The 55,488-nt window shown below is 49.6% G+C and carries 61 protein-coding genes and 1 tRNA gene (1 of these 62 cut by a window edge); 42 read left to right on the plus strand and 20 right to left on the minus strand.

The genetic code is table 11. The features are described from left to right. The 3 genes in view from BMZ51_RS10555 to BMZ51_RS10565 are tightly spaced (each overlapping or abutting the next) and all read right to left on the minus strand, a layout consistent with a single transcriptional unit that may run on beyond the window. Positions 1-91, minus strand: the start of a protein-coding gene (locus BMZ51_RS10555) for an ABC transporter ATP-binding protein (RefSeq protein ID WP_068011216.1). Its footprint begins 827 nt before the window's first position; the window shows 91 of its 918 coding nt (coding positions 1-91); it begins with the start codon at positions 89-91; its stop codon lies off the left edge, out of view. Then, the gene (locus BMZ51_RS10560) at positions 88-1,038 is read right to left on the minus strand and encodes an HlyD family secretion protein (RefSeq protein WP_068011214.1); all 951 of its coding nucleotides are present in this window, start codon (positions 1,036-1,038) and stop codon (positions 88-90) included. Before BMZ51_RS10560 ends, BMZ51_RS10555 begins: the two co-directional genes overlap by 4 nt. Next, entirely contained in the window at positions 1,031-1,738 is a 708-nt protein-coding gene (locus BMZ51_RS10565) for a CerR family C-terminal domain-containing protein (RefSeq protein WP_068011296.1), read from the minus strand. Before BMZ51_RS10565 ends, BMZ51_RS10560 begins: the two co-directional genes overlap by 8 nt. 209 nt (positions 1,739-1,947) lie before the next feature. Between BMZ51_RS10565 and BMZ51_RS10570 the strand changes: the two genes are divergently transcribed. Both BMZ51_RS10570 and BMZ51_RS10575 read left to right on the plus strand, forming a co-directional pair. After that, positions 1,948-2,037 (plus strand) — tRNA-Ser (locus tag BMZ51_RS10570). A gap of 145 nt (positions 2,038-2,182) precedes the next feature. Further along, positions 2,183-3,481: a DUF6538 domain-containing protein gene (locus tag BMZ51_RS10575; protein WP_068011212.1), complete on the plus strand. Its 1,299-nt coding sequence runs from the start codon at positions 2,183-2,185 to the stop codon at positions 3,479-3,481. On the opposite strand, the gene BMZ51_RS10580 is transcribed toward BMZ51_RS10575, so the two are convergent. The 9 genes from BMZ51_RS10580 to BMZ51_RS24295 all read right to left on the minus strand — a co-directional run bounded on the left by BMZ51_RS10580 (position 3,475) and on the right by BMZ51_RS24295 (position 7,662). Continuing rightward, positions 3,475-3,705, minus strand: a complete 231-nt coding sequence (locus BMZ51_RS10580) for a hypothetical protein (protein ID WP_068011210.1) — start codon at positions 3,703-3,705, stop codon at positions 3,475-3,477. The two genes, BMZ51_RS10575 and BMZ51_RS10580, sit on opposite strands and share 7 nt — an antisense overlap. Positions 3,706-3,812: 107 nt before the next feature. Further along, the gene (locus BMZ51_RS10585) at positions 3,813-4,241 is read right to left on the minus strand and encodes a hypothetical protein (protein WP_208979424.1); all 429 of its coding nucleotides are present in this window, start codon (positions 4,239-4,241) and stop codon (positions 3,813-3,815) included. A 44-nt stretch (positions 4,242-4,285) separates the two neighbouring features. Beyond that, positions 4,286-5,638 carry a DNA cytosine methyltransferase gene (locus tag BMZ51_RS10590; RefSeq protein ID WP_074882061.1) on the minus strand — a complete coding sequence of 451 codons (1,353 nt, stop codon included), beginning with the start codon at positions 5,636-5,638 and terminating at the stop codon, positions 4,286-4,288. A 255-nt stretch (positions 5,639-5,893) separates the two neighbouring features. Beyond that, entirely contained in the window at positions 5,894-6,136 is a 243-nt protein-coding gene (locus BMZ51_RS10595) for a hypothetical protein (RefSeq protein WP_068011200.1), read from the minus strand. Next, on the minus strand, positions 6,133-6,567 hold the full coding sequence (locus tag BMZ51_RS10600) for a hypothetical protein (RefSeq protein ID WP_068011197.1): 435 nt from the start codon (positions 6,565-6,567) through the stop codon (positions 6,133-6,135). The genes BMZ51_RS10595 and BMZ51_RS10600 overlap by 4 nt, the downstream gene beginning before the upstream one ends. Positions 6,568-6,576: 9 nt before the next feature. Further along, positions 6,577-6,798, minus strand: a complete 222-nt coding sequence (locus tag BMZ51_RS10605) for a hypothetical protein (protein ID WP_068011192.1) — start codon at positions 6,796-6,798, stop codon at positions 6,577-6,579. A 51-nt stretch (positions 6,799-6,849) separates the two neighbouring features. Next, positions 6,850-7,131: a hypothetical protein gene (locus tag BMZ51_RS10610; protein ID WP_068011191.1), complete on the minus strand. Its 282-nt coding sequence runs from the start codon at positions 7,129-7,131 to the stop codon at positions 6,850-6,852. Between the two features lie 59 nt (positions 7,132-7,190). Then, positions 7,191-7,418, minus strand: a complete 228-nt coding sequence (locus BMZ51_RS24290; RefSeq protein ID WP_208979425.1) for a hypothetical protein — start codon at positions 7,416-7,418, stop codon at positions 7,191-7,193. Continuing rightward, complete coding sequence (locus BMZ51_RS24295) at positions 7,402-7,662, minus strand: hypothetical protein (RefSeq protein WP_208979426.1); 261 nt, start codon at positions 7,660-7,662, stop codon at positions 7,402-7,404. Before BMZ51_RS24295 ends, BMZ51_RS24290 begins: the two co-directional genes overlap by 17 nt. A gap of 211 nt (positions 7,663-7,873) precedes the next feature. On the opposite strand from BMZ51_RS24295, the gene BMZ51_RS10620 reads away from it, so the two are divergent. Continuing rightward, on the plus strand, positions 7,874-8,554 hold the full coding sequence (locus BMZ51_RS10620; protein ID WP_068011190.1) for a GNAT family N-acetyltransferase: 681 nt from the start codon (positions 7,874-7,876) through the stop codon (positions 8,552-8,554). A 450-nt stretch (positions 8,555-9,004) separates the two neighbouring features. Here BMZ51_RS10620 and BMZ51_RS10625 read toward each other — a convergent pair whose 3' ends face one another. From BMZ51_RS10625 to BMZ51_RS10640, 3 genes are all read right to left on the minus strand, one after another. Then, positions 9,005-9,259 (minus strand): hypothetical protein, encoded by a 255-nt coding sequence (locus BMZ51_RS10625; RefSeq protein WP_068011188.1) that lies wholly within the window; start codon positions 9,257-9,259, stop codon positions 9,005-9,007. 74 nt (positions 9,260-9,333) lie between these two features. Further along, a complete protein-coding gene (locus BMZ51_RS10630) occupies positions 9,334-9,777 on the minus strand; it encodes a helix-turn-helix domain-containing protein (RefSeq protein ID WP_139201377.1) in 444 nt (147 codons plus the stop codon). Between the two features lie 526 nt (positions 9,778-10,303). Beyond that, positions 10,304-10,564, minus strand: a complete 261-nt coding sequence (locus tag BMZ51_RS10640; protein WP_139201378.1) for a hypothetical protein — start codon at positions 10,562-10,564, stop codon at positions 10,304-10,306. 151 nt (positions 10,565-10,715) lie between these two features. Here BMZ51_RS10640 and BMZ51_RS10645 point away from each other — a divergent pair, with 151 nt between their 5' ends. The 30 genes from BMZ51_RS10645 (at position 10,716) to BMZ51_RS10790 (ending at position 36,568) form a co-directional block, all read left to right on the plus strand. Next, positions 10,716-11,858 carry a DNA-methyltransferase gene (locus BMZ51_RS10645; protein ID WP_068011179.1) on the plus strand — a complete coding sequence of 381 codons (1,143 nt, stop codon included), beginning with the start codon at positions 10,716-10,718 and terminating at the stop codon, positions 11,856-11,858. Further along, positions 11,851-12,153, plus strand: coding sequence for a helix-turn-helix domain-containing protein (locus BMZ51_RS10650; RefSeq protein WP_068011178.1), 303 nt, complete (start codon positions 11,851-11,853; stop codon positions 12,151-12,153). The genes BMZ51_RS10645 and BMZ51_RS10650 overlap by 8 nt, the downstream gene beginning before the upstream one ends. 1 nt (position 12,154) lies before the next feature. Then, positions 12,155-13,465: a helix-turn-helix domain-containing protein gene (locus BMZ51_RS10655; protein ID WP_068011175.1), complete on the plus strand. Its 1,311-nt coding sequence runs from the start codon at positions 12,155-12,157 to the stop codon at positions 13,463-13,465. Beyond that, positions 13,462-14,064 (plus strand): transcription termination/antitermination NusG family protein, encoded by a 603-nt coding sequence (locus BMZ51_RS10660; protein ID WP_068011168.1) that lies wholly within the window; start codon positions 13,462-13,464, stop codon positions 14,062-14,064. Before BMZ51_RS10655 ends, BMZ51_RS10660 begins: the two co-directional genes overlap by 4 nt. A 218-nt stretch (positions 14,065-14,282) precedes the next feature. Next, entirely contained in the window at positions 14,283-14,591 is a 309-nt protein-coding gene (locus BMZ51_RS10665; RefSeq protein WP_074882062.1) for an HNH endonuclease, read from the plus strand. A gap of 169 nt (positions 14,592-14,760) precedes the next feature. Next, a complete protein-coding gene (locus BMZ51_RS10670) occupies positions 14,761-15,237 on the plus strand; it encodes a helix-turn-helix domain-containing protein (protein ID WP_139201379.1) in 477 nt (158 codons plus the stop codon). A 12-nt stretch (positions 15,238-15,249) separates the two neighbouring features. After that, on the plus strand, positions 15,250-16,965 hold the full coding sequence (locus BMZ51_RS10675; RefSeq protein ID WP_068011163.1) for a terminase large subunit: 1,716 nt from the start codon (positions 15,250-15,252) through the stop codon (positions 16,963-16,965). After that, positions 16,962-18,188 (plus strand): phage portal protein, encoded by a 1,227-nt coding sequence (locus BMZ51_RS10680; RefSeq protein WP_068011161.1) that lies wholly within the window; start codon positions 16,962-16,964, stop codon positions 18,186-18,188. Before BMZ51_RS10675 ends, BMZ51_RS10680 begins: the two co-directional genes overlap by 4 nt. Continuing rightward, the gene (locus BMZ51_RS10685) at positions 18,185-19,033 is read left to right on the plus strand and encodes a head maturation protease, ClpP-related (protein WP_068011159.1); all 849 of its coding nucleotides are present in this window, start codon (positions 18,185-18,187) and stop codon (positions 19,031-19,033) included. The genes BMZ51_RS10680 and BMZ51_RS10685 overlap by 4 nt, the downstream gene beginning before the upstream one ends. A 13-nt stretch (positions 19,034-19,046) precedes the next feature. Beyond that, positions 19,047-20,360: a phage major capsid protein gene (locus BMZ51_RS10690; RefSeq protein WP_068011157.1), complete on the plus strand. Its 1,314-nt coding sequence runs from the start codon at positions 19,047-19,049 to the stop codon at positions 20,358-20,360. Between the two features lie 69 nt (positions 20,361-20,429). Then, positions 20,430-20,705 (plus strand): hypothetical protein, encoded by a 276-nt coding sequence (locus BMZ51_RS10695; protein ID WP_139201380.1) that lies wholly within the window; start codon positions 20,430-20,432, stop codon positions 20,703-20,705. A gap of 2 nt (positions 20,706-20,707) precedes the next feature. Beyond that, entirely contained in the window at positions 20,708-21,001 is a 294-nt protein-coding gene (locus tag BMZ51_RS10700) for a head-tail connector protein (RefSeq protein WP_068011152.1), read from the plus strand. Further along, positions 20,998-21,336 (plus strand): phage head completion protein, encoded by a 339-nt coding sequence (locus BMZ51_RS10705; RefSeq protein ID WP_068011150.1) that lies wholly within the window; start codon positions 20,998-21,000, stop codon positions 21,334-21,336. Before BMZ51_RS10700 ends, BMZ51_RS10705 begins: the two co-directional genes overlap by 4 nt. Beyond that, the gene (locus BMZ51_RS10710) at positions 21,329-21,772 is read left to right on the plus strand and encodes an HK97-gp10 family putative phage morphogenesis protein (protein ID WP_068011144.1); all 444 of its coding nucleotides are present in this window, start codon (positions 21,329-21,331) and stop codon (positions 21,770-21,772) included. Before BMZ51_RS10705 ends, BMZ51_RS10710 begins: the two co-directional genes overlap by 8 nt. Further along, the gene (locus tag BMZ51_RS10715) at positions 21,765-22,193 is read left to right on the plus strand and encodes a DUF3168 domain-containing protein (RefSeq protein WP_068011143.1); all 429 of its coding nucleotides are present in this window, start codon (positions 21,765-21,767) and stop codon (positions 22,191-22,193) included. Before BMZ51_RS10710 ends, BMZ51_RS10715 begins: the two co-directional genes overlap by 8 nt. A 16-nt stretch (positions 22,194-22,209) precedes the next feature. After that, positions 22,210-22,656, plus strand: a complete 447-nt coding sequence (locus BMZ51_RS10720; RefSeq protein ID WP_068011142.1) for a phage tail tube protein — start codon at positions 22,210-22,212, stop codon at positions 22,654-22,656. Positions 22,657-22,666: 10 nt separating this feature from the next. Beyond that, positions 22,667-22,987 carry a gene transfer agent family protein gene (locus BMZ51_RS10725; protein WP_068011141.1) on the plus strand — a complete coding sequence of 107 codons (321 nt, stop codon included), beginning with the start codon at positions 22,667-22,669 and terminating at the stop codon, positions 22,985-22,987. Then, complete coding sequence (locus BMZ51_RS10730) at positions 22,984-23,208, plus strand: hypothetical protein (protein WP_068011140.1); 225 nt, start codon at positions 22,984-22,986, stop codon at positions 23,206-23,208. Before BMZ51_RS10725 ends, BMZ51_RS10730 begins: the two co-directional genes overlap by 4 nt. Before the next feature lie 3 nt (positions 23,209-23,211). Then, positions 23,212-25,404, plus strand: a complete 2,193-nt coding sequence (locus BMZ51_RS10735; RefSeq protein WP_068011139.1) for a phage tail length tape measure family protein — start codon at positions 23,212-23,214, stop codon at positions 25,402-25,404. Continuing rightward, positions 25,401-26,111 (plus strand): hypothetical protein, encoded by a 711-nt coding sequence (locus tag BMZ51_RS10740; protein WP_068011136.1) that lies wholly within the window; start codon positions 25,401-25,403, stop codon positions 26,109-26,111. Before BMZ51_RS10735 ends, BMZ51_RS10740 begins: the two co-directional genes overlap by 4 nt. After that, entirely contained in the window at positions 26,104-26,682 is a 579-nt protein-coding gene (locus tag BMZ51_RS10745) for a hypothetical protein (RefSeq protein WP_068011134.1), read from the plus strand. Before BMZ51_RS10740 ends, BMZ51_RS10745 begins: the two co-directional genes overlap by 8 nt. After that, positions 26,682-27,080 carry a DUF6950 family protein gene (locus BMZ51_RS10750; protein WP_068011132.1) on the plus strand — a complete coding sequence of 133 codons (399 nt, stop codon included), beginning with the start codon at positions 26,682-26,684 and terminating at the stop codon, positions 27,078-27,080. The genes BMZ51_RS10745 and BMZ51_RS10750 overlap by 1 nt, the downstream gene beginning before the upstream one ends. Continuing rightward, positions 27,073-29,178: a phage tail protein gene (locus BMZ51_RS10755; RefSeq protein ID WP_068011130.1), complete on the plus strand. Its 2,106-nt coding sequence runs from the start codon at positions 27,073-27,075 to the stop codon at positions 29,176-29,178. The genes BMZ51_RS10750 and BMZ51_RS10755 overlap by 8 nt, the downstream gene beginning before the upstream one ends. Before the next feature lie 41 nt (positions 29,179-29,219). Next, positions 29,220-31,451, plus strand: a complete 2,232-nt coding sequence (locus BMZ51_RS10760; RefSeq protein WP_074882033.1) for an SGNH/GDSL hydrolase family protein — start codon at positions 29,220-29,222, stop codon at positions 31,449-31,451. Then, a complete protein-coding gene (locus tag BMZ51_RS10765; RefSeq protein WP_068011126.1) occupies positions 31,451-32,266 on the plus strand; it encodes a hypothetical protein in 816 nt (271 codons plus the stop codon). Before BMZ51_RS10760 ends, BMZ51_RS10765 begins: the two co-directional genes overlap by 1 nt. Before the next feature lie 220 nt (positions 32,267-32,486). Then, entirely contained in the window at positions 32,487-33,278 is a 792-nt protein-coding gene (locus tag BMZ51_RS10770) for a hypothetical protein (protein ID WP_068011123.1), read from the plus strand. A gap of 185 nt (positions 33,279-33,463) precedes the next feature. Beyond that, on the plus strand, positions 33,464-35,050 hold the full coding sequence (locus BMZ51_RS10775) for a GSCFA domain-containing protein (protein WP_175485018.1): 1,587 nt from the start codon (positions 33,464-33,466) through the stop codon (positions 35,048-35,050). Between the two features lie 80 nt (positions 35,051-35,130). Beyond that, the gene (locus tag BMZ51_RS10780) at positions 35,131-35,907 is read left to right on the plus strand and encodes a glycoside hydrolase family 108 protein (protein ID WP_068011119.1); all 777 of its coding nucleotides are present in this window, start codon (positions 35,131-35,133) and stop codon (positions 35,905-35,907) included. Between the two features lies 1 nt (position 35,908). After that, complete coding sequence (locus BMZ51_RS10785; protein WP_068011117.1) at positions 35,909-36,199, plus strand: hypothetical protein; 291 nt, start codon at positions 35,909-35,911, stop codon at positions 36,197-36,199. Positions 36,200-36,301: 102 nt separating this feature from the next. Then, positions 36,302-36,568 carry a hypothetical protein gene (locus tag BMZ51_RS10790; protein ID WP_068011116.1) on the plus strand — a complete coding sequence of 89 codons (267 nt, stop codon included), beginning with the start codon at positions 36,302-36,304 and terminating at the stop codon, positions 36,566-36,568. A 129-nt stretch (positions 36,569-36,697) separates the two neighbouring features. On the opposite strand, the gene BMZ51_RS10795 is transcribed toward BMZ51_RS10790, so the two are convergent. Further along, positions 36,698-37,057, minus strand: a complete 360-nt coding sequence (locus tag BMZ51_RS10795) for a hypothetical protein (protein WP_139201381.1) — start codon at positions 37,055-37,057, stop codon at positions 36,698-36,700. Between the two features lie 99 nt (positions 37,058-37,156). Between BMZ51_RS10795 and BMZ51_RS10800 the strand changes: the two genes are divergently transcribed. Further along, on the plus strand, positions 37,157-38,122 hold the full coding sequence (locus tag BMZ51_RS10800) for a hypothetical protein (protein WP_068011114.1): 966 nt from the start codon (positions 37,157-37,159) through the stop codon (positions 38,120-38,122). A 622-nt stretch (positions 38,123-38,744) separates the two neighbouring features. Here BMZ51_RS10800 and BMZ51_RS10805 read toward each other — a convergent pair. Further along, on the minus strand, positions 38,745-39,023 hold the full coding sequence (locus BMZ51_RS10805) for a hypothetical protein (protein ID WP_068008491.1): 279 nt from the start codon (positions 39,021-39,023) through the stop codon (positions 38,745-38,747). Between the two features lie 1,013 nt (positions 39,024-40,036). Between BMZ51_RS10805 and BMZ51_RS24300 the strand changes: the two genes are divergently transcribed. Further along, the gene (locus tag BMZ51_RS24300) at positions 40,037-40,276 is read left to right on the plus strand and encodes a VOC family protein (RefSeq protein WP_208979427.1); all 240 of its coding nucleotides are present in this window, start codon (positions 40,037-40,039) and stop codon (positions 40,274-40,276) included. 18 nt (positions 40,277-40,294) lie between these two features. Here BMZ51_RS24300 and BMZ51_RS10815 read toward each other — a convergent pair whose 3' ends face one another. Further along, on the minus strand, positions 40,295-40,933 hold the full coding sequence (locus tag BMZ51_RS10815; RefSeq protein WP_068008488.1) for an outer membrane protein: 639 nt from the start codon (positions 40,931-40,933) through the stop codon (positions 40,295-40,297). A gap of 1,018 nt (positions 40,934-41,951) precedes the next feature. Between BMZ51_RS10815 and phnC the strand changes: the two genes are divergently transcribed. The 7 genes from phnC (at position 41,952) to BMZ51_RS10860 (ending at position 51,908) form a co-directional block, all read left to right on the plus strand. Beyond that, the gene (gene phnC / locus BMZ51_RS10820; protein ID WP_068008486.1) at positions 41,952-42,797 is read left to right on the plus strand and encodes a phosphonate ABC transporter ATP-binding protein; all 846 of its coding nucleotides are present in this window, start codon (positions 41,952-41,954) and stop codon (positions 42,795-42,797) included. Positions 42,798-42,833: 36 nt separating this feature from the next. Beyond that, positions 42,834-43,760: a phosphonate ABC transporter substrate-binding protein gene (gene phnD / locus BMZ51_RS10825; protein WP_082825676.1), complete on the plus strand. Its 927-nt coding sequence runs from the start codon at positions 42,834-42,836 to the stop codon at positions 43,758-43,760. A 97-nt stretch (positions 43,761-43,857) separates the two neighbouring features. Next, complete coding sequence (phnE, locus tag BMZ51_RS10830; RefSeq protein ID WP_074882066.1) at positions 43,858-44,733, plus strand: phosphonate ABC transporter, permease protein PhnE; 876 nt, start codon at positions 43,858-43,860, stop codon at positions 44,731-44,733. Positions 44,734-44,744: 11 nt separating this feature from the next. Next, complete coding sequence (gene phnE / locus BMZ51_RS10835) at positions 44,745-46,109, plus strand: phosphonate ABC transporter, permease protein PhnE (protein ID WP_068008535.1); 1,365 nt, start codon at positions 44,745-44,747, stop codon at positions 46,107-46,109. Positions 46,110-46,979: 870 nt separating this feature from the next. Next, the gene (locus BMZ51_RS10850) at positions 46,980-48,065 is read left to right on the plus strand and encodes a porin (RefSeq protein WP_068008475.1); all 1,086 of its coding nucleotides are present in this window, start codon (positions 46,980-46,982) and stop codon (positions 48,063-48,065) included. A gap of 922 nt (positions 48,066-48,987) precedes the next feature. Continuing rightward, a complete protein-coding gene (locus tag BMZ51_RS10855; protein ID WP_068008473.1) occupies positions 48,988-50,097 on the plus strand; it encodes a porin in 1,110 nt (369 codons plus the stop codon). Between the two features lie 578 nt (positions 50,098-50,675). Continuing rightward, the gene (locus BMZ51_RS10860) at positions 50,676-51,908 is read left to right on the plus strand and encodes a porin (RefSeq protein ID WP_068008470.1); all 1,233 of its coding nucleotides are present in this window, start codon (positions 50,676-50,678) and stop codon (positions 51,906-51,908) included. Positions 51,909-51,969: 61 nt separating this feature from the next. On the opposite strand, the gene BMZ51_RS10865 is transcribed toward BMZ51_RS10860, so the two are convergent. Next, positions 51,970-52,881, minus strand: a complete 912-nt coding sequence (locus BMZ51_RS10865) for an alpha/beta fold hydrolase (RefSeq protein ID WP_068008467.1) — start codon at positions 52,879-52,881, stop codon at positions 51,970-51,972. A gap of 308 nt (positions 52,882-53,189) precedes the next feature. Beyond that, positions 53,190-55,484, minus strand: coding sequence for a lytic transglycosylase domain-containing protein (locus BMZ51_RS10870; protein WP_068008465.1), 2,295 nt, complete (start codon positions 55,482-55,484; stop codon positions 53,190-53,192). Positions 55,485-55,488: the final 4 nt, after the last annotated feature.

A 55,488-nucleotide genomic window follows, 5' to 3' on the forward strand; every position in this document is an offset into this window, starting at 1 on the left:
TCTCACCAGGTTTGACATTGAGCGAGACATTGTTGACCACGAGTTTTTTTCCAAAACGCTTTGTTAGGCCCTTTACGTCGATCGCATTCATCGCAAGCTGTCCAAATTAACGTCAAAGATTTGGCCGGGCCTAAGCGGGGAGTGCTTGGTAACGGGTTTGGCCTGCACCTCGTAGACCAGCTTTTCCCGTGCCTCTAGTGAGTAGATGACTGGTGGTGTAAATTCAGGCCCTTCTGCAATATGGGTGATCTGCAAGGCTTGCAGAGTTGTGCATCCAGAGCATCTGGCATTGAACTGGGCCCCCAACTTGAGTTGGGAGTATTGCTCTTCAGGTACAAAGAAGTGAAGTTTGACTGAGGTGTCGGGAAGTAGACTAGCGACTGGTGCAGAAGGGCCTGCCATCTCTCCTTTATGAAGGAAGATATCTGTGATCTTGGCGTTTTCTGGTGCGTAGATTTTTCGTTTTTCTAAAAGCCATTCAGCCAGATCAACCTTTGCTTTCGCCATTTCATACAAGCTCTCGGCTGCGGCGATCTGGTCTTCACGAGCCGGTAGTTTGGCGACGCTGAGTTGTGCTTGAAGCTCTGTGGTCCGCGCTTGTGCAACCAATAAGGCTGTTTCGGCTTCATCGAACTGGGCTTGAGAAATAACATTGCGCCCTAAGAGACCTTGGTATCGATCATAAACGTTTTGAGAGTGCTGGGCTTGTGCTTGTGCGGAGCGCAGTGTGGCTTTTAATACCTCGATCTCCTCAGGGCGCTTGCCCAGCTTAAGGTCTTTGAGTGATGAGAGTGTTTGCTGAAGCTGCGCTTTAGCTTCCGCCAGTTTCATGTTTGCGTCCGATTCAACGAGCACAGCAATGAGCTGGCCTTTCTTGACCAACTCCCCTTCCTCGACTTTTACATCAGCAATTTCGGAGAGCTCTACCGGCGCAAGCTTCAGGTAGTCACCTTCGACATAACCTGCTGTCAGGTTGGGCTCTGGCGAGCAAAACGCGATCCAACCTGCCACGATTGGAAGCGTGCAGACATTAAGCATTACTTGGGCCTTTCGATAAATCATCCAGAAGGGCATTGATTGAGCGGTGCAGGGTCGTCTTGATCTGGACCAGTTCATCTGGTCCGATGGACTGCCAGTTCATGCGTTTAAGCACCAGTGGGCGTGCGAGACGGAGGTAGAGCAGCTGACCGATCATTGCGAAGATCGCGAGTTTCAATTCATCAGAGGTGACGGGCTGTCCAGTGGCCCGGCTGAAAAGAACGGACACGCGATCCATTAATGGTTCAAATATCAGGTGGTAGAGCGTGTCGATTTCGTCTGGTGAGTGAAGCAGCTCTTTTAACATAAAGCCGATCAGCAGCTCTGCGCGCTTATTGGTCTGGGTGAAAGTGATCAGCTTATCTGTAATTTCAATTATTTTTTCGCGCGCCTGTGTGGGTGATAGTTGCTCAATTTCAGAGAGTTTTCTGTTCAGCACAACTGAGAGAACGTCGCCTATCGCCATTGCAACAAAATTAATGCAGGCGCGCTTCAGTCCTGCCTTGCCTTCGAAGTGATAAGCAATAGAGGCAATGTTGGTCTTTGCCGTCTGCGCAATTGCGCGGGTCGAGGTTGCTGCAAAGCCCTCGGTTCCAAAGTGTTCGAGGGCAGACATAATGAGATCGCGTTTTGTTTTGGCTGAGGGTGTTTCAGATGCCAGGACTTTACGCAGTTCATCAGGGCTAGGGGAATTTGCCATTGCGTCACCATAAATTAAATCAATCGATTGATTTAATGTTATATCCATTTTTTCTGCCTGTAAAGAATGTATCGTCAAATCTACTTCGGCGGAAAATTAGGGAAGGAACGGCTGTTTTGTAGTTTCTACACAGGCTATTTCCTATTTCCACAGCTACAGTAGCAACTTGCTCTTGAATTTCAGGTGGTTCGTGCTATCTACCCGCTCATGGACACGTGGCCGAGTGGTCGAAGGCGCTCCCCTGCTAAGGGAGTAGGCCCGGAAGGGTCTCGAGGGTTCGAATCCCTCCGTGTCCGCCATCTTCCCTTTATTCGTCAAGCTGAATTACATAACAATAACAACGTGTTATTGTGTGTTTTTTCTTTTGTGTTGACACTGAATCCCTTCCCTACATAACATTCTACATAACAAACTACATAACATTTGTGTTTGGTGGAGTGTGAAATGGGGTTCTCATTAAGTCGCGGTATCTACTATTTTGTGAAGCGTGTCCCAAAAAGATATGCCTTGGTTGAGCCTCGCACTCGTATCCAAATTTCCCTGAAAACCAAAAGTCCTGATGTTGCTGAAAAGAAGTCTCTCATGGTTGAAGAGAGGCTGGTTGCCTATTGGGAGGCTCTTCTTGCGAATAAAGAGGAGAGCGCTCAGGCGCATTACAAAGCGGCACTGAATTTTGCATCTGCGCACGGGTTCTCCTACCTATCGATCGACGATGTGGTGGTGTCTCCGCTTGATGATCTTGTCAAGCGTGTGAACGTGATACCGGAAACTGAAGTGCCTAGGCAAAACTCGGCTGCGATTGCGGGCGTTTTGGGTACTGAAAAGCCAGCCGTAAAGCTCTCAAAGGTGTATGAGGATTATCTTGAACTTACACCTGACCTGCGTGTGGGGATGAGTGACGACCAGATCAGGAAATGGAAAAACCCAAAGTACAAAGCGATAAACAACTTCATTGCAGTGGTGGGTGATAAGGATGTGCGGGAGATCGGCCGCGAAGATGGGTTAAGATTGCGGCAATGGTGGATGGACCGGATCTTGGACGAGGGGATTAAGCCTGGGACAGCCAACAAGGACTTTACTCACCTGTCGAAAGTTTTTTCGACATGGTGCGATCTGAAACAAGAAAAACTTGAGAATCCATTTGTCCGGCTGCGGCTTGCAGAAGACGGGATCCAAGATGAACGCCCACCGTTTTCTCGTGATTGGATTGAAACGAAGCTGCTGGCTCCTGATGCATTCGGGGAGACCAATGAAGAGGCTGTATTAATCTTCAAGATCCTGATCAATACCGGATTGAGACCCTCTGAGGTGATTGGCGCAAAGCTGGAGCACTTCAAGATCACTCACAATGTGCCACATATCAGCATTGAAGAGTATCGAGCAGAGAGCTTTATGAGGAAGCTGAAAACCAAGTGGTCGGCACGCGAAGTCCCGCTTGTGGGTGTTTCGCTGGAAGCTGCACGGCGACTGGTGGCGCTTGGAGGGGTGCAGAAATACTACCTGAAATCAGATCAATGGTCGGCTCTCATCAACAAAGAGCTGGATGTGCATGGGTTGCGGGAAACTGAGCAGCACACGGCTTACTCTCTGCGGCACTCATTTGAAGACAGTTTGTTGGAGGCTGGGGTGGATCATCGCTTGCGTGTGGAGCTGATGGGGCATTCATACGAACGGCCAAAATACGGGGAAGGGGGGAGCTTACAGCTCAAGCGTGAGCAGATAGAGAAAATTGCGTTCTACTGAGCAGCAAGCTTTAATGCCAGTTGGAGGGCATCTTCTTTCTGCTTGTACTCTTCGACTTCTTTGGTCAGGCGCTGGAAGATGGGCAGGTATTGGGTGTTGCCTGCTGCAATGATCCTGGCAACTTTCTTTTGCGCATTGAGAAGGCTCTCCAGCGTTACCTCCTCAATTTGAGGTGCTGAAGGTGCCTTTTGCGCTCTTAATTTTCTGCGTGGGGCAACGTTCATTTGATTACTTTACCTTCTTGCGTCTAGCTGGTTGTCAGAAAAGCTGGAGAAGCAGGGCTTTAAGTAGGTCTAGCGTGTGCCATGTAAGGGCGATGACCAGTGCCAGTTTAAGTTCCATCTTGAGACCCGCTCGGCACTTGCTGAGAGACGTTCCAAGCCTCAATCATTTTGGGTTCTTGCCCTTCGGCCAAGATGAGTTCGTGCATTAGTTCCGAGCACACGAAGGCCATAGCGACACTTTGATCTTTGAACGCCTTGGGCTTGTGATCTTTGCCCTTGCGCTCATCGAATATTTCCCATTCACCGGGACCGCCGCGTAGTCGAAACAAGCGACCGTCTTTCGAGTTGATGTCCCAATGGCCTATGTTCCGTCGATAAACTTGGAAATGAGGAACCATTCCCGTCTCCTGCGTGTTGGGTTTAGCTAGATTGGACCTTGGGTTGCTCAAGCTTAAGCTTAAGTGCTGCCAGACCTGCTCAAGCTCTGCTGCAACTTTGGATGATTTGGCATCAGGAAGATGTGGCTTCATTGGCATTCTCACCTCCTGTGATTTGATCTGATAGTTGGAGCTCTGTCCGTTCATGCAACAAACCTTGCTTGTTCAATTTCCTGCGCCACTTCTTCAACCAGCTGGATACGCTTGCCTACCCATGTAGCGACGTTGCCAGGCCATGAGTTGCCGTTAGATTTGTATCGCGGGCCATCAGGGCACATGTCTGCGGGTTTATTGCGGTATGGAATTCTCGTGTAATTGTCAGGGAAGCCCATCAGACGCTCACATTCTGTCGGCGTGAGCCGGCGCGCTGCTTGATGCTGGCACACAGCCGCATGACCACCTGCGTTTTGGTGAGATTTATTGTGGCCCATTGACCGCAAAGTAGGATGCGAGCCGTCCTCGATGTATTGAACCTCAGTACCTTTGCAATCAAACGCGATCGGCACTATCGGTGTTCGGCGGCCAGTCCCGTCTTCGCTCGCGTCAAATCCCTCACCTTGAAGAGTGTGGGCGACGTAAGTCTCAAGATCTGCAGCAAGTGAACTATTTGGCTTGGCTAAGAGAGTATGCGAGACAAATAGGCCACACCCACTATTTATGTGCTGGTTTTCAAGTCCTTGCTTCGTCCCAAAATGAGCGTTCAGCGTTGGCGCGACTTCCGCGCATTCCAGCACCGCACCAGCGAGCTGATTACGAATAGGCCCGTCTTTTGCTCTCGTGTCTAACGTCGGGCTTACTTCTGCAAAGCCACCGCCTTGAGGGCCGAACTCAATGCCTCTGGAAGTTGCTTTCCCCGCTTCTCTGCGCGGCGGAGAATTCCCGAGCAGGCTTTGGGGCTCAGATAATACCGCTGCGGGATATCGCCAGTCTCCAAAATATCCGACAAGGAACACACGGCGTCTACGTTGTGGGACGGCGTGAGGGTAGCCGTCCACTCGGCAGTATTGGGCATCGAGAACCCTGTAACTCCACCCGTACCCGAGTTGCCCCAGCGCACCGAGGAATGATCCGAAATCACTCGTTTCTGTAGCTTCCCATTCTTCCCCTTCTTCCAGATCACCCGGCGGCGCATCTCCTGACCAGGATGACAGGACACCGGGGACGTTCTCCCAAACGACCCATCTAGGCCGGTATCTATTAACGATTGCAAGGAAGGAGAGAGTGAGGTTTCCCCGTGGGTCAGCAAGCCCCTTACGTAATCCCGCAACTGAAAAGGCTTGGCACGGGGTACCTCCGCAAACAAGGTCAACTGGTCCAAGGTCAGGCCACTCCTCAAATTTTGTCATGTCGCCCAAGTTAGGCACGTCTGGGTAATGGTGCTTCAACACCGCACACGGGAAAGGCTCGATCTCGGAGAATGCTATTGGTTCCCATCCTAAGGGCTTCCACGCCACTGAAGCAGCCTCGATGCCTGAGCACACTGAAAGAAATCTCATGCCGCCTCCTACAAGTTGGCCTTTACTCGACTTCGAAAATTTCAGGCGTGGCGATTGGCTTTCGCAAATCAGCGTCATGCTGGGCGTCTCGCCGTGCCTCCCCTTCATCTCTTCGCCAAAGTGCATCAGTAACAGGACTCCAGAACGAAAATAGACGAAAGAAACTTGTTCTACGCTCAGCCAAATATCGGCGCTCGGTGCGGCAAAAATAATCATTACACACCTGAATGTTTCCTGCGCGTATCCTATACATTTTCACCTCACCGGGGTTGTGGAGCTGTCGCCAGCTTCTTTGAATTCATTTGTGCCGGTGCCGTTGCATCGACCGCATTTGCTTAATGCGAGATAGAGGTAGTCATCGCGTCCGGTACCTGCGCACTTCTTTGAGGCGGGTTGCGGCTGTAGGGTTGGGCCGTAGCAAACCGGTGGCAAACCGAACCAGAACACCTGCCACATGCGCATTGTGTTTACTGTGATTATGAGAGGTAGGTTGGTCATGCCTGCGCCCTCTGTTTGTGGTATGTTTTGATGCCGTCGCGGATGCATTTTTCTGAGAACTGGGTGTGGATTGAGATGGTGGGTACTGACCAGTTGAGGCGCGTGTTGAGTGTATGAAAGACCTGCATGCGAGCTGTTGCGGCTGCGTGTGTGTTGTTGTTGCCCTGAAAGATCGCATCCAGTGAGGTGTTGTTGTTGAGCTTGGCTTCAAGGACAATATCTTGAGCCTCAGGTGGCATCTCAAAAAAGACCGCGCATTTTGCCTGTTGCCGCCTTTCGCGATCTGGATCGGGGAAGGCGCTGGGTAGTCCTTTTGCAGCTGAGTACAGCGCTGCTATGTAGGTTTCTGTTACACCGTAGATTGCCGCGATCCTGCTAAAACTCATGCCTGCAAGTGCGCGTTTTAAAATGGTCTGGTCAGTTGAATACATGGGTCTCTCTCAGTGGCTGGCTGTCTGATCGAAAGCGGTGATTTGAGCGGTGATGAAATCTGCTGGGATTCCAGAGCGCTTTGCCTCAATCATCTGCCGGTCCAGAGCGGGCATGAGATACAGCAGTGTGGCGGATATGATCGCCAATACTGAGAGTTTTAGTGCCTCTGAAACGAGGAACAGAGGTACGTTGCAATCATCATCAAATACGTCATTGTCAATGTTATTCACGGGTCTGTTCCTCTTGCTTGGCGCTAAGGGAAATACTGACGGGCAGGAGGGTTAGTCTGGCTCTGTGCGAAGTTGCTGCAGGAGCTTGGTGAGTGCCAAGTCTGCTTCCTTGAATGTTTCACGCAGAGCATTGATGCGGGCGTTGACTGTGCGGCGATCATTGGGTTGTTCATTCAAGGCCAAGCGCAAATCAGAGCGAAAGATGCAAATGTCGTTGTGCGCCTCACCTGTGCGGGCAAGGGCATGTTCACCCACCTCCTTCACGGTTTTGGCAGTTGTTTGAGCTGGGCGCTGTTCGGTCGCAGGGAATTGAATGACTTTAGCGTTATGCATTGAAGTACTCCCTTCTGGAGATAGAGAGACAGAGCAACACCCTCTCTCTCTATTAAGTTCTAGGCGGTGGTGTCTTCGTCTTCCTTTGAGAGTGTCTCGGAGAAGTGGTTCACCAAGATCTCTTCTGCAACGTTTGAGACGATTGCTTTCCCTGCACGCAAAGCGAGAGTTGCTTTATCTGTGTCAGACACCGCTGCGCTTTTGATCTGGCTGGTCAAGTTGTCGATTCCCGGCTGTAGATCGTCGCGCGTGTCTCGCGCTTTTTTGTCATCAATCTGAGATGTCATGTCGTTCACCCTCTGCGATATATAAATCTGAAACTGCTGCTACTGCTTGCTGAGGTTGGTTGTCGCTATCGATGTAGAGAACGATCACAGCACTAAGGGCTGCATCTCGTTGCACAATGCCAATATTGCTTTGGCCTAAGTCATCAGGCGGGCTCGCCCGAAAACGGACTAATGAGCCTGCAGGAAATCGAGACATTTTTCTTCGATGTTCACGAAGAAGCTTAATTGCTTCAAAGTCGGTCATGATATTCAAATCCACACTTTAAGTGTAAAAAATATGCGTTGAGTGCGCGTGTTTGTCAATGCATAAAGCATAGTTTTTATGCATAACGTCTGAAAATTTAATCTGAGACGCCATTCAAACTATGTTGATAGTTAAATTTAAGGAGTAATTTCGTTAGGTTTTATGTGGATATCTGCTTCAATTTACTCTTTGGGTCTCTGGAGGTACCAACATGGTGGCGCGTTTAATGCTCTATCAGGCAGTTGCAAAACTGATATCTGAGTTTGAGAAAGATGGCTTTGAGATTGTTCAAGGGGATTCGTTTGCCGAAGCTGCAAAAGCTTTGCCCGAGGCTAAGGGTGGCCTTACACCGCATTTTGCATATTCTCTCAACGCGCAGGGCAAGGAGAATGTTGCTTGGTTGGGGTTGAGGTTAGGTGGTGAGGAGTATTTATGCGGGTTTGCTGCAGTTAGGCTAGAGCCGCTGCAAGGGTTGGCGTTGTCGGACTTCTTGGCCACCTATTGGCGATTGCGATATGTGGATGTTGATGGCAATCCCGTACAGTTGACGGATTCTCAGCCTGAGATCGCGAAGCGTATATCGGGGCAGGTTGGGTACCTGGGCGATCTTTGGATAAGGCCAGACCTTAGGAAGCGAGGTCACGCGCGCAGATTGATGGAGTTCGCGCAGATTTTGGCCTTTGATCTATGGCGGCTAGATTGGATTTATTGCTGGATGCGCCCTGCTGATTTCTTGAATGGAAATGGAGCGCGTTGGGGGTGGTTAGTGGGGCAGCCGGATGGCATTCGCTTTGAGGTGCCATCTAGAGACTTTCCAAAGGGGTTGGCGTTTTGTGCAAACCCTTCATACGCTCTTAATCAGTTGATTAAGGATATAGTGCGAGATGCTTGATCAGGTAATTCTTTCGTGAAAACTATAAGCTGCGAAATACCCGCTCGTGAATGTACGGGCAGGATTAACCGGCAATACTCGCGATAGTTTTCGTCGGAAATGTTGGCTCCGATCAGGTCAAAAATTGGCCTGTTAGACCGGTACGCATTCCAATAACTGCTTGCTACCAGCTGTCGATATGTGCGTGACATCGCCTTTCTGGCGCTGGTTGGGTGTTGCGCCCATTCCGCCCCGAACACGTGACGCGCGAAGCTGTCATTGCCTATCATTATAATGTCAGGGCTGTCGCTGGGGGTGGCTGGTGGCGCCATGAGTAACACTTTGCGTGCGTGATCAATGAAGTCAGGTGAGAGGTGCCCATTGGATTTATTCCAAATGTGCAAAAGTTGTGCACCTGTTGTGCTTAACTCTTCGAGTATGAGTGCGGTGGCTGGTCGCCTCTCTGTATACTCAAGCAACTTCCTGCTCCTGTTTTTGTTGTGTGTAGGCCAGAACCAGTGCGGGGCGAAATGCGTTGATTACTTCTTTCTGCCGCTTTTCGCTTAGTAAGTCGATATAAGGGCAGTCGTAAAGATTAACACACATCATCTTAAGCGGTGTGATTAGATCGTATTTCTCGGCGGTCTTAAGTAGGTCCAAAACCTCCTCTTTGTGTGAGAAGGTTGGACGATGCCAGATCAGTGATAGTGCGCTTTTGTTATCCATATGGTCTCTCATTAAGTACTTATGGCTGGAGCGCATAGATAAACTTTACGACAGTATCCATAAGTTAGAAAATATCACTTATCAGTTTTTTTATTCTTCGCTGCATTATAAATATTCTCAACTATAATAGATAAATCTCTAATGCTACCCCTGCCATCAAGAATCTGCTCTTCAAGTCTTATTCCTTCTTCAAAAGACTTTAAGAATAACTCTAAGTCAAGCTTATCAGTTTGAGGTCTGTCAGAGTTGCTCGCCATTTCACCTAGCAGGTTGTGTGTTAGGTCGTCAGCGACTGGTTTTATATCTTCGCGTGGTTGGCCTTCTCCATACAAAAGGAACTGGGGAGATGTTTTGAGCCGGCGGGCATAGTGAGCTGCCTCTTCATGACCGAATGCCCTAGAGCCATTTTCGTGGCTTGAGTAGGTGCTAACGTTGACGCCAAGAGACTTGGCGGCGGCTGTAGCTGTTTTAAAGCCTGCATTGAAGCGGGCTGTTCTTAGTCTTTCGTGCGGTTCCATGGCTCCACAGTGCCAATCAGTTTTATGCATTAGGTGTTGACTTTGGGTTATGCATCTGGCATTGAAAATACACGTGTCGAGTAATTTTAATACCCACGGGATTTTGTAGCGATGCTAGAGCCTACCGAAATTCGAATGAAAGCTAAGCTTACTCAATTTGAGATGGCGTGTGCGCTTGGATGCTCTCAAAGTTGCGTCTCTCGCGTTGAACGGGATGGTTTTTCTAAGAAAACTGCCGTTCTTGAAAGATCATATCAGCTTTTCATGTTGGAGCAACAGCAAGTGATCGGTGATGTAAACCTCCCTGTTGCCAAGAGTTGATTGGAAGAAGGCGGCGGTATTGAGAGGTGTTTCCCTCATTACCGCCCACCTTGTCACGCAACGCATTTATTTGGGGGAGGTGGTGTGGTGCTCAAATCTGATGTATATTGTATAACTTTTGCGCGTTACGCGGTGAGAAACCGCTGCATGACCTTTCCTCATAATCAGTTGGCAGAGCAAAGCCCTGCCAGCAAACCAAAGATGCTTAAGCTAGTTCGTCCTCATGCTCTTGCATCATTTTCAGTCTTTGAAGACGTTTCTCATATATTTTCATGCGGATCTCGCGGACAGGCTGAATTTCGGTGGTGGCGGCAATGTCTCGGTTCTGTTCGAGGCCTTCTACGATCAAATTTTGCTGTTGTTTGCTTAGCATTGCGAAGATGGCAGAGGTTATCTCAGCATTCGTACTGTCTTCGAGCGTTAGTTCCAGTAATTGCATCTCATCAAACTCATTTTTCTTACTCATGCTGGCTGTTCCTTTCCAAAGCTGGCCAGTGTGTGCTGGAGGCTTTGCCATGTTGGCGCATTGAGCAGGGCCTCCGACTTTTTCGCAGAACTGATTTCAGCACAGCGCCCTCGGCATGGCTATCAACGAAAATCGCGGGGAGGGTTGCTGCATGACCTCTCCTGACGTTCTCTCTATTTCTGATTTACCCTGCGAAATTCGGTTGGGTGATGTGCTCGACCGTTTGCGTGAAATGCCTGACAACTCAGTTGATTGCGTGGTGACCTCTCCGCCTTATTGGGGTCTTCGCGATTATGGTGTTGACGGGCAATTGGGGCTTGAGCCAACGCTCAAAGAACATCTCGACAAGATGGTTGAGGTGTTTGAAGAGGTGAGGCGTGTTCTTAAACCTGACGGCACTTGCTGGATTAACTATGGCGATTGTTATGCGACGACTCCTGCGGGGCATAAGGCGGATAATGACGGGCGTATTCGAACCAAAGGTGATGACCGTACTTTTACGCAAAAGCCATTTTCAACCATCCAAGGAAACTTGAAACCCAAAGACCTTTGCATGGTACCGAACCGGTTTGCAATTGCGTTGCAAGATGCTGGTTGGTGGGTTCGTGGTGAGATTATTTGGGCAAAGCCTAACCCTATGCCGGAGAGCGTTCGAGATAGGCCTGCGGTTGCTCATGAGAAGATCTGGCTTCTGACTAAGTCGCCTCGCTACTTTTACGACAAGGAAGCGGTGCGCCAAGGGCGGGTTGGTGATGAAGATGCGGATGGTTTTCGAGGTGGTTGTTACACTCGCAGCAAGGCGGGGAAACGCAAGGCTATAGGAAACAAGCGTGTATCGGATAAACAGCGTGGTCACAGCAAGCGGCACGCCGGGTTTGATACTCGTTGGGACCAAATGACAAAAGAAGACCAGCAAGCCAATGGCCGGAACCTTCGCAACTATGAGCCTGCTCCGCTTGAAGTTTGGAATGTGGCAACGCGACCATTCCCCGGCGCTCATTTTGCAACCTTTCCACCAGAACTAGCGCAACGCTGCATTGAAGCGGGATGTCCGCGAGGTGGTGTTGTCCTGGACCCGTTTGGCGGCGCTGGCACGACTGGCTTAGTCGCGTTGCGCCATGGCAGGCGGGCGATCCTGATTGAACTCAATCCAGCGTATGCAGCGATTGCGCAAGAGCGCATTGAGAAGGACTGGATGGGGCCAGCGGAATTAAAATCTCATGGAGCCGCTGCAGACGATGGTCTGGGCCCTTTGTTTTCCCAGCTTGAGCCAATGGAGGTTTGCAATGCGTGAATTTCGGAATGTTGATGAATGGCATTGCGGGGTTTCGCAAAGCCAGATGGTGGCGAATACGCGCCTTGTTCTGTTTGCGATAAGCCTGTTCGCAAACCGTGTTGGGCAGGGCATAGCGGTATCCGTTGGGGTTTTGGCAGAGCGAACGGGGTTGAGTAAGCCTTCTGTGATTAAGCACCTGAAGCTGGCAGAGGAGGCTGGTTGGATCGGTGCGCAGCGCTATGACGGCACGGGGGCAAGGCTCAAGCGCAATGAGTACTCGCTTAAGTTTCCTGAAATGGACTTGGAGGGGTGATATGAGCAAAGGCCACAAGGCGTGGAGCTGGCGGCAGGCTTTCAGTCGGTCTGACCTTTCTCCAACAACCAAGCATGTGCTGCATACTCTGGCGCTCTTCATGAACGAGATGGGCGAGAGTTGCTACCCAACAATTGAGCACTTGATGGAGCATAGCAGCCTGAGCAAAAACGCAGTGATGAAGCATCTTGAACTTGCGAAAGGTGCGGGTTGGATCACTGTATCTCAGCACGGTTTTCGAGGGCAAAAGTGGAAGCGCAGGGACTATTCAGCGCGGTGGCCTGAGCGTGATTTGGATGCGCCAAGCTTATCTGAGCGTATGGTCAAAAGTGCTGATGAAGAGGAAGAAGGCGGTGCACGTGGTGGACCACCTCCCTTAAAAAAGGTGGTGCACGAGGTGGGTGAAGGTGGTGCACGTGGTGGACCTAAGGTGGTGCACGAGGTGGACCAAGATAAGAACAATCCAATTAACAATCCAATACCAATCCAAGAGAGAGAATGTGCGCGTGAGATTGGAAATGATAAAACTACCAATAGCGGCAAAGTCTCTCGTGAAACGTGGGTTCGAAGGCTGAAAAAGGTTCATGAACGTTGGCCAACAAGAGCGGGGGATAGCGTTGAGGGTGCTGAGCGGCTGTGGTTTCGGTTGAGCGATGAGGAGCGGAATCAGGCTGAAAAGCTGGCGAAAGCCTATGAGAAACACATCAAGGATTTAGGGCGTACCAGGATTTGCTCGCTGCTGACGTATCTCAAGGAAAAGCGGTGGAAGCTGCTACCGAAAATGGCTGGTGGAACGGGAACCGGTGAAGCGGTAGCGAATGCAGCACCATTTGGGAAACTGTGGGGCGTTAATCGATTTTCGGTGTTGCTGGCTCCGCCTGTTTCTGAAGCAGACTATCCAAAACCCCCTGCGTTTATTGAGGAAAGGTTAAGGCGCGGCGGCGAAGAGGCTGAGAAGGAAAAGCGGGACCGGCGCATGATTTATGGCTGGCGGGATGTGTTGGACATGCAGGGCAAGGGGGTAGCTAAAGCTAAACCGGTTAAGGTTCCTAAAGCGATGGAACCACTTGGTGATGAATTTGAAGTGGTCAAGGTCGGGTCTGACGTTTGGAGGGCTTGGGAGCAGCTACACAATGAGCGTGGCTGGCCATGGTTCGGGCCTGATCGGGATATGCCTGAATGGGTTTGGATGCCGCGTCTTGTGAGTGGTGAACACTTAACCCCACTGGAGGCTGTGCAGGATGCGCTTGAGAGCTTTGAGGCGGCTGTGCGGGGCTTGACTGAAACCACGAATTTGGAGGCGGCTGAATGACGGTGACTTTGGCAAATGACGAAAGACGCACGCTAGAGCGGAACTACCAGTTTATACGTTCGTTGATCAAAGGCAGTTCGCTAGAGTGGGTCGTGGTGCAAACCAACCCGAATTGTGAGGATCGGGCATTTGAGAGTATCAGAGCGGTTGGCGTGATTGCTTATTTGCCGATGATGACAGAGGTTCGAACTGTTAAAGTCACGAAGAAGCGTTTCGTTAAGAGCTGCCTGATGTTTCCACGATATCTACTTGTCGGGCTGGATGCGAACGCTGGTCAGACCTGTGATCTGGTTCGAAAATGTGATGGTGTGGAAAAAATTCTTTCAGCAACAATGGAAGGCGCTCCACATCGCGTTCCTGTCCGTGAGCTGCTTCGGATTGTAGATACTGCTTGTGAGGCTGAGGTCGGGCGGAAACTGATTAAGGGTCAGCTCTTTAACGTTGGTCATGAAGTAATGCTGGTGGCTGGAGTTGGCGTTCAACTGAAGGGTGTCGTTCGCGAGATCCAGCAGGGCGGGGAGAGGGTTCGAGTGGAGGTTGAGGCGTTCGGGAGAACGGCGAATGCTTTCGTACCTATTGACAAAGTGTCGCTGCGTTAATCATGATGCGCCTCAGGATGATCACGTGAATCTCCGGGGCCTGAGCGGCTAGAACCCGCTAAACCAACAGAGCGACCTGGACACGAGACCCAGTCAACACAAGACGCTTTAGGGCGGAGTTGGCGCTAAGAGTTTTCATGGAATTTTGACAGGCACGTGGTGCGTTAACTGGTTCGCTGATAGGGCGGACCTTTTTTGTGTTTGGGGTTGATAGGGCTTTGTCTCTCAAATCAATATCGCCACGGCTGGCTTCATTAAAGCCAACGCTTCGTAAAGCTCCCAAGGCAGTCGACCCTTTCTACCTGACACGCGAGTGGAAAGCGCTGGCGAGCTACATCAAGCAGCTGCGCGGCTATGTCTGCGAGGCTTGCGGCAAGGACTTCTCAAAACAAAAGCACAAGCTGATCGCTGACCACATCGTTGAGCGGAAAGACGGCGGTGCTGATCTCGACCTAGGCAATGTCCAGTGCCTTTGTACGTGGTGCCACAATCGGAAAACGGCAAAGGCACGACGAAATCGAGGCTAATATATTGAAATATATAGATAAAATGGATCTGATCGGCAATTCCTGAAATGCTGATAATCGGTAGAAATACCGATGAAAACAGAGGCAAATAGGACATTTGGGGGGGTAGGGTGAAAGTCCAGGGGATTTTGACCCCTTACCCGCCCCAATATAACTGAGAGATTTTTTTTTGGCCGACCTCGAACTTGACCTGCTAGGCGACCCAATCCCTGAGGGACATGGGAGAAGAGGGCGTCCACCCCATATGGTGAGCGACGAAAAGCGTAGACTTGTCATACAGTTACTCGCCTTTGGAAAAACTCAGGATGAAATTGCAGCAGCTTTAGGGATCACAGCACCCACTTTGCGCAAGAATTATTTTCGTCAGCTCAAGGTCAAGGATGATGCTCGGGCGAGGGTAGAAGCCAAGCTTCTGGGGAAGCTCATGGATCTTGCCGAAGACGGGAAAGTGTCTGCGATCAGGGAAATTTTCTCACGGCTTGAGAGTTCTGACCGTGCCAAGCTTGCAGAAGCGATTGCCAATCGTGGAAAGAGTGTTCCTGCAGCATCCCAAAAAGCGCTCGGCAAAAAAGAAAAACGGAAACAAGCGGCGGAAACCTATGACGGGAAGTATGCACCTCCCCAAGCTCCTCAACTGATCAACTAAGAAAGATCTGTCATGAGAGTTCAGCACTGGTCAACCGCCTGCGTGGATTGGGAACAACGGATTGTTCAAGGGAAATCGCTCATTCCCTTCGATCCTTTGTTCTCAGAGGAAGCAGAGGCGGCTTTGAATGTCTTCAAGTCGCTCAAGGTGGTTGATGTTCCGGGCATGCCGACATTTGGTGAGTGCTGCGACCAGTGGGTGTTCGATTTTGTTGGTGCGATCTTTGGAGCTTATGACACGGAACAAGGGCAGCGGTTGATCAGTGAGTTCCTGCTCCTGATCTCTAAGAAAAACGCCAAGTCCACTATTGCTGCTGGGATCATGGTGACGGCGCTTATTCGCAACTGGCGTCACCTTAATGAGTTGTTGCTGTTGGCTCCAACCATTGAGGTGGCCAACAACTGCTTTGAACCAGCTGCTGCGATGGTGTCGTACGACGAAGAGCTCGAAAAAATCCTCAAGGTGAGTACACATCTGCGAACAATCAAACATGAGACCACAAATTCAAACCTAAAGATTGTGGCTGCTGACAGCGACACGCTTTCTGGCAAAAAAGCTGGTTTTGTTCTGGTTGATGAGCTTTGGTTATTTGGCAAGAAACCAAAGGCAGCAGCCATGCTGCAGGAGGCCACTGGCGGATTGATTGCTCGCCCGGAAGGATTTGTTGTTTATCTGACCACGCATTCTGATGAGCCGCCAGCAGGGGTCTGGAAGAGCAAGCTTGAATATTACCGGGATGTGCGTGACGGGAAAATTCACGATCCTGAGCGGCTTGGAGTTCTCTACGAGTTCCCGAAAGCAATGCTCAAGAACAAGGGGTACCTGAAGCCGGAAAACTATTACATCACCAACCCTAATCTTGGGCGTTCCGTTCGTAAGAGCTGGCTGGAATCCAAACTGCGCGAGGCCATGGATGGCACTGGCGAAGAGGACAAGCAAAGTTTCCTTGCCAAGCACCTGAATGTGCCGATCGGCATGAATCTGCGACGAGATCGATGGGCTGGAGCTGATTACTGGCAGACTGCTGAGTTCACTGTCGTTCGTGATTTTGAAGAGTTTCTGGATCGATGTGAAGTTGTGACTGCTGGCGTAGATGGCGGCGGACTGGATGATCTTTTAGGGCTTTGTTTTATCGGGCGCGAAAAAGAGAGCGAGACGGAGAAAAGCAGATGGCTGCTGTGGGCTTGCGGGTGTTGCCATAAGAGTGCGCTGGCAAAACGCAAACAGATCGCGACAGCTCTACAGGATTTTGAAAAAGACGGTGATCTGTTTATCTGTGCTGATATTGCAGACGATATCCCGATTGTCGCTGACTTCATAGAACAAGCTCTGGATCGCGGCCTGTTCCCGAAAGAGTATGCAATCGGGCTTGATCCGGTGGGGGTTGCGGCAATCGTTGATGAATTGATTGAACGTGAGGTCAAGCCAGAGCAGCTCGTTGGTGTGCCTCAAGGCTATAAGCTTTCCGGTGTTACCAAAGGCATGGCGCGAAAGCTTGCTGATAAATCTCTGGTTCATGGAGGCTCGCGGATGATGGCGTGGTGTGTTTCCAACGCCAAAACCGAAAAGCGCGGCAATGCCGACTATGTGACCAAGCAAGCCTCCGGTTCCATGAAGATTGACCCGCTCACAGCAGCGTTCAACGCGTTTGATCTTATGAGCCGCCATCCAGAGGCCGAAGGCAATGGCTTGGATGATTTTCTCAGCAATCCGGTGATGGTTATATGATCAGAATTTTCAAAGCAGCCATACGTGGAATCCGACAAGAGTTGCAATCTGGCGAGTCTGGATGGATCAACCTCAACGGGGGAGACGCCTGGTCTGGGGGCGGTCATTCTTCTGCGGCTGGCAAAACTGTTAATGCGTCCTCTGCTTTGGCGTTTTCTGCTGTTTGGGATTGTGTTCGCAAGACTTCGCAGGTGATCTCAACCCTTCCTTTGGCGCTTTACGAAAAACGGACTGCTGGTAGCCGCGTGAAAATTGAAGAGGATCTGACCGAAATCTTGTGTGCAAGCCCAAACAGGGAGCAAACGGCGGTTGAGTTCTGGGAGGGGATGACTGCGCACATGACGCTGCGTGGTAACGCTTTCGCCGAGAGGTTGTTTATCGGCCCAAACCTTGTCGGCTTAAGGCCACTGTTAAACGTTACTCCTCGACGAAATCAGAACAACGGGCTGGAATATGAAGTGACTGACAGGGGCAAGCTGAGCAAGATGCCTGCCGATAAAGTTTTTCATATGCGCGGATTTGGAGCTGGTGATGGTCTTGGGATGAGCGCCATTAAATATGGGGCCAACTCAATCGGGGCGGCATTAGCTGCTGATGAGACCGCAGGCAGTGTTTTTTCTAATGCAATGATGGCTGCGGGCGTTCTGACCTCAGATCAGAGCCTCAATGCAAACCAACGATCTCAACTTCAGACGCTGCTGGAAACGTTCATTGGATCGCGCAGAGCAGGTAAAACCTTGACGTTGGAATCCGGTCTCAAATTCCAGCAGCTTCAGTTAAATCCTGAGGATGCGCAGCTTTTAGAAACGCGGCGCTTTAGCGTTGAAGATGTTTGCAGATGGTTTGGGGTCCCGCCGATTGTGATCGGTCACTCAGCAGATGGCCAAACCATGTGGGGCAGTGGTGTTGAAGCGGTGATGCTGTCCTGGCTCTCGCTCGGGATCAATCCGCTGCTCGTCAAAAACGAAGCCCGCATCCTGAAAGATCTCATTCCCGTTGAAAAGCGTGGGCGTTGGTACGTGGAATATAACCGCGAGGCAATGTTGCAAATGGACAGCAAGGCCAAAGGCGACTTCCTCCTGAAAATGCGCATGGGTGGCTTTATGTCTGGTGATGAGGGGCGCGACAAGCTCAACCTGCCACGGCGTGGCGGCAACAGTGATGAGTTGGTGGTTCAAACCTCTATGGGACTGGTTGATTTGCTTGGAAAGGAAGACAAATGAGCATTCGCAATTTGCCAAATGTTCCGGTGTTGGCTGGGAAAGGTCTTCAAAGTGCGATTGCTGAAAGCGTACGGCAGCGCTGGAATCCTGATCTAAAAGCAGCTGCTGGTGAGGACGGCGAAAATACCATTTCTATCCTTGATCCAATCGGGGAAAGTTGGATGTATGACGGGGTCACAGCGAAACGAATTGCTGCGGCGCTACGCAATATTGGCGACGAGGATGTGGTGGTTTCAATCAACAGTCCTGGAGGCGACTTTTTTGAAGGACTGGCGATCTACAATCTTTTGCGCGAGCACAAAGCCAAAGTGACCATAAAGGTCCTGGGGCTTGCAGCTTCGGCGGCTTCAGTCATTGCAATGGCGGCAGACGAAATTCAGATCGGGCGTGCAGCTTTCTTTATGATCCACAACACCTGGGTATGTGCGTGCGGTGATCGTCATGCGTTCCAAGAGGTTGCCGATTGGCTGAAGCCGTTTGATGAGGCTGCAATCAGCATCTATCACGCACGCACGAAGATCTCGGAAAAAGAGCTGGGCAATCAGCTCGACAAGGAGACCTGGATCAATGGTGAGACTGCTGTTGAGCAAGGGTTTGCTGATGCTCTTCTTGCAAGTGATGAGGTCGACCAAGCTCCTAGCCAAGCTTCTGATAAGCCCTCGCCAAATGCAGCTCAAAAAGAACTCGATATTCTGCTGACACGTCTCAATATACCAAAATCAAAACGCCGCTCACTATGTGCGGCTCTGAAAGGGAGCACGTCTGGCGCTGCTCCATCCGGCATGTCTGGCGCTGCCGTTCACGCAGGAGTGGAAAAACTCCTAGTTAAGATCGCTTCCCTTTAATCGGAGAAAACTTATGAAGATGAAGGCATTCATGCCTGCCATTTGCTTGGCAGCACTTACCCTTGCTCGTCCTGATGCTGTTGTTGGCTCAGTTCGTGCCGATGCTATGACCACTGAAGATTTGCTGAAAAAGGTGAGCCAGCAGCTGGATGATGTTTCTGACAAAGTCAAAGCCACGGCTGAAGATGCCTTAAAACAAGCAAAACAATCAGGTGAGGTTTCTCAGGAAACTAAAGAAGCTTCAGATAAGCTCTTGAGCGCACAAACAGCGTTAAATGGAAAAGTCACTGAACTTCAAAGCTCCCTGGAAGGGCTGGACAAAAAGACTCTTGAAATTGCACAGCAGGTTGCGGAGGGCGTGAACCCTGCTGGATCTGCAAGACCTATGACGCTTGGCCAAGCCTTTGTTGCAGAAGAAGACCAGATTAAGAATTTTTCAAATAATGGGGCAAAGGGCAGTCTGCGTATTGTTGTGTCAAACGCGGTTACAACGGCTGCAGGGTCTGGTGGTGGGCTGATTTATCAGGACGAAGACCGCGACCCGGTACGTATGCCGCGCCGCCGATTGCTTATTCGCGAGCTTCTCACACAGGGTAAGGTCAACTCGGATATTGTGAAGTATCGCAAGCAGGTCTTGCGCGATAACAATGCTGCGATGGTTGCAGAAGGGGCGGCAATGCCGGAATCCAGCTTTGGTTGGGAAAAGGCCTCTGCTGAAGTCAAGAAGATTGGTCATCACACCAATATAACCGAGGAAGCACTTGTTGATGCAGACTTCCTGCAAACGGAGATTGACACGGAACTTCGTTACGGTGTGGATCTGGAAGAGGAAAAGCAAATCCTCGCAGGTGATGGCGCTGGAGAAAACCTGACCGGTTTGCTCAGTGAGGCATCTGCGTTTAGTGCAGCTTCTGGCCTACCAAATGAAACCCGAATTGATCGATTGCGGCTCGCTATTTTGCAGGTTGCCTTGGCGGATTACATCGCAACTTCATTCGTCCTCAACCCAACCGACTGGGCAGCAATTGACCTTTTGAAAGATAGTCAGGGCCGTTATGTTTTTGGAAATGCGTCTGCGGTGTCGACCCCGATGTTGTGGGGCAAGGATGTTGCTGAATCCAACTCTATGAGTGCTGGAGAGTGGCTGACGGGTGATCTGGCAATTGCAGCAACCTATTATGATCGCCAGCAAACAGAGGTTCTTATCTCAAGCGAGCACGATACCAACTTCATTGAAGACATGCTGACGATGAAGGCTCGAAAGCGAGTTGCTCTTGCGCACAAGCGACCAGCTGCAATGGTAACTGGCAATTTCAGCTTCTCATAGTGCTGGATAACGAGGCCACGAAAGGCTCTGTAGTCATCTGAGTACAGAGCCATTTTTAGGAGGTGAGGCATGTTTATCAGAGTTAATTCATCAAGACGGACTGCAATTGGGATGTTGCGTTTTGGCGTTGTTTACAAGGTGAATGAGAAAGACCGCAAGGTTAAAAAAGCAATTGAGCCCTTGCTTGATGGCAAGAACGCACCTTTGAAACGGCTTACTGCAAAAGATGTGCGCAAATACAAGATTGAGTATTTGGATCTGACTGGCCCCAAAAATGAACAGGCTGGTTTACCTGCACAATCCTGCGAAGAGGACGCAATCACCCCTTCAGTCAATGGAGACTAACCGTGTCTCTGATCGAACTGGAAGAAGTCAAACAGCATTTGAGTATTTCTCATAGCTACGATGACGTGCTGCTCACATCTTTAATTCGTACCGCAGAGACATACGCAGGCCGCTACCTGCGCTGTGACTTTGGTGTTGAATTTCCAGATGGTGTTGCAGAACCAATCAAGACTGCTTTGTCGATACATATACACGCGCTGTATAGGGGAAGATCCGGCGAAACCAGCACAGGGACTGCGCGACTACCACCTGGTTATGAAGTGATGATGGCACCTTACAGGAACTTGGCCGGATGAACGATGTGACAATGCTGGAGGTTGTTGCGTTTGAGGCTTTGGTTTCAAGCCCTGACGGGTATGGCAATAAAACCGCTGGGTACGAGACACAGTTCGAAGTGCGGGCGCATTTTCGGTATCTGCGCGGAGGTGAAAGCGTTATCGGGGCACGGCTTGAAGGTATTCAGCCGGTTGTCGTTACGATCTGGCGATCACCAGATACTGAGGCAATCCAGACGAGCTGGCGCATGAAAGACCTTATCACTGGAACCGTTTATGCAGTCCGAACCAAGGTGCCCAGTGATGATCATCTGTGTTTTGAGCTGACTTGTGAGAGCGGTGAAATTGATGGTTAAGGGCGAAGAAGCGTTTCAAAGGTTTATGACTAAGACCGTGCCTGAGCGTATTCGGCGGGCGGCGATGGAGGCACTTGAAGAGTCTGCGGACATTATTGTGCAGAAAATGAAATTTTTGGTCCCTGAGCATGAGGGGAAATTGCGTGACAGCATTGGCTGGACTTGGGGAGAGTTGCCGAAAGGCGCGGTGCTGTTTGGTACGGTTGGAGGCGGCAAGGACTGGCTGCACATAAAGATTTATGCTGGCAATAAAAAAACGATTGTTACGAATAAACGGGGTGTGCAATTCCAGAACGCCAAACTTCAGGAATTTGGCACGCGTGAGATGAAAGCAAATCCATATTTTTATCCGGCATGGCGCACGCAAAAACGTGGAGCAAAAAGTCGTCTCACTCGCAGGATCAATAAGGAAATTAAGGCGTTGAACAATGGGTAGTCCTGACCTGGAACTCCAAAAGGCTGTTGTTGCGGCGTTGTCGGCAGATGAGACGGTCCTTGAGTTTGTTCATGACGTATTTGACAGCGTTAAGGTGCCCTCAGATCAGGCGAACTCGCCATGGGGCGTGAAAGACGGATATGTCAGCCTTGGTGCTGAAATGAATGTACCTGCTCGCCACGACGGTTTTTTAATAGAAGAAACTACGCTTCAGATTGATTGTTGGTCGCGCAAGACCGGCAGGGTTCACGTTAAACAGATCATGGCTGCGGTGCGGGCTGTACTGGATGGTGCAGAGCTGCCTTTGCCTAGCTATGGAAACGTGATTTCAGAACTCTCATTACACACAATCACACCTGACCCCGAAACAGGGGTTACGCATGGTGTCTTACACTTCTCATTTGAAATTCAAGTTCACTAGCAAAAAGAGGTTTGTGATGGCGAAGCCAACAACAGAACGCTTTGAAGAAATGGTCCTTGCGGTCGATTTTGATGAGGACGGAACGTTTAGTAAGATTTGTGGCATCAAGGGCGTAAATATTACGCGAACAGGCAATGCGGCTGAAACGGAAGTTCTTGATTGCGAGGACGAAAGCCAGCCGAATGAAATCCTGACCGATGTGCAGTCAATTAAAGTCATGGCTTCAGGCGATGGGACGTGGGCAGCGGAATCCAATGGCAAGATGATGAGTTGGTTTTACTCTGGCAAACACAAACCGGTGCGCCTTAGTAATACAGCTGCAGCATCTGGTGATGTTGAAACCGAGAGCGGCCCAGCAAACCTTGTCCAACTTAATCAGGCTCGTTCTGATGGGAAAGGCCGTGTGACTGCGTCAATTGAAATTGTGTTCAGTGGCATTCCAGAGCTGACTGTAAAGGCCTGAGGGTAATCTCATGGACGCTAAGAGTTTACCTTGGGTTGGGGGGCAGCATGATTTTGTGCTGAACCTTGGACAACTTCGTGCGGTGCAGCAAACCTGCAACGCTGGTCCTCAAACAGTTATGTCTCGGATAGCGGCGGGGGCGTGGTTTGTCGACGACCTGCTTGAAACCTTGCGACAGGGCCTGATCGGTGGGGGGATGGAGAGCAAGGAAGCGGGACCATTGGTGGCTCGTATGTTTGAGGTTCATGGAGCGTTTGCTTTAAAGCCGACTGCGCATGCGGTCCTTGCTCACGCATTGATTGGTGAGGTCGACGACCCTGTGGGGGAGTGAGCCGGGGTGAGCCAAGCGGGGAGCGCTGGAAGTTCTCAGAGTTTTATGGGTCTGGTGCGGCGATGGGCTTCACTCCAACACAAATCGACAAAATGAGCATGTGGGAATTTATGTCCTGCGTTGCGGGCTACAATAAAACTCATGGCGGCAAGACTAAGAAAGGTCAAAGTGAAGCCTTTTCTGACGGCCGACTGCGGGATCTGGGCATAGAAGGGTTTTGATAGATGAGCGAAAACTCAGGTCTGGTTATTCCCTTCGGGATCACCGACAAGAAATTTGCCCAGCAACTGGCGCGTGCTGAAGCTGATGCCCGTAAAAAGGCTAGGCAGATTGAGAAGTCGGTCACGGGTGTCGGTGATGCGGCTGGGGCATCAGCTCAAAAAGCTGGTAAGGAGATGACAAGCTTCTTCAATGTCTCCAAAGGTGGCCGGTTCGCTCTCCAAAACGCCACCAATCAGTTTGCTGATATGGCTGTGCAGATGGAAATGGGCACCAACCCGATGCGTGTGATGGGGCAGCAAATCCCACAATTGGTTGCCGGGTTCGGGGCGTTGGGGGGCAGTATTGGTATTCTCATGCCTATTCTTGGCATGGTTGCAGGCCTTGGCTTTCCGATAGCTGCTTTCTTGATGCAAACCTCTAGCGGTGCAGATGATGCAGCGACCAGCGTAGATAAGTTCTCTAAGGCGTTTTCTGAGGCTGACAGTGCAATCTCGCGTGCAAACAGCTCTATCAAGGCAATGGCAACCAGCGGTCTGGATGATGTTAAAGAACAGTATGGCGAGGTTACTGATGCTGTTCTTGAATTGATAGAAGTGCTTGGCGAACTGGATACGAAAGCTGCAGTTAAGAAAGCCAGCCTATCGGTTGGTGTGTTCTTTGATGAAACACTTAGCGGGAATGGTGCTTTCCAAAGTTTTGAAGATCAGGTCCACCGTGTGCAAGCGCTTTATCATAAGCTTGAGCAGCTCAATGACCCGGTTTCCGGGCAGCGCTCCCGCGATGCGCTTGGGATTGAGGGGCACCGCGAGGCGATTGCAGAGCTGAATGCAGAACTTGAGCAATCTCCTGAGAAAATCAAACGTTGGATTGCTTTACTTGAACAAGTGGAAGCGGGCCGGGTTGCAAGCGATATGGGGCAGGTCTCCGATGCACTTGCAGAAATGCGCGAAATTCTGACTAGCTTGCCTGATGCTGATTTAGCTGAGGTTGGCAACGAAATGGCGCGGCTTGAAAGCATTGCTCGAAAGGCGGTTGGAACGACTGAGCGGCTTGAAGATGCAGCCAAAGGTGTGTCGTTTGAAGAAGCCTCGAAATCTGCCACTGATATGGCTGAGGAAATCAGCCGTGCGGCGGATGCTCTTGCTGATATGAAGGCAAAAGGCGCACTATCGCTGGAAGAAGCACACATCAAACTCAAGTACAAAGATGATCCGCAGGGATTGGCGGGAGCTTTAGCTGGACGCGAATTTGATACAGCGGCTTTGTCACTGGGCGGGTCTCAAGGGCGGCAAAACCACCAGCAGCTCATGAAGGACAGAACAGCTTATATTGAGCAGGCAAAAGAGTTAGCCCGCATTGAAGCTGGGATGCGCCCTGCGAAAAAGGAAAAAAAGAGCTATTCCTCAGCCGATGTAATCGGACTTGGTGAGAAAGATATAACCACCCTGGCTCGCCAGATTGAGATGCTGGACCTTTCCAGTGATCGGGTTGCAGAGCTGACTACAAAATACAAATTGCTTGATACGGCAAAAGCGCACGGGCTGGATCTGGATGAGAAGTCGTTGCAATCTGGGTTGTCATTGCGTGAAGAAATTGAACGACGAGCGCATGTCGTTGGCGGGTTGACAGCACAGTTGGAAGAGGCATCCCACAACACCCAAGTCATGAATACATTGAACCAGCAGCTTACGAGCAGTTTTACAGCTCTCGCCTTTGAAGGGGCGAACTTTGGTGAAGTGCTTGAAAGCCTTGCAAAGCAGTTTGCAAGCATGGCAGCTCAGGACGCTTTTGGTACGCTGTTGAGCGGTGCCTTTGGTGGTGCACCTGATGGCAGTACCAGCGGTAACATGCTTTCAAGTTTACTCTCTAGCTTTGGCGGGTTCTTTGCCAGCGGTGGAACGCTTGGTGCGGGCAAATGGGGCATTGCTGGTGAGAACGGTCCCGAACCTATTGTGGGGCCAGCTACGATTATTCCGAACCATGCACTGAGCGGTGGGGGTGGAAGCAGCTCGTCAACTGTGCATGTGATTGTGAAGGCCAGCGATATGTTTGAGCCGATGGTTGAGAGTGTTGCAGGCAACGTTGTTGCGCAGGCTGCTCCAGCTATTGCGGGGGCAGGTGCTCAGCAATCCAGGCCTTACACGCAGCCGGATATGAGAAATCATCATATGACGGGGGGCGGGGATCACCGATGAACTTTATTGAATGGCCTCGTCGTTTGTTTCGTTCGCAGTCCGCGCCTGCGTTTCATCTGGTGCACTTTAACCGCTCAGGTGGGCAAGCTCTTTCAGGGGTTGAGCGTGTGACGCGTACTGACCGTGGTTTTTGGCGGGCAGAGGTGAATGATATTATCCTGAATGCTCGTGAGGCTGATCAATGGCGCTCATGGCACGCGCTGAGCCAATCCATTGGCGGGCGTGCTGGTGTGGTGGCGCTTTCGTTTAGCCAGTGGATGGCACAGAAAAACTACAGCGCTGCTGGTGTGAGCGGCCATGCGGACGGGTCTAGCTTTGCGGATGGGGCCGGTTATCGCTCAAGCACAATGCGGGCCTATATGCATGAGACAGCTGAGATTGGGCAAACGGTTGTCAAGATACGGGTTGATTATGGGATTGATCACCCGGCAGGGTTGCACTTTTCTCACGAGTGGGCGCTCTACCTTTGTGGGGCTATTCGTTCCCAATCTGACGCGGTGTTTGAAGTGCCGATATCTCCTGCGATCCGCCGGCGGATTCCAGCTGGGGCAGAGCTGGAATTAACGGAACCCGGTTGCTTGATGAAACTCACAGATGACAGGGCAATGGATGTTGTGATGCCGCTGAGCCGGATTGCTAAAGTGAGCCTTAAATTTGTTGAGGCGCTTGAGGTTTGGGAGGAGCTGGCCGAGGAAGAATATGGCTAGAGCAAAATCAATCAAGCTGCTTATATTCATCGATTTTCCTGATGGGAAAATTCGTATCTGGGATGGGAGCGGGCCGTATATTGACCGCGATGGCAACCGGTGGCGGGGTGCTGGTGAGATACCCTCAGATGCGCTTGACGTGCTTGAGTTTCCGTTTGCGGGCGAGGCTGTGACGAGGGACATTTCACTGGAAGGGGTTCCGCAAATCATTTATGATCACGGGTTTGATGAGATGACCGCAAAGGATCTGATCGGGTCAAAATTTCAGGTGCTCATTCAAGATTGTGATGGTGACGACCAGCCGTTGGACGCCCCGCCGAGCGTCATTCAAACACTGCAAATTGTGGATTTCTTCTTTGATGAAATGAGGAAGGACGGCAGCATTTTCTACCGCATGACAATGAAGCTCGCCAATCGGTTTCTACTGCGCCGTATGAACGATCAGGCAGTTTTGTCTGATGTAAATCAGAAGGCGCGCTCTGCTGTCCTTAACCCGGCTGGAACACCAGACCAATTTTGTGAGCGCGTGCCGTTGATGCGAATTCAAAAAATCCGGTGGCCTAGGGTTTAATGAAACTGGAAGATTTTACAGCACTGCGCGGGAGGGAGCCTTTTCTTCTCGGGTCCGCAGACTGTTGTCTCGTGCTTGCTGATTGGGCCGTTGCGTGTGGCCACCCAGACGGGGCGGCACATTTGCGCGGCACGTATCAAACCAACGCGGAATTTATCGCGATTGCTGAAAAACGTGGTGGGCTTGTGGAGCTGGTTGGTGAATGCGCTGGACTGGCTGGCATCCCTGAAACTTCCAAGCGGGTTTGCGGTGTAATTGGCGTTGTGGGCAGTACACACAACCCGCTGCGCCAATGGGGCGCGATTTGGAATGGCGGCGCGTGGTTGGTGCGTATGCGTGAGGGGTTCATTCCAACGCACGCATACTGCCTTAAAATGTGGGGGCCTGTGAATGGTTGAGACTGTTGCTTTTGCTGTTGCCTGGGCTGTGTCAAATGCAGCTGCGGGGGTGGGTGTAGCTGTAGCGGGGCAGGCCACGCTTGCTGCAGGAGCGGCGGCGCTTGTGGGACCTGCCCTTACATTGGGGTTGAGCGCGGGTGTGAGTTACCTGGGGTCTAGTTTTTTTGCTGATGGCTCGGAAGCGATAATTCCAAAACCAGCTGACGGGCAACACTCAATAAAGCAGGAAATACCGCCGCTGAGCTTTGCGTATGGGCATGTTAAAAAAGGCGGGTTCTATGTGTTTTTGGAGGAGCACGACGGCACAGCCTATAGCGTCATTGTGTTGGCATCTCATCCCATAGAGGGCGTTGAAGAGTTTTACCTGAATGATATCCGCGCCCTGGTTAATGATGAGGGCATTGTTGAGGGGGTTGATAGCCCTGATGCCGGTTCGGATAAATACTACGTCAACGGGCCGTTTCATGTGATCCAGCTGCTCTCACGCAATGGCGACCCGGTTGGGGTGCCATATCCACGACTACCTGAGTTTTTTCCCAGTATTTGGGGCGAGGACTATCGGGGCGATGGGCTGGCTACGATTTACATGCATGCACGATCTGCGGATGCAGAGAGTTTTACCACCATCTACCCAAACAGTCTGCCAGCTCCAATTCCTGAGATTAAGGGCAAGAATGATATCTATGATCCGCGAACGGGAACGCGAGGCTATACCGAAAATCTGGCACTGATTTATCTTGATTTCCTTTGCATGCCGTTTGGAGGCAAGCAAGCGCTTGAGGATTTTGATTTAGACAGCTGGTCGCGTGCTGCTGATTGTTGCGGGGAGTTGGTGACCAATCGCTCCGGGGAACTTGAGCCGCGTTACTTTGGCGGGATATTTGGCAATTTTGATATGGACCCGGTCACCGTACAAAAATACATGGCGGGGGCTGCCGAGCTAGTGCTTTTCGAGACCGGTGAGGGGAAACTTGCCGTCCATGCGGGCGAGTGGATTGAGCCTGATATTCATATTCAGACCAAGGATATTATCGCGTTTTCGTACGAGGCGAACTTAAATCCGGCCTCGCGTATGGAATCTGTGCGCGGTCGTTGGACCAACCCTGAAACCGGATTTGCAACCGAAGATGCGGCTATCTTTGGAAACACCAATATTTTTGATGGTGATGCGCGATCAGAGACGCTGGATAACCCGATTATACAGCGGCACAACCACTGCCAGCGTTTGCAAAAAATCTATTACACACGCAAGCGAGCGGCGTTTGTAACGTTGACCGTGGACTACTTTGCAGCACAAGGCTTGATGCAATCTCGCTTTGTGAAGGTCACACACAAGCCCTACATGGATGGCGGCTATATTGAGATTACGGGGCGTCCGAAACTCATCTTGCGGCCATACTTGCGTTATGAAATCAGTGGTCGGCATGTGCCTGATACCCTGTTTGATTTTGATGCAGCGAGCGAAGAAGGTGAGCCAGCGGCTTTGCCTGAGAAAATAGGCACAACTCCTATTCCATTGCCGGAAAATGTGAGTGTTAAAATCAAAGCCGATGGCGATGCAGTGCGGGCCTATGCCACGTTTGAGAGTGCGTCTAATAATCTGACCTATCAGTTGTTATCTGAGCAAGCCGATGGCCAGCATGCTGTTCGGGATAGCGCGCTATCGGGCAAGCTCTATGTGTATTCCGCACCGCTTATTCCGGGGGAGTACTACAACTTTAAAATGCGGTCTTTGACTGCGCTCGGGGTTGCGTCTGAGTGGACTGATACAATCACGTTATACGCGCAATCTGATCCGAACCCACCGGGGAACCCTTTGAATGTGAGCGTTGTAGGGGACGAAGGCCAAGCAATCGTCTCATGGAAAACGCCAAACTCCGATAATTTTGGATCAACCGCGATCTACCGGGGCACCACCAGTAACGCTGATGATGCGGAAATCATCGACCACATTAATTCAGCAGCATCGTCCAATCAGGATTTTGAGGACACCGGCCTTGTGGCGGGGACCTATTATTATTGGGTGTCGTCTGTGAATAGAGCAGGGGTAGGGGGCGATCTGGTTCTTGCCAGCGGTAGCCCTGTGATTGTTTCCTAGGCGAGCGTATCTCGCAAGCTAATGACGAGGCGAGCATTGCAATGTTAATGACTTCCGAGACTGTTTTCAGAGATCACGTGGTTGAAGGCGACCCCTCGTCCGGGGAGCATGACGTAAAAAAATCTGAGGTGCGAGAACTACTCAAAAACATCGCGCTTGGTGTTTCCGCAGGCGGCGGTGTAGCTGCGCAGGCAGCGTCTGACCTCCCTGTATCAGTCGAACCTAATGATCCAAGGACGGCGATCGTATGGGGTGAGGGTGAGGGTGATGAAGCGCTCAACGGAATTTGGAACTATATTGCCGATAAATGGGTGCAGATCCATTCGTTTACTGGTGTATACGATCAAAGTAGTGCGCAAGAGACGGTTTATGCGGCTGTGTTTGCTGACAGATACGGAAATCTTGTAGTCGGCGTGCGCCATGATGGGAGTATCTATATTCCCAAGCTTTCGGTCGGAACTATCAACGCTGACCCGGTCGAGCCGGATGAGCAGAGCGAGTGGAGTACGCTGAGCGTTGCCAACTCTGATACAGTCGTGGTTGTTGGTGATAGTTATTCCGCTGGAATATTTAATCTCCAAGACAAGGCTTACATTTCAAACCTGTCTGCCATGTCACCGTTTAGGTTTAGAAACTTTTCATTGGGCGGGGATTCCGCTCTTGATATGCAGCATAGAATTATCAACAAAACGGCCTATGTTGATGGGACGGTGTTTACAGGTACATCTGCAAAATATGCAGTTGTTGCAACGTATACAAATGATGTTGACTTTCGTGACGTTGATCTCAACTACTACCTAGAAAATTTGCGACGGCTGGTTGAGGTTATTCAAGCGGCGGGTGTAGAGCCTATTTTATGCTCAGAGTTTCCCGCCAGCGCTGATACCGTGTCGGGCATTAGGCAAATTTCGCGAGAGTACGGTATTGAGTTTATCGATTGTCAGACGCTAAACCGCGAAATTGGAACATTGGACGTCGGGCCGTTTCACCAAGGTCACCCTGGCACGCGAACCAATGGTGTATTTTGGCTCCCGATCCTTGAACATCTGCGGCAATTGAAACCTGACAACTCAATCAAGATCTACCGTAAACGAGATGAGTTTACAGCATCGGACATGAGCGAGCTTCTTTACACGGGGGAGGTCGGCAGGTACCGACGGTTTAAAGAGCTTAGCGTGAGCCATTACAGGTTAAATGACTCCAATAAAGAACGGTTTGAGCAACTGGACGCGGGCGACATAGATTCACCTGTTTTTGTTGATGATGAATACATGCGGCTTGAGAATGGAGAGGCTGTTACATTTGATGATTTTGCTCTTATTGAGGCAACGCTTGATGGTACCGCTAAGACCATCGAGGCGCTGCGGTTGATAGTGAGCGGGTCAACGGGTGTCTCTGTTTATGTGCGTGATTGGCTGGATATTGACGCGGCTATTCCAGGGAAAAAACAAGGTACATTGCCCACGACGCCAGAGTATCTTGAAAAGTGGGATCAGCCGCGTGGTGCGTGGCGTGACGTTGGTTCTGGTTTAGAGATTGAGTTATTGCAAGCAGATCTTGTTCACTCAATGAATAAGGATTGCATTCAGTTTTTACTCTATAAATCAGGTGGTTTTGATCTGCATGATGTGGAGATCAGCTATAAGGGCGGCGGCAAAAACAAAAGCGCAGAGCAACTGCGGCTGCATGTGTCGGGCGAGGAGCTGGTCGGAACGCAGACAGTTGCAACCAGTGACCTTGCTGCCTGGACGCAGACAGGGTCACCAAATACACTAACGCCAATTGATGTTTATAACGCGCCGTGCAATCCACTGGACATAAATAATCCAGTCTCTGAGGTTTGTGAAATTACAGCAACCGATACGCTGAGTCAGACTGTTGTGCTTGCGGCAGGGGCCGCTGAGAAGCGCTATATATTAACAGTGTGGGCGCGGTATTTCCCCAGTGCGTATCTTGATAACTCGATTTATGGCCTCGATCCTGCACAGGTAATTGATAGCAGTGAGGGTGGTGTTGATTTTGATACTCATTCATTGATCACGCAAGACACGGCAGATGTGCGGACGTTGGTGGTTGAATATTCACACGCTGACAGCTTGCCAGCTACAGGTGGTGTGCGTGTATCAGATTTTGCCGCGTTATGCTGGCGTGGGGTAGAGATCCCGATAACCCTACTGCCTGAGCCGTTAGGCCGCGACGACTTTACATTCAAGCTCTCATGTCCCGATGGAGTTATCCAAATAGCAAAGGTTTCAATGAGGGAGGCAAAATAATGGCGATGAGCGTTTTCACTCTGCCACATGCAGATTTTACGGGGCAAGGATTGCCTACACTGTTTCCGTTTGTTGAGCGGGCTGACCTTGAATTTAGCTATGATTTTCGAGCGCGGGCTGATCGTTTAGAGTGCATTGATGGCGATAGGGCAGCGCTGGTACCGTACCGTAATGATATTGTCGCAGGGGTTTATGAAGTGGACCCGTCCATTATTTTACCAGCATCGAGTGGTGATGGTATTCGCATAGAGCTTGGGTGTTTACTGACAGATTATGAGTGTCCAACTATTCCGATTGATGGATCGATGCAATTTTCTGTGTTGGTTGTTGGGGGCTTTTCCGGCGTTGAGTTCCCTGCAGATAAAATTAGCGGTTCGACACCATCAAATGTCAACTTTCTAGACTTTGGTTCGGGCGGGGGGCCAAACAGTGTTATCCTGAATGATCATAGTAACGGCGATGTTGGCGCGAGAATTGATGCCGCAGCAATCAATGTCGGATCTGAGAAATCAAGTTTGGCACAAAAGGTGTTTATGATTTTGACATTTGATGGGAGCAACTGGACTGTCCATAATAAAACCCTGGGCACTATCGTTACTCGCAGCAATGCTGAGCTTGGTATTACAGAGGCACTGGAGCCTCTTACTACTCAATCTACAACACTCGCAATCGGCCATTATTCGGCGGCAAACACATCTCAAGCTAAATTCCCAGATATGTATCAGTTAGCAATGTGGCGGCGAGTTTTAAATGATAGTGAGATCACCGCGCAATATGTGCTGTCAAAGGCGGCTCAACCTAATCTGGATTTGTAACGCTTACTGAAGAGATCAGTTCTCGCTTTTTATAATTGATGTGAATGCCACCTGTGAAAGGTGGCTTTTTTTATGGAGCAATGAGCAATGAAAGATACGTTTCAACTGATTGTTATGGACCTGCTGGGATGGACGAGCCGTTGGGACTGGAATTAGCATTCGAAATGCGAGCAATGTACTGATTGATTGTGAGTGTGAGGATCTTGAGACAGCTGTAGACGTGGGAGCGGCGGCATCGGGCGTTGAGATTGTTGATAGAGATGAGAACTCCTATAAAAATGTACCATTCGCGACTCGCTTCAAGTTTCATGCATCATCCACCCCACCTGTGCGCCACCCATTAATCGAAGACTTTTCGCACAGCGGTGAAGGGACTGAATTGGAAGACGCGTTCTCAGGGCGCTTGGTCGATGAGTTCAAGTGGCGAATTGAAAAAGGCAGTAATCCTGACGCAAATGCGTTTAACTTAACTGGTGCGTTTACGATCCGGGTTGGTAGTGACCCTGATCGATCACTTCAAAAAAATGGTGCTCAGCTTACCAATGGCCTTCATTGGTCGCCTGAAAGAAAAAGCCTGTTTGTAAGAGGTCAAGTGAAGGTAAATAGCACAAACGTCCAGTCTTTTTTCGGGATCAATAATACAGCACTGGAATTCGACTGGCCGTTTACTGTGGCTGATGGAATCGTCTCTTCGAGCCGCTCAAACGCTTGTGGATTCCTTTGTGACTTTGATTCCGAGGGCGGTGTGATTTACGCTGTAGCGGTAAAGAATGGAGTAGTTCAGTCAGTCAACACGGGCGTTTACTTGAGCCCTTTTGATTACAGAAGGTATTTTATTATGTTCAGCGAGACAGGTGATGCATTTTTTTATATCGACCGAGTCTTGGTCGCGGAAATCGAGAATGCATGTAGTGCTGCTACTATATACAGTCCGTATATCATCGGCTCGTCAAGCGCGGTAGATGGCAAAGAGATCTATCTCAAGAACTTTCGGATAAAACAAGCTACATAACATCGCTAACAAACGCGGGTTGACAGTCATGCTCTTGCAAAAATAACGTTACGTTAACTGGTGCAAAATGGGTGGGTGTTCTCGTGCCTTTACAAGTTCTTTCGAGCCAAGACGCGATAAAAATTCGCAAGCAAAACCTGTACTCGAACTGGCCAAATCGGGGAAAGACAAACAGGTTTGAACCTGTGGCAAGGCCAAAGATTGAGGCAGGCTTTAAGATAGAGCCGGGCTCAACAATTTTTACCGTAGGCTCATGTTTTGCCAGAAACGTTGAGGCAAATCTAGTAGCAGAAGGTTTTCGGCTCCCAGTGCGAGAGCTTTTGCGGCGGCCTGAGTTCGATAACGTTACAATGGCCTCTCTAAATAATTACGGTGCTCCTTCGATCTTTAATGAGTTCTGTTGGGCATTAGATTCAGACAAGCCGTTCGATCCTGATACGGGTATCTGTCAAGTAAAAGATGATAGGTACGTTGATTTGCATGTGATGAACGAGGTTCGGCCTGCTGCTCTCGAAGAAGTCACCAGCAGGAGGGAAGCCATCACAGAGTTATATAGATCGGTTCGCGAGTCCCGCACTGTGATTATTACTCTTGGACTTTCCGAAGTTTGGTTCGATCAGGTGGCCGGGAACTATTTAAATGTAATTCCCCTTCCAGGGGTAATGCGTCAGGCTCCAGACAGATTTGAGTTGCATATTTTAACAGCTGGAGAGCTGCTTGGATATCTGACGAGAACTGTTGATTTAATCAATCAGAACTCCGTGGTTGGTGCCAATATTTTAATCTCAATATCACCTGTCCCTTTGAACCAGACTTTCCGGGATTTAGATGTCTCGGTGGCAAATACCTACTCAAAATCGTCTCTTCGAGCAGCTGCTGAAGAGCTTGTCTACGCATATGATAACGTATTCTACTATCCGAGCTACGAGGCAATTACGCTTTCTGACCGCAAACTCGCGTGGCAGGATGATCAAGTGCATGTAACTGATGCACTGGTATCTGAGCAAGTTTCTCGAATGGTAGGCGCTTATACATATCGATCGGGGGGTGAGCATAGCCGTGACACGTTGATCGAAAGTCTACGCGGTGGCCCAAGTGAGCAAGAGTTAGATTGGCTGAGTCTGCGTTATGCTGATATGATCAAAGCGGACTCAGAACTTTCAACTGAATATGCACACTTGCTGATCAAGTATAAGCGTTTTGAGGAAGCTCTTTCCGTTCTTGAGGCAATGTTGGTTGATGCTAGTACAATCGTTCTAAAAGTTCGGGCTCTCAAGCTGCTTGAGCGTTTTGAAGAAGCAGAAGCACTTGTCGCCACAAATCTTGATAACCGATCACGAAACCACCAGCTCTGGGAAGAGGCTATTTCACTAAGCGTCGATCAGGGTAAGTTCGAAGAGGCCCACGGAAGAATTGACACATGGCGGCATCTCGCGCCCTCTGCAACTGGTCTTATCTTCCGTCGAGGCGCACGCATTTTCGCTGGATACGACACAAAGGTGGCGATTGATCTATATGCGAGGGCACTTGAGTTTGATCCTGATGATAAATACGCATTAGTTGCCATTCAGAAGCTTAAAGAGATTGAGAAGCTTAAAGAGGCTGAGAGGCTTAAAGAGACTGAGAAGCCCAAAGAGGATGAAGTCTTTGGAACGCTGGAACGTGAAGCATCATCGCCGGAACTTAACTCTAAAGCGCACTCGCAGAAGCTTGGATCTGTTTTATTTGATCGTATGAAGGCTTGGTGGGCACCTCACCACGAGCGCGGTTAAGAGCAAGCGTCACAAAATACCTGCCCACATCTTAATAGAAACCAACCCGCCGTCTGGCGGGTTTTTTCATGGAGCGAGCAATGAAAGATACATTCCAGTTGATTGTTATGGACCTGCTTGGAAGTGAGGGCGGGTTTGCGAACCGGCCCCGCAAGGCTGATCCGGGCGGTGCTACGAATCTAGGCATTACCCAGGCGACTTTGAAAGCGTGGCGCGGTCGCCCTGTGAGCGTGGAGGAGGTCAAGCGTTTAAGCCGTGAGGAGGCGCTGGAAATCTACCGTGCGCAATACTGGGACGGGGTGAAGGGCGATGAGTTGCCGCGTGGATTGGATTATGCGGTGTTTGATTTTGCTGTCAATTCGGGTCCAGCGCGGGCGGTGAAAACCTTGCAGAAAATCCTTAAGGTCAAGGCAGACGGTGCAATCGGCATTGTGACTCTGGAGGCTATCAAGGCACACGCTGTAACCTCTTTGATTAATCTTCTCAGCGCTGCCCGGTTGACGTTCATGAAGCGGCTGAAGAACTGGAAGTTTAACAAAAACGGCTGGTCGCGGCGGGTGCACCATGTGCAGGAAAGATCCCTGGAGCTTGCCAACAATAAGACCATAAAACGCCCTCCTATGCCTGTTTTGCAGGCGCATGAAAATGAAGAGGGTGCAAAGGCTGTTGAGGAAGAAACCAGCGCACTTAGCGCATGGCTTAGCCCTGAGGGCATCACCAAGGGAGCGATGGCAGCTTCTGGTTTCTCCGGGATTTTGGCAGGGTCCGGGCCGGTGCAGTGGGGTTTTGCAGCTGCTTTGGTGATCACTGTCGGCATCGCTGGTTATCTGCTGATCAATAACGCACGGATGGCCTGATATGGCGGCGGCACTTTCATTCTTGATTGGAACGAAAGCAGGGCGGGTGATTGCGGCCGCTGTGCTTTGGTTGGTGTTTGCCGCCTTTGCCTATCACCAGATCAGGCAGGGGGCGTTTGAAGATGCCGCGCAAGCGACTTTGCAGGAAACGCTCGAAGCGGAACGGGAAAGGAAGCAGGATGATGCTTATTTGCAGGGCCTTGAAGATTACCGCTTGTGTCTTGAGTATCTTCGCAATTCCGGGATGCAAAACACTGAATGCGACCAGTTGCGCGGGGTTCACGAAAAATAATCTAAGCGCTGCGGGGTTTGTTGCCTTGGTGAAGGCAGACCGCACCGGGGCTGATCGCGTTGCAGCCAACGACCGGAACGGACACAGGCGGGAGTGCTGGTGATGGATGGGCAAGAGCAAACAGTCAACGGGTGGCAACTTGACCGGCGTGTGCCCGCTGCGTTGATCATCACTGTGATGCTTCAGTTTGTCGGGTTTGTGTGGTGGGCGGCGAGTGTGAATGAGCGCGTGACCGCACTTGAGCGTGACCTTGCAGACTCCAGTGTGATGGTTGAGCGCGTGACGCGTGTTGAGACTCGCGTGGATAGCATTTATTGGCAGCTGGAAAAAATCGACGGGAAGATTGACCGGATCGCTGAGATTAATTGAACGGCTTGGTCGCGACCTATCTGTGACCCACTTAATTGTAACTGTTAGCCCGTTGCCTGCCGGGGCAGACTATAGGTTTTAGGCAGAGCCGGATAAGTGCTGGTGTTCGCTGCTCTGCAAACTCTCGAATTAATAACCGCCCTTGTTAACGCAGTGGGTCAAGAACTGCCATTCGAGCGTTTCCATCATGAGTTGAGGTAACATCAGGTCCGCGATGCAGCAGGGCTTTGTGGGTAAACTCTTCTCAACTCGATACCCTGGCAGCCACTGAACGTACTGAGCCCAATCGAGACCCTCAAAATGAATTAGTATTCGCAGACGCAACACACGGCGACCAGCAATGTCGACCCATTGCGGCCATCCAGAAAGACGCCCGACGCTGCGCCCCAAAGCAGACTTCGGTTTTCTTTCAAAAGCAATCATCCTTGCGCGCTTTACCGTTGTCTCATGAACATTGCTAAATTGCTCACGGGTAGAAAATCCGCTCATCTCAGCTGCTGTTGAATACAATGAGGGTTGCAACATCAACTCACTTGTCGCAATGATTGACTGTAGAAACAAAAGCCAACAAATTCTCGAGCATAAAAAATGAAGAGATATCGCATTCAGCCTGCGCATTTCGACACGCGTGCACTTACTTTGGAAGAACCAAAAGACACTTGGACAGAAGAGGTAATTAAGCTGCACATGCAGAACAAAGAAAGGTTAATCAAACAACTGCAAATTGAGTTGGGTGAACACAACTTTGAGCAAAAACTTGAGAATTTCAAAGAACTTGGGCAGCTACCTTTCTCGATAATTTCACACCACAATGATTTGTTCCTACAGGCAAGGTATGCCTTCATTCACTGCCATTATTATCCAGCCCTCACCGCTGCATGTGCGCTCGGAGAAAGAATTCTCAATCATCTGCTTCTGGATCTAAGAGATCATTACCCAGTATCGACATTTGACAAAAAGTCTCATAAACGCAAGTCAATTGACGATTGGAAAAAAGCTATAAGTACATTTGAGGAATGGGGAATCTGGAAGTCAGACGAGGTGACTGAAGCGTTTAGCAACTTATCGGCTTTGCGGCACAGATCAATCCATTTTAATCTCGATACCGCAAAAAACCTCAGAAGTGATGCGCTATCCTCATTGGCGTATCTATCGACAATCATAAGAGAACAATTTGGGTTCCGATTTGACAAAACAATCCCCGGAACCAAGGGTGCCTTTTTTCTGAGAAAGGAAGAGGAAACAGATCCCTTTATGAGAGAATACTACTTATCTCAATCATTCTATGTATCTCCTTATCACGCATTTGAAATGATCGAGCCAATTTGGTGCGCATTCGATTACAAGCAATCGGATGACGAGATAGACGATGAAGAATTTGCCTGTTTGTTTAATGACCGAACATCAGATCAAATGACTCCAACTTCTGTACCATGGGACGACGGTATTGTTGCCTATGCAGCAATAGGTAACAGAATTCACGAGCTTGAATACGATGCCTCATTGGCAGAAGCTTCAAAATCATCGGAATCGAAAACCAGTATTGAAAGCTAATTGATGACTGAACGATGCGTTTTGGCTCTTCCGCATCCTGATCTTTTTCCAATCGGCGTAGATCATCCGCTTTGACTGGTGGGGGCAGAGATATCTCATCTGCGGGAGATTACAGCTTTCCGCCCTACCGTTCCGCCGCGACCTCGATGTGTTTTAAGGTTCTTTGGATGTCTGCTTTTGGCAGCCACACTACAGATCTCACACCTGCAGGGAATGGCTCTTTGCTGACCAGTTTACCAGAAAAACCATAAATGGCGACGCGACCGTTGCGTTGCAGCAAATGTCTGAAAAGTCCGCATAGGCGTTTGTTCTGGTCTCAACAAACCGATGATTTTTGAATCAACAGTATGTTCTAGGAGATCGACTTGAGGTTGTAACCGCGTGCTAGTCGAGCTGTCAGCTATCTGCGCGAACGGCAGCAAAGGTCACAAAGCTACGTGCTACGTTAGTAAACTGCTTTAAACGGACCTGCGTTCAGCAGTAACGCTCTATTTTCTTGGCACAGGTGCCCAATGCTACGTTGACGCCTACTTTTTGAACTCCTCCTCCTGCCAATGAAAATGAAGGAGTATTGATAGAAAGTTGAACCCCAGTTGTTGATACTAGTTGCGTCCAATCCATTTTAATTAGTCCAAATTTTATTTTTTATGATTAGTGATAAGAATACGCCAGCTATCACAGACAAAAAAATCCATGGCTTAGCTAAATTGGCGTAGTAAAGAAAGGCATTTGTTTCGACCCAGGCGGAAGGGTTTTTTCTAAGGGATATAAGATATTTACCATACTCATATTTCTCTGCCACAACGACACCGCCAAGAGCAAAATATAGTAAGATAGAAACGATAAAAAAGCCCCAGACAAAAATGGCTTCAATTGTTCCTATAGGCTTGATTTTGCGCATATTTCAGTTCTCATTGGTATGTCCTTCAACTGAGCTGAGGGTTGGTCGGATTGCCAAGTGAGGCATATGCCCATATTTGACAAAATAAGAAAGAATACAGACAGTAGAAATGACAGTATGTTTTGCATATCGCCGAACCGCCATATTTCAGAATTTACAAGTCAAATCAGCTTTTAGTGATATTTGGTATTTACAAAACAAATCAAAACTTGCGGGGCTCTTCGATTATAACTTACGGTGGAAATCCGAGGGTACCTCAATCAAAATACTGCCCTCTAAGGTGATATATTAGTCATCAGGCGTTTATATGGGCTTCCGGTGACATTGCAGTTGATCCGCAAAAGAAACGTGTTTGGCGAAATAAGCCTCAAGAGGCCATAGAAGAGTATATTAGAACCTATGGGGAAGACCTGACTGAGCAACGCGATTTGCAACTAGCATTCATTCGAAAATTCTCCTACCTAGCTGATACCTGAACAGCATCGACTCATGATAAAACCACTCGAAAGTCCACTGTGTGGCCGATACATCTTGAAACAGCCAAATATATTCCGGTTCTCGCAACGCAGCGAACGACAGCTTTTGATCACAGCAAATTTGCTGCACTTGCGAAAACCAGCGCACCAATGAAGGTCGGCTATGGGGGCTGGAGCAGCAAATAAAGCAAACTCTTGAAAGCATCCTTGGCATCTTTCAAGAATATTAGTTCAACCCTTGATGGAATAGCCCGAACGGCAGCAATTGGCCCTGATTACAAGCTGATTAAGGTCAACCCTAGGTTTGCATCTGCCTCTGGCTGAGGCTGCTCCGTAACCAGCGAACGGCGGCAATGGTCACGTTGGGTAATTCCAGATCGCTCACATGGGCTACTGTAGAAACGTCCAGAAATACCGGTCTCAACCTTAGTTTGAAGTGCTCCAGTGACCGTTCCTGGCCCGAATTTCTGTTCATTCCTGGCATGTTACAGCGTGGCTACTGCTGACATAATCAAACGTCCGTAAGGAACGCACAACATGATTTCCTATGTCACCGTCGGTGCTGATGACATCGTTCGCGCGAAACGGTTTTACTCTGCGTTCCTGCCAGCCCTTAATTACGGGCTGGAAGAGAGTCCTGAAGGCCTAAGCTACGCGCTGCCCGAACAACCGCAGTCTGCCACTTTTGCAGCTTCGAGGGAACTGGGCCAACGAGCTGAAGGCCGCTCAAGAAAAAGGTCCCCGGAACACTGCATTCCGAAGACCTACCAGCGTTAACCTGAAGGTACCTACCGCTTAAAACGAGTAGCGCAAGCCTAGGTTAAATGTATTTTGTGTGGCGCTAATATCGATAGGATCAATCAACTCAGCATCATGAAAATAATTGAAGTTGTAGTCCGCAACGATCTCCATGTTTTTACTAACTTCGAAAGCAACGCCAGCAGCAAGTTTCAGTGCAGCATGAGTAGTTGTTTCGGACTCAGAGCCGACAAGCAAAGGATCAACACTGCTAAAATCGCCGCTTAAATCGAAATCTATGACACCAACACCCGCACCAGCGCCCACAAATGGGGTGAACCTGGTTTCATTATGGAAGTCATAATATGCAACTGCCATCACGGACCAAACGTCGATGTCAAATTTAGCAGAATTGATGCCATCGTCATAAGATTCTGAGTAGGCAGGAGAGTACGCCCCTTCAAGGCCAATACGCACATTCTCGTTTAAAGATTTACCGAAGCCGATACGGCCGATAAAACTTGTTTCATCATCGGAAATACTATCATCGAAAGCTTTGGCTTCAAGCTCACCCAAGCTGACACCCGCAGATGCTTCTGCATACCAACCTTCTGTTGGAGCCAGAATGCCGGCTGCTGAAACAGAAGTTACAGAAACCATAGAAATTGCTGCAGCAGCAACTAGTATCTTGTTCATTTTTACCTACTCATATTAAAAATTAAATCGAAAGATAATCGATCTAATTACGGAGGTTATAAAGATAAATACAAATAATTGTATTACGCATTTGTGATTGTAAAAACTCATAATGCAACGTTGCTTAATTGCAACACACCTGCCCATCGGGCGCGGTTCCAGCTCAGTGCTTTGAACAAGGCCCAATAGACAAGAAAGGGCAGGGGGGCGTTGCTCTGGCTCTGCTTATGGCCTTGAGCGACCCTCATAAGGGTATCAGCCAGATAGGGGTCTGATGGGCTTTGTCAGGTTATTTTGATCTAAATTTAAGAAGGTGCTAAAAGGTTCTTTTTGCGCACAATTCTGCCGTGTAGTCGCTCCACAAGCGGAACGCATCAGCGCGCGCATGGTGATATGAGGCGGCAGAAAGACGGTGGCTGGTATGGCGCAATTTTAGCTGGTCTTGTGGTTCCGACGAACCTACCATCTGTACACAAAGCTGTAGATTAGGCGAGGCTATGTTGGCATGTTATGCAGAGCGCATGACTACATAACAAACTACATAACATTTGTGATTTTCAAACCTTTTGTTGAGGTTGGTAATGACGATCTAGTAGATTGATAAATATCACTAAATTGAATTTTTTGAGGTTCTTTCTAAAGCTCCGCTAGAATCCCTCCGTGTCCGCCATCTTCCCTTTACAATTTTTGAGACAGGCCCCAGCTCGGGTTGGCCCTATGGGTCTGTTGGATGATGTCTTTGCCTCGGTGTTTTTCCTTGTAGGCGTGTGGGTGTGTTTTGCGCTGTCGTTTTGATTTGAGATTCTTCAAAAATGTGATGAACTTCCGGATGTGAGCCTTCGGAGAGTTCTTTTCCCACCTGTCATATAAACGTAATGAAAAGCTTGTTTTGCGAGCAATGCTGTCGTGTAGGTTGATGTCAGTTTTTTGACGTGCTGATGGATTGGCCGAGTGTCATTTCATTGTAACAATCTCATGTGCCTAGTGCCTCAAATTTCACAGGTACGGGGTTGATCTCTTGATCCAGTTTGAGAGCGTTAGAAAAGAATTTGGGGCGCATGTTGCCGTCACCGGAGCGAGCTTTACTATCGAAAAGCCTCAGATGATCGGTATTATCGGGCGCTCAGGTGCTGGTAAGTCGACGCTGCTGCGCATGATCAATAGGCTTACCCCAGCAACTAGCGGGCGTATTTTAGTTGATGGTGTGGATGTTCTTGCCATGCAAGGCCAGCAGAAACGTCATTGGCAACGAGATTGCGCGATGATTTTCCAGCAGTTCAATCTTGTGCCGCGCCTTGATGTGCTGACAAACGTTATGCTGGGTCGTCTTCATGAGCATGGGTTTGTCTCTAGCATGCTTAAGCTGTTCACACGTGAAGAGCGTGTGCAGGCCTTGTTAAAGCTTGAAAGGCTGGGGCTTGCTGAAACGGCGCTAAAGCGGGCCGAAAACCTTTCTGGAGGTCAACAGCAACGTGTTGCTATTGCACGTGCGTTGATGCAGGGGCCAAAAGTCCTTCTTGCAGATGAGCCGATCGCTTCTCTTGATCCGATGAATGCACAGGTGGTGATGAATGCCTTGAAGTCAATCAACACGCAGGACGGCCTGACCGTTATTTGTAACCTCCATACACTTGATACTGCGCGCAGCTATTGTGACCGTGTGATTGGGATGCGTGATGGTGACATCATATTCGATGGGCAGCCGGAAGAACTCTCCGCCTCTGTTGCACGCGAGATCTATGGTGCAGATGAGAGTTTTGAGGAGGGAATGACTTCAACTTCTCTTGGCGGCGAAGGTGCAAAGATCGCTGTCATGGAGCTGGCGAAGGGTGCTTCGTCACCCGTTATCTCTGCTGCTGAATAGCAGCTTTTTTATTTTCATAAATATTTGGAGTGCCCGATGAAAATCGTCATGAAAGTCGCTGCAGCTGTTGCTGTTAGCACAACCGTTCTTGCTGCGCCTGCGGCAAAAGCAGAAGAAAAGATCACCGAATTCCGTATTGGTATTCTTGGTGGTGAAAATGAAGCGGATCGCCTTCGTTCCAACGAGTGTCTTATTGAGCGCTTTGAGAAGCTTCTTGGGGTTCCGGTCAAGTTGTTTCCAGCTGCCGACTATGCTGGCACGATTGAAGGACTTAAAGGTGGCAACCTGGACTACGCAGAGCTTGGCGCTTCCGGCTATGCTGCGGTTTACCTTTCAGCGCCAGATGCTGTTGAGCCCGTGCTGACTACCAAGCAGACCGACGGTGCAACTGGTTATCACTCTGTGATGGTCGCACGTTTCGATTCTGGCATCGAAACTCTGGGAGACATGCAGGGTAAACGCTTGGGGTTTGCTGACCCTAACTCCACCTCGGGCTATCTGATCCCTTCTGTTGCTTTTGATGAAATGGGCCTGAAGCTGGATGAGTACTTTGCTTCCACGCAGTTTTCTGGTGGTCATGAACAAAATGTTCTGGCTGTCTTAAATGGCGATGTTGATGGCGGTGTGACCTGGGCCTCTGGTGTCGGGGAATGGGAAGAGGGGTATACCTCTGGCAACCTTCGTAAGATGGTCGATAAAGGCATGGTTGACATGTCTGAGCTGGTTCAGGTCTGGCAGTCGCCACTGATCCCTAATGGTCCGATTGTATTAGCAAAAACTCTGCCGGCTGATGTGAAGGGGAAGGTTGTTGCCTCTTTGAAGGCCATGGTTAAAGACAACACCGAGTGCTTCTATTCTGCGCAAGGTGGAACCTACGCGGACTATGTGGACGTAAACCACGATTTTTATAAGACCATTGTTGAGGCCCGTCGCCGCAAGATTGAAGCGAAAAAAAATAACTAGTTTAGCTGAGGTTTGGTGAGGGCGCGGATTATCTGCGCCCTTTGTGGTGCAAGATGCTGCCCGGCCTATTGCTTTTTCGTTTTTGGAGTGTGTTGAATTGGCCTCTTATCCAGCGCTTGCTGATGCATCGCGACTGGCTGAGATCTCTCAGTCTTATGAGCGCGTTGCTCGCAATCGAACGCTTTATACTCTTCTTCTTATAGCTCTATGTGCTTTAAGTATCTCAGGTGGTTTGTACATTGCGGATCAGGCGAACTCAGGTGGGTTCTGGACCGGCCTGGGTAAATTCTTTGATTACCCGGCAGAACTTTTCTTAGGGGCCTATGAAAAGGGGGGCATGGGGCTCTTCAGGCTTACTCTGCAATACCTTCCTTATCTTTTCGAGACATTGAATATTGCGCTCGTTTCAACTTTGCTGGCTTTCTTTTTGGGGGGCGCACTTAGTTTTGTCGCTAGTCGGACCCTGGTGAGTAATCGCTTGGTTGTTGCGTTGATGCGCCGGGTTATGGATGTGTTCAGGGCTTTTCCTGAAATCGTAATAGCCCTTCTTCTTGTGTTGATTTTTGGTCCTAGCCCTGTCGCGGCCGTGATTGCAGTGACAACGCATACAATCGGAGCGCTGGCCAAGCAATTTTCAGAGGTGAATGAGAACTGCGATCTGAAGGCCGTTGAGGGCATTCGCAGTATGGGGGGGAATTGGTTTGAACAAATTCGGTTTGGCATCCTTCCGCAGGTTCTTCCTAACTTTCTATCTTATGCGCTGCTTAGGTTGGAGGTGAATGTGAGGGCTTCAGCTATTTTGGGGTTTGTTGGGGCTGGTGGCCTGGGGGCGGAGCTTAAGATGGTGGTTGATTGGAATTATGGTGCCGACATTCTGGTCATTATCTTCATGCTTGTCGTTTCGATCGCCTTAATCGACTACCTGAGTGGTGTGTTGCGTCACAAACTCATTGGGCAAAGTGGACAGGTTTAATGGGGCGTACCATGACAGATAGTCACTATGAAGAAACATGGGTGCAAGGTGAGAGTGAACGGCTTGGTTTCCAGTATCCTGGCGTTATAGATCTGAGTTGGAAAAAGAGGTTGCTGGGACCTTTGCTTTGCTTGGTGACCGCTCTTTATCTGGGCGTCTGCTATTTCGCCTTTGATGTTTCCGGGGTAGTTGAAAGAGCGCGCGGGGATATGGCGCAACTGTTTGCGTTGGATGCCTATGCGCACAAGATTCATGCAACCTATCAGTTTAAAAAGCCTGACCAGGGGTTTGTCGTTAGCTTGGAGGGAAGTAAACGAGCGATCTATAAGGAGCACCCCGCCTGGATTGAAGGGAACGGAGCTCACAGTTTAATCTCCTTGGGCAGCGATGGTATACTTCAATTCAACGGCGATACGGTGACATACCGACACCCTGAATTTGAGCAGGCGTTTATCTTCAAAGTTGGCGAAGGCGCACCTGAGTTTATTGCAGGTGCACCCCCAGCCTGGCTGAAGGTTTCAAAGACGCAAGTCAACGCCCGCCCATCGTTGTTCACGAGGATCTGGATCACGAAGAGTAAAGTTGAGGCGCAACGTTATTTCGCTGGCTGGGAGAATTTCTGGTTTGATTTTGACAGTGAGTTAAATGGCGTGAGTGCTCGTGAGCTGCTGAAGATCGCATTTTCTAGCGAAAGGCTTGATCCTGACATCTCCAATGTTCGTTTCATTCTTTCTGAGTTTTGGACGAACAGCGAGTGGCAGCATGGTGAGGTTTACTTTGCGCTTTTTCAGACATTGATTATGGCTGTGGTGGGTACTTTGATTGCTGGCATTCTGGCTCTGCCACTTGCATTTGCGGCTGCTGCTAATGTCAATCCACTTGCTGTGGCCAGAACAGGGTTGCGGCGCTTCTTTGACTTCCTTCGCGGCGTCGATATGCTCATCTGGTCGCTTATCTTTATCCGCGCCTTTGGCCTTGGTCCGCTCTCTGGTATTTTTGCGATATTCTTCACCGACACAGGTACGTTCGGAAAGCTGTTTTCTGAGGCAATTGAGAATGCTGATAAGAAACAAGCTGAAGGTGTGCAGGCAACAGGCGCCTCTGCGGTTCAAAAATATCGATTTGGTCTCTTCCCGCAGATCCTTCCGCTCTTTATCTCTCAAATGCTGTATTACCTTGAGAGCAATACACGTAGCGCAACGGTGATTGGAGCCCTGGGGGCAGGGGGGATTGGCTTAAAGCTGATTGAAACCATGCGCACGAGGCAGGACTGGGAGAATACACTCTACCTTATTGCCTTGATTATCATCGTCGTTATGGTGATGGATCAATTATCAAGCTGGCTAAGGCGGAAGCTGATTGAAGGGCAAGCGTAAGTCTATTCAAAGGAAATGCTTAAAAAGGGTGGGCGTTATATCGTCCGCCCTTTTTTGCGTGAAATCTGACTTTTGCTCTGATCCTATGTGAATAAGGAGGCTATTTTCATAAGCTGCCATTCATGACTAGAAATGACATGAGGGGATTCCTCTGGTCGCTGGCTATTTGTGAATACTGCCAAGTCGTTTGTTTCGGACTGGCATGCATATATAGAGACGGTCGGCTTGCTCCTTTCATCGTCTTGCTGCGCATTGCATTATCCAAATTCACGCATTCACATCCCAATATATGCAACCTGTGCTAGGCAATCAGGCTCCTTCATGCGTGTGTTTGATCAATTTGAATGGATTTTTACTGTTTGATGAAGAGGCTATGAAGCCTTGCTTGCCTAATTCTATTGTGTGTTTGCATATTAATTTTTCGACGCGGTTTTAATCCCCAGAGCCTTCACATTGGACGTTGCGAATGCAGTGTCACCTATACCGACCTCAACGAGGTGTTTCTGACTCAGAAATGGCTTGCAATTAAGTAACAATATCAGTTGTTTAGTCCTGTTTTGAATGGCTTTAATGAATGGTGTGTTCGGTCGCATACACAACGCTGTGAAAATCATGATGTGTCAAAAAACACACACTACTTTCAAGTGGTGATGTTTCTCCCCCTTCAAACCAATAGGTTGATATTGCGATCCTGGGCCTACTCGGGCATCAATATGTCCATCGACGCGGTCGAGCCGATTGTTTGCCTTGTCAAATTTCGGATGAGCCAATCTGGTTCTCGCGTCGCAGAGAAAAGAAGGAATGTGAGCTGCTCCAAACAGGTCACGCAAATTTCTTCTTTCCATTGAGAGACATTGGAAGGTCAGGACTATGAACATTAAAACTCTTGCTCTTGCAGCATCTGCAGCTGCATTCGCAACCTCCGCACAGGCAGCGGATCTGCCTATGGCTGCTGAGCCAGTAGACTACGTAAAAGCATGTGACGCATTCGGCGCTGGTTACTTCCAGCTCCCAGGTAAAGAAACCTGCATCAAGCTCGGCGGCCGTATCCGTGCGCAGTACGTTTCTCAGGACCTGACTGATAAGTCTACTGATAACGACGCTACCTCATACGCTCGTGGTTACATTTACTTCAACTCTATGACTGCTACCGACTTCGGTACAATCAAAACTTTCGTTGAGCTGGAATCCGAGTGGAACCAGGACGCTGAGGGAGCTGATACAAAAGCTAACGACGTCTGGATCCAGTTGGGCACAGGTTACGGTTCTTTCCTGTTTGGTCGTGAAGCGTCCGCCTTCGACGCCTTTACCGGTTACACTTGGATTGGCCCAGTTGGCAATGCATACTCCGACACGTCAACCCTGCAGGCTTCCTTCACTGCTGACCTTGGCAATGGCCTAACTGCAACCGCTTCCGTTGAAGATTCTGCATACCGTGCTGGCGATAACGATGCTGTTGACTTTGTTGGTGCATTGAACCTGTCCCAGGGTTGGGGTTCTTTCAAGCTCGCAGCTGCTGCGCATAACACTGCAAACAGCGAAGACTACGGCTACGCTGTAGGCGCAACTGCGATCTTCAACCTGGACATGGTTAAAGAAGGCACTGAAGTTACCTTCCAGGCACAGTACGCTGACGATGCAGGAAACTACATCGGTATTGACACTGATGAAGATGACGTGGATGCAGTTCGCGGTTACAGCTTGTCCGCAGGTCTTGAAACTGCTCTGACCGATAAAGTATCTGCACAGCTTGACCTGTCTTACATGGACATTGAGTCAACTGTATCTGGTTCTGACGAAGATGAGCAGACATACGCTGTAAACGGTTCTGTTGTTTACTCCCCAGTAGAAGGCCTCGGCTTGGCTCTCGCAGCTGGCTGGTCTGACGGTGAAGAAGACGGTGTTGACAAGGACGACGAAGTTAAAGTTGGCGCACGTGTACAGTACACCTTCTAATTTGGTGTAAGAATTCGATAGCTTAACGCTATCAAGTTCAAAAGAACCCCGGTGACTTCGGTTGCCGGGATTTTTTGTGTTCGCGAATGTGCATTTCGTGCGGTGCGAACAGGGTTGCGTTTGATGTTTTTGTGTTATGCAGCCGTGGTCTACTCTTCAAGTTAATTAACAGCTGTCCGCTTTCAATTCCTTTAGCGGTTTCAACAAACCGTTGCCTGAGGATCTTTATAGTTCTGCGCGTCGCCGACTTCTTAGGCAGTGAGGACGTGAGGCTGGTTTGAGTGTATCGCGGTAGCCTCATAAATAAGAGGCTTGCCTGTTTCTGGATTGGGCCGTGGGGTGGATAGGTTTTTATATGCCTCCGAGTCGACCAGTTGTGTTTTTCTGCTCGCAAGCAGCTTCTTACTGATAACTTGCCTAATTCACCAATGACTTTATTCACATCTGCTCAATTTGCGCAGAGAACTTTGATCTATTCAATGTTGCATAAACGCTTGAGCCGGTCACTGATGAGAAGATTTCCAGGAAAATCATCTAACTAATTGAATATATTGAGTAATATTTCTGACTGCACACTGCTCTGTTTTGATGAGTATGCGGGTATCTGCTTGATTAGGGCAGCTTTCGCAGCTTCAAGGGCACTTGTTTGGCTGAGTTTAGCTGTTGTAAAAAAAACACATGTGATTTGACTGGGTAGAAACGAGCAAGGTAGAGAGCATTAATAGGCTTGCCTAATACTCCCGATATTGTAATTTCTCCTCACGAACCTTCAGGGGGCTGTTGTTCAGTAGGTATCTGAACAGGAGCGGAGGGTTCAAGGGGACAGCGCCGAACACGTTTGATGAAGGTTTTATGACCAGAAATTGCGGTTTGGTGTTTTGTTTAAAATAAAGTTTAAAATCCTAATTATGGGAAGCTTGTGATGAACTTCAAGAAAATCGCTCTCGCAGCAGCCGCTGCTGCAGCTGCAACTCCAGCAATGGCAGCGGATCTGCCAGTTGTTGCAGAACCAGTGAACTACGTTGAAGCCTGTAGCGCATATGGCGACGGCTACTTCAAACTCCCAGGTCAGGACACCTGTATCCGCGTACACGGTCGTATTCGTACAAACTTTGTTTCCCATGACCTTAATGATGGTTTGGGGGATGTGACGAACCAGGATGAGGTTGATGCAGACCTTACTGGTGAGACTGAAGCCGAAACCAACGACTACAGTGCATACGCTCGTGGATACCTCTACTTTGAATCCATGACTACAACTGAGTTCGCGACAATCGAAACCTACACCGCGTTCTTGGCTAACCACGACCAAGATGGTAACGACACAGTCATCATTGATGACGTGTACCTTCAACTTGGCTTCAACTCCGGTTCTCTTCTGATTGGTGACACTCTTTCCCAGTTCGATAGCTTCACTGGATACACCTGGATTGCTCCAGTTTCAGAGAACTTCTCGGAACAATACCCGTTGTTGATCGCATACACTGCTGATCTTGGTAATGGCCTGTCCCTGACTGGTTCCTTGGAAGATTCCACGGAGCGTGGTGGTGCAAACAACCGTGCAGATTTCGTAGGTGCACTCTCAGTCTCACAGGGTTGGGGTAACGCGAAGTTTTCTGCTGCAGCGCATGCGTATGATGGCGACGATTACGGTTATGCACTTAGCGGTAGTGTAACAATCACTGCTATGGAAGGCATTGAAGCTACATTCCAGGCACAGTACGCAAACCGTGCGATTGACTACATTGGTGGTGCAGCGAATTCTGGCTTTACCGACGCTGGTGATGTTTCTGGCTTCAACATCGGTGGTGGTTTCCAGGGCGACCTGTCCGATACCGTTTCTGCGCAGCTGGACTGGTCATACTTGTCTCTTGATCAAGGTAGTGCCGATTACGATCGTACAGCAATAGACGCTTCACTGGTGTACTCACCAGTTGCTGGCCTTGCATTTGCAGTTGCTGCCGGATGGGCTGACGACTCCAACGACAATGACGAAGCCAAAGTTGGTGCTCGCATTCAGTACACATTCTAATCTAGGTTAGAATGAAGGTTCCGGCGGCATCGTCGCCGGAACTATTTTTTGTGAATAAATTCTTGATGTGATGCTCGCCACACAATTTTGACATTGAGTGTTGTATAAAGGCATCAGATCAAGGAATTATCGGTTTCGATTTATAGTTTTACTAAATATACTCTTCCTGAATGAAGTTCATTCCTGACCTTCTTTCAGTCTCTCAGGCCCGGCGGTTCCAACCCGTCGGGCTTTTCATTTTGGTGCCGGGCACTGCTGCGATGAACGCGACATATTCAGCCCTCGTTTCATGGGTTAGTTTAACGGTTTGCTCGCCCCGCATGTGGTGGAATCTATATCTCACTCCAAATTTTGATTGAGTATTTAAGCGATTTTCCGTTCCAAACTGTAATATTTTGGCCAGTTGAAATGCTTCCTGCTTTCGGTTGGGTGATAAAATCCTGCCTAATACATAGTAATTGCGGAAAATGAACCATGGCGTAATTGTCTAGTTGCACAGGGGTAGTTAATGCAGCTGATAATATTCTCTGCATTTGTGGTTTTTGACTACTCCGAGTGACGGATGGAGGTTCGATACCATGATGAATAAGCTGATATTCCTGCCAGTCTTGCTGTCATTCGGAGTTGCAGCACAGGCGACAGATCTACCTAAACCTGTTTTTGATAGTGAAGCTGAACCACTTAACCTGGTGGAACCGATGGACTATGTTCAGGTTTGTGATGCCTATGGGGAAGGGTATTTTTATATTCCAGGAACGCAAACCTGCCTGCGCTTGAGTGGCAGAGTGCGAACAGAAGCTCAGTATCGTCGGTTTCCCGATAAACCTACTATGTGGGGCGGTGTACCGAACACAGAGGCTTCCGGCCGCGATTTGAATTCTATGCGATTTCGTGCCCGTTCCTACATTCGTATGGACGCAAGGTCGGAGACTGAGTTTGGGTTTGTGCGGGCGTTCTCAGAGTTAAGGGCAACTGTTGATTCTGACAGTGAGCGGTATGGCGATTCTCCGGTCATGGATTTGGATAAGGCCTATATCCAATTTGGCGGCTTTACTGTTGGGCGCACGGGATCGCTGTTTGACTTCTTTACAGGTGCCACATTCGGTTCAGTGCACCGGGACTGGTCAGATGCCAATTCCTGGACTGCCGCTTATACCGAAGTGTTTGATGATGGGTTATCTGTGACGGTTTCCCTTGAAGATCCGGTGTACCGGGCTCACGGTGTCTTTACCGAGGTGGGCGGAGAAAATGGGCAGGCGGGTAATAAGATCCCCGATGTTGTTGCCGCCTTTCGCTTGGATGGTGAGTGGGGGAGTGCAAAAGTTGCTGGTGCAGTGACGAACATTCGTCCTGAGGCTGCTTATGCTTCAGGTGAAGTTGGTTGGGCTTTGGGAGCAGGTGCAATTATTTACCTCCCGCAAATGGGTAGTCAAGATGCCATGGCCCTACAATTTCAGTACGGAAATGGGGCGGTTTCATATGCAGGCATTGATGATGATGAAGTTTTTGATGCCTACTACATCAATGGCGATACACGTAAAACCAACGCACTTTCGTTTTCCGGTGGGCTTACGCATTATGTAACGCCTGAGGTTAGAACAGACTTTGATGCAAGTTACGCGGTTGTTGATACGCCAACGGGAGCTGCCTTGCCTGATTTTGATCGCCTTGCTCTAGATTGGGATCTGGTTTGGTCGCCTGTGAGCGGTATGGAGATGGGCGTTGATCTTGGTTATGCGCGCACATCACCTGAAGGTGTAAAGGATTTTGATGAGGCCAGCGCGCTTTTCCGGGTTCAAAAGACATTTTGATTTGTTTTTCTTGAAGAACTTGGGAGTTGGATTTTCGGATCCAGCTCTTTTTTTTGGTGATTCACTTGGGATTGTGCGTATGAATGAAGTCCAAAATTCCTTGCTGCGTGGGATGATCCCAGAGTAAGGGAGCGTGACCTTGATCCGGGATGCTCATAAGTTCCATGTTTTGGTGTTGTTCTTGCATCTTTTTCACGGTGTTGGCTGAGAGCAATCCTGAATTTTCTCCGCGGAGAAGGAGGTGCGGGATTTCTTTGAGTGCGTTGAAAGAGTGCCAGAGGTCAGCGTCCGGTGTCGCGCCGTTTTGGCTGAGAATAGCATCTCCCAGGTGTTTGTCATAACGCAGATTCACCCCGTTGATTCCAGGTGCATATAGCTGATTTGCAAAGGTAATCCAGTTTGCGTCAGACATGCGTGTGAAAGCCTGACCATGCACGGATGCAAGGTGAACGGCAGCAGCTTTCATGTTGGGTTGAGACATGGTGGTCCCTACGGATTTGGTGATATTTTTTAGGGCGACTTCCCCGATTTGCGGGCCTATATCGTTTATGATGACGGATGAAAGACGTTCAGGGTTGCGCAGGGCCATTGAAAAAGCGTGGAGTCCCCCGCGGGAGGTGCCTAACAGTGAAAACCGTTTAAGGCCGAGCGCATGGATGCCGCGGTCTATGTCATTTGCTTCCTGATCCAAATTGTAGGTTAGGAAATCATCTGCATACTCTGAGCGGCCACGGCCACGATAATCCATGGCAATTACACGAAGCCCGTTTTCCTTCAAAAAATGAGCTAGGTAATAGAAGTCACTTGTATTTCTCGTAAGGCCTGGCAGGCAAAGGACGGTTGGTTTGTTTGGGTCTTCGTTCTGCCATATATGCGCTGATAGAGTGAGCCCATCACTTGCCTGCCATGTAATACGCTGCGTACCGGTCAGGTTTTGTAGGTTGAGATCTATGTCCTCAAGGGTTTCAAACATCAATTTCTCCCAGTGTTCAAATAACCAGATTTTGCTCAATGTTGGGTATGCGAGCGGGTTCGAGGTTTCTGACTGAGAGAGTTTTGCCGTGTGGTTTAACGCAAACAAAGTGAATGCGGACAAGGTTTCCAGCTTAGTCTGGAGGACTCAGTGCATTTATTGGGTTCACCATAGGGCAGGTTTTTGCGTGTGTCTTGTCAAACTTACGAGAGGTTCTGCTTTTGGGATGTGTCTGAAGCTCTCATACTTCAAACAAAAAGCCTGGCAAAACTACTGGGCTTTTGTTTTTGATAGTACTTTAGGGAGGATCAATAACCGCGTGTCAGATCTTGTGTGATCGTCAAAGGTGTGTTTTCAAGTTTGTAGCGATAGACCTGAAGGTTTTCTGTGATGCGTTGCACGTAGTTTCGTGTTTCGCCGTAAGGTATTGATTCTACCCAGTCAATTGGATCTATGTTGGGATTGCGTGGGTCTCCGAACCGTTCAATCCACTCTTTCACCTTGTTCTTTCCAGCATTGTATGCGGCAAAGGTGAGTATGTAGGAGCCGCCGAATTCATTAACCAATTCGCCTAGCACTGCCGCGCCGAGTGTTGCGTTATATGCTGGGTCGGACGTGAGGCGAGACTTCTTGTAGGCAACACCCAGGTTGTGGGCCGTTTCTTTTGCAGTGCCCGGCATCAACTGAAGTAACCCTAGTGCGCCAGCGCTGCTGCGTGCTTTTGGGTTAAATGAGCTCTCTTGTCGCGCAATTGCGTAAACTACTGGCTTTTCTACGCCTTTTGTTATGCGTGTTTTGCGCGGAATTGCGTTGGTTGGGTAGGCAAGGGGGGCAGCTTCAGCTCGTTCTGCCTGCGCTAAACGTCCAACCATTGTTGACCACTGATAGACGCCACGCGTCTCAGCAAGCTCGGTTAAGAGGCGGATTTGTCCGTTGGTTGGAAGGGTGCGTGCCAGATGCGTATAAAACAACAGTGTATCATTGTGCATTCCAGCTTCGTCGAGCCGCTTGATCGCCTGGACAAGCTCGTTGTCGTTGAATGAGGCACGATCACTTGCTGTGACTTGCGGGAGTCCAGCCAGAGGCATTTGATTGATGCCGAGCTTGGCGAGCGCGAGCTGGCCGTAATAGGAAGTCTGGAACGCGCCAGCTTGCTGGTAGAAGGCAATTGCGTTTTTTGTATCCTGCTGCGCTTCACGGGTGCGGCCAAGCCAGTAATAGGCGCGCGAGAGGGTCTGCGCTGTTTTGCCAAGCTTCGCTATTTTTTGGAAGTGTGGTTCTGCAAGTTTTGGATCATTCAAATGACGCAGTGCGAACCAGCCAGCGTGGAACTCTGCTTCTACGATCATCCCGGGAGATTCTGCTGCGTGATTTGCAGCAATGGTGTAGGCGAGACGTTTCTTGCCTGCCTCTATCATTTCACGTGAGATGTCGCGGCGCTGTTTCCACCAGCCGTCGCGGTTCAAAAGCTGTGACGGGTCGGTGGGTGCAGCCTGCATTAGTTTTGCAGCCGTTTGGTAATCGCCTTTCAGGCGGTAATGCTGAATCAGAGCAAACTGGTAGTTGCTGTCTGATTTCATTGAGCGCGGCACGCTTTTCAGTTTACTCAACGCGTTGTCGCGGTCACGGATGCTGGCGATGCGTGCTTTGATGTAGGCTTGTTCATCCCGCGACAATTCAGAGAGCAGGCGTTCTGCCCCTCGTGCTCGATCGCGATACAAGAGCATTTCAGCACGAAGACGGTGATCTTTTTGCCTTAGGACCTTGCCGAATGTTGAACGAACCTGAGCTTCGACCTTGTCCTCAAAAACTGTTTTTTGCCAAAGTGGGCGAATGATGTCTGCGGCTTGACTGCGATTACCCTGCTTTAAATGGGCTTTTGCGAGAGCTAGCTTGCCGTCAGTTGTTTCGGGCAGAGATTTGCCAAATGCTCCGATTATTTGTGCCGGGCTTAAGTTGGAGGCTGCAAGCACTGCTTCTCCACGTGCCCGCACGACTTTTGCCGTGGGCCAGTGGGGGGCGTCAGCGGCGAACTGAGCGATATGTGTAACAGGTGTTTGTGGACCACCGCGCAACATGATGAACCAATCGGCAAGTCGGCGATCAAGGTTATCTGGCAGTGCATTTCTGGCGCGAAGGGCTTCGTTCAACCGTCCGGATTTGACGTGTTGAAGCACTGTTTTGAGCGGTTCGACTGAGCCGGTTGCATGAGCTGTGCTCAACCCCTGTGGAAAAGCGTTGGCGACGGCAGCAGTTTTGCTTAGTGCATTTTGCGAGTTGGGTGCGCGAGCCGAAATTGGGTTTGCTCCCTGAACAGGGGCGCTTGCAGGGGCATAGCTGGATAGCTGTGTTCTTGGACCACCATCAAATCCTTGTTTTGTAACAGAGGGTTTGGAGCGCGGCATGGCCATAAGCCGTGCGCTTGGAGAGGTGGCTTGTTGTGGAGACAGCGCAACTGTACGCACAACTTTGGCCGGGTTTGGAGCTGGAATAATGCTGTTATTTAAAGATGTTACAGCAGCAAACCCAGTTGCGGAAATCGTGGTGCCAATGGCAAACGCACTGACCCGTGTCGATACAAGAAGAAACTCGCGGATACGCATACTA

It is taken from the genome of Pseudovibrio axinellae (assembly GCF_900110875.1).
GTDB lineage: Bacteria > Pseudomonadota > Alphaproteobacteria > Rhizobiales > Stappiaceae > Pseudovibrio > Pseudovibrio axinellae.

Excerpts from the sequence above, each read along its gene's own strand:
- BMZ51_RS10560 (WP_068011214.1), bottom strand. The coding sequence starts at position 1,038 with ATGCTTAATGTCTGCACGCTTCCAATCGTGGCAGGTTGGATCGCGTTT.
- BMZ51_RS10565 (WP_068011296.1), bottom strand. The coding sequence starts at position 1,738 with ATGGCAAATTCCCCTAGCCCTGATGAACTGCGTAAAGTCCTGGCATCT.
- BMZ51_RS10575 (WP_068011212.1), top strand. The coding sequence starts at position 2,183 with ATGGGGTTCTCATTAAGTCGCGGTATCTACTATTTTGTGAAGCGTGTC.
- BMZ51_RS10580 (WP_068011210.1), bottom strand. The coding sequence starts at position 3,705 with ATGAACGTTGCCCCACGCAGAAAATTAAGAGCGCAAAAGGCACCTTCA.
- BMZ51_RS10585 (WP_208979424.1), bottom strand. The coding sequence starts at position 4,241 with ATGCCAATGAAGCCACATCTTCCTGATGCCAAATCATCCAAAGTTGCA.
- BMZ51_RS10590 (WP_074882061.1), bottom strand. The coding sequence starts at position 5,638 with ATGAGATTTCTTTCAGTGTGCTCAGGCATCGAGGCTGCTTCAGTGGCG.
- BMZ51_RS10595 (WP_068011200.1), bottom strand. The coding sequence starts at position 6,136 with ATGACCAACCTACCTCTCATAATCACAGTAAACACAATGCGCATGTGG.
- BMZ51_RS10600 (WP_068011197.1), bottom strand. The coding sequence starts at position 6,567 with ATGTATTCAACTGACCAGACCATTTTAAAACGCGCACTTGCAGGCATG.
- BMZ51_RS10610 (WP_068011191.1), bottom strand. The coding sequence starts at position 7,131 with ATGCATAACGCTAAAGTCATTCAATTCCCTGCGACCGAACAGCGCCCA.
- BMZ51_RS24290 (WP_208979425.1), bottom strand. The coding sequence starts at position 7,418 with ATGACATCTCAGATTGATGACAAAAAAGCGCGAGACACGCGCGACGAT.
- BMZ51_RS24295 (WP_208979426.1), bottom strand. The coding sequence starts at position 7,662 with ATGACCGACTTTGAAGCAATTAAGCTTCTTCGTGAACATCGAAGAAAA.
- BMZ51_RS10620 (WP_068011190.1), top strand. The coding sequence starts at position 7,874 with ATGGTGGCGCGTTTAATGCTCTATCAGGCAGTTGCAAAACTGATATCT.
- BMZ51_RS10625 (WP_068011188.1), bottom strand. The coding sequence starts at position 9,259 with ATGGATAACAAAAGCGCACTATCACTGATCTGGCATCGTCCAACCTTC.
- BMZ51_RS10630 (WP_139201377.1), bottom strand. The coding sequence starts at position 9,777 with ATGGAACCGCACGAAAGACTAAGAACAGCCCGCTTCAATGCAGGCTTT.
- BMZ51_RS10640 (WP_139201378.1), bottom strand. The coding sequence starts at position 10,564 with ATGAGTAAGAAAAATGAGTTTGATGAGATGCAATTACTGGAACTAACG.
- BMZ51_RS10645 (WP_068011179.1), top strand. The coding sequence starts at position 10,716 with ATGACCTCTCCTGACGTTCTCTCTATTTCTGATTTACCCTGCGAAATT.
- BMZ51_RS10650 (WP_068011178.1), top strand. The coding sequence starts at position 11,851 with ATGCGTGAATTTCGGAATGTTGATGAATGGCATTGCGGGGTTTCGCAA.
- BMZ51_RS10655 (WP_068011175.1), top strand. The coding sequence starts at position 12,155 with ATGAGCAAAGGCCACAAGGCGTGGAGCTGGCGGCAGGCTTTCAGTCGG.
- BMZ51_RS10660 (WP_068011168.1), top strand. The coding sequence starts at position 13,462 with ATGACGGTGACTTTGGCAAATGACGAAAGACGCACGCTAGAGCGGAAC.
- BMZ51_RS10675 (WP_068011163.1), top strand. The coding sequence starts at position 15,250 with ATGAGAGTTCAGCACTGGTCAACCGCCTGCGTGGATTGGGAACAACGG.
- BMZ51_RS10680 (WP_068011161.1), top strand. The coding sequence starts at position 16,962 with ATGATCAGAATTTTCAAAGCAGCCATACGTGGAATCCGACAAGAGTTG.
- BMZ51_RS10685 (WP_068011159.1), top strand. The coding sequence starts at position 18,185 with ATGAGCATTCGCAATTTGCCAAATGTTCCGGTGTTGGCTGGGAAAGGT.
- BMZ51_RS10690 (WP_068011157.1), top strand. The coding sequence starts at position 19,047 with ATGAAGATGAAGGCATTCATGCCTGCCATTTGCTTGGCAGCACTTACC.
- BMZ51_RS10695 (WP_139201380.1), top strand. The coding sequence starts at position 20,430 with ATGTTTATCAGAGTTAATTCATCAAGACGGACTGCAATTGGGATGTTG.
- BMZ51_RS10705 (WP_068011150.1), top strand. The coding sequence starts at position 20,998 with ATGAACGATGTGACAATGCTGGAGGTTGTTGCGTTTGAGGCTTTGGTT.
- BMZ51_RS10710 (WP_068011144.1), top strand. The coding sequence starts at position 21,329 with ATGGTTAAGGGCGAAGAAGCGTTTCAAAGGTTTATGACTAAGACCGTG.
- BMZ51_RS10715 (WP_068011143.1), top strand. The coding sequence starts at position 21,765 with ATGGGTAGTCCTGACCTGGAACTCCAAAAGGCTGTTGTTGCGGCGTTG.
- BMZ51_RS10720 (WP_068011142.1), top strand. The coding sequence starts at position 22,210 with ATGGCGAAGCCAACAACAGAACGCTTTGAAGAAATGGTCCTTGCGGTC.
- BMZ51_RS10725 (WP_068011141.1), top strand. The coding sequence starts at position 22,667 with ATGGACGCTAAGAGTTTACCTTGGGTTGGGGGGCAGCATGATTTTGTG.
- BMZ51_RS10735 (WP_068011139.1), top strand. The coding sequence starts at position 23,212 with ATGAGCGAAAACTCAGGTCTGGTTATTCCCTTCGGGATCACCGACAAG.
- BMZ51_RS10740 (WP_068011136.1), top strand. The coding sequence starts at position 25,401 with ATGAACTTTATTGAATGGCCTCGTCGTTTGTTTCGTTCGCAGTCCGCG.
- BMZ51_RS10745 (WP_068011134.1), top strand. The coding sequence starts at position 26,104 with ATGGCTAGAGCAAAATCAATCAAGCTGCTTATATTCATCGATTTTCCT.
- BMZ51_RS10750 (WP_068011132.1), top strand. The coding sequence starts at position 26,682 with ATGAAACTGGAAGATTTTACAGCACTGCGCGGGAGGGAGCCTTTTCTT.
- BMZ51_RS10755 (WP_068011130.1), top strand. The coding sequence starts at position 27,073 with ATGGTTGAGACTGTTGCTTTTGCTGTTGCCTGGGCTGTGTCAAATGCA.
- BMZ51_RS10760 (WP_074882033.1), top strand. The coding sequence starts at position 29,220 with ATGTTAATGACTTCCGAGACTGTTTTCAGAGATCACGTGGTTGAAGGC.
- BMZ51_RS10765 (WP_068011126.1), top strand. The coding sequence starts at position 31,451 with ATGGCGATGAGCGTTTTCACTCTGCCACATGCAGATTTTACGGGGCAA.
- BMZ51_RS10780 (WP_068011119.1), top strand. The coding sequence starts at position 35,131 with ATGAAAGATACATTCCAGTTGATTGTTATGGACCTGCTTGGAAGTGAG.
- BMZ51_RS10785 (WP_068011117.1), top strand. The coding sequence starts at position 35,909 with ATGGCGGCGGCACTTTCATTCTTGATTGGAACGAAAGCAGGGCGGGTG.
- BMZ51_RS10790 (WP_068011116.1), top strand. The coding sequence starts at position 36,302 with ATGGATGGGCAAGAGCAAACAGTCAACGGGTGGCAACTTGACCGGCGT.
- BMZ51_RS10795 (WP_139201381.1), bottom strand. The coding sequence starts at position 37,057 with ATGAGCGGATTTTCTACCCGTGAGCAATTTAGCAATGTTCATGAGACA.
- BMZ51_RS10800 (WP_068011114.1), top strand. The coding sequence starts at position 37,157 with ATGAAGAGATATCGCATTCAGCCTGCGCATTTCGACACGCGTGCACTT.
- BMZ51_RS10805 (WP_068008491.1), bottom strand. The coding sequence starts at position 39,023 with ATGCGCAAAATCAAGCCTATAGGAACAATTGAAGCCATTTTTGTCTGG.
- BMZ51_RS24300 (WP_208979427.1), top strand. The coding sequence starts at position 40,037 with ATGATTTCCTATGTCACCGTCGGTGCTGATGACATCGTTCGCGCGAAA.
- BMZ51_RS10815 (WP_068008488.1), bottom strand. The coding sequence starts at position 40,933 with ATGAACAAGATACTAGTTGCTGCTGCAGCAATTTCTATGGTTTCTGTA.
- phnD (WP_082825676.1), top strand. The coding sequence starts at position 42,834 with ATGAAAATCGTCATGAAAGTCGCTGCAGCTGTTGCTGTTAGCACAACC.
- phnE (WP_068008535.1), top strand. The coding sequence starts at position 44,745 with ATGACAGATAGTCACTATGAAGAAACATGGGTGCAAGGTGAGAGTGAA.
- BMZ51_RS10850 (WP_068008475.1), top strand. The coding sequence starts at position 46,980 with ATGAACATTAAAACTCTTGCTCTTGCAGCATCTGCAGCTGCATTCGCA.
- BMZ51_RS10855 (WP_068008473.1), top strand. The coding sequence starts at position 48,988 with ATGAACTTCAAGAAAATCGCTCTCGCAGCAGCCGCTGCTGCAGCTGCA.
- BMZ51_RS10860 (WP_068008470.1), top strand. The coding sequence starts at position 50,676 with ATGATGAATAAGCTGATATTCCTGCCAGTCTTGCTGTCATTCGGAGTT.
- BMZ51_RS10865 (WP_068008467.1), bottom strand. The coding sequence starts at position 52,881 with ATGTTTGAAACCCTTGAGGACATAGATCTCAACCTACAAAACCTGACC.
- BMZ51_RS10870 (WP_068008465.1), bottom strand. The coding sequence starts at position 55,484 with ATGCGTATCCGCGAGTTTCTTCTTGTATCGACACGGGTCAGTGCGTTT.